At 37.3% G+C, this 57,671-nt stretch carries 41 protein-coding genes (2 of these 41 running past the window's edge); 26 read left to right on the top strand and 15 right to left on the bottom strand.

Going from position 1 to position 57,671, the window contains the following annotated elements; translation table 11 throughout:
- From QNI15_RS04655 to QNI15_RS04645, 3 genes are all read left to right on the top strand, one after another.
- Positions 1-168, top strand: the 3' end of a protein-coding gene (locus QNI15_RS04655) for a TlpA family protein disulfide reductase (RefSeq protein ID WP_314030766.1). Its footprint begins 342 nt before the window's first position; 168 of the gene's 510 nt are visible here — the last part of the coding sequence; its start codon lies off the left edge, out of view; its stop codon occupies positions 166-168.
- A gap of 193 nt (positions 169-361) precedes the next feature.
- Positions 362-1,054: a response regulator transcription factor gene (locus QNI15_RS04650; protein WP_313986686.1), complete on the top strand. Its 693-nt coding sequence runs from the start codon at positions 362-364 to the stop codon at positions 1,052-1,054.
- 108 nt (positions 1,055-1,162) lie between these two features.
- The gene (locus tag QNI15_RS04645) at positions 1,163-2,203 is read left to right on the top strand and encodes a sensor histidine kinase (protein ID WP_314030764.1); all 1,041 of its coding nucleotides are present in this window, start codon (positions 1,163-1,165) and stop codon (positions 2,201-2,203) included.
- A gap of 12 nt (positions 2,204-2,215) precedes the next feature.
- Here QNI15_RS04645 and QNI15_RS04640 read toward each other — a convergent pair whose 3' ends face one another.
- Both QNI15_RS04640 and QNI15_RS04635 read right to left on the bottom strand, forming a co-directional pair.
- The gene (locus QNI15_RS04640) at positions 2,216-2,992 is read right to left on the bottom strand and encodes a hypothetical protein (protein ID WP_314030762.1); all 777 of its coding nucleotides are present in this window, start codon (positions 2,990-2,992) and stop codon (positions 2,216-2,218) included.
- A 44-nt stretch (positions 2,993-3,036) separates the two neighbouring features.
- On the bottom strand, positions 3,037-3,537 hold the full coding sequence (locus tag QNI15_RS04635) for a metallophosphoesterase family protein (RefSeq protein ID WP_314030761.1): 501 nt from the start codon (positions 3,535-3,537) through the stop codon (positions 3,037-3,039).
- Between the two features lie 126 nt (positions 3,538-3,663).
- On the opposite strand from QNI15_RS04635, the gene QNI15_RS04630 reads away from it, so the two are divergent.
- The gene (locus QNI15_RS04630) at positions 3,664-5,133 is read left to right on the top strand and encodes a PQQ-dependent sugar dehydrogenase (RefSeq protein ID WP_314030759.1); all 1,470 of its coding nucleotides are present in this window, start codon (positions 3,664-3,666) and stop codon (positions 5,131-5,133) included.
- Positions 5,134-5,779: 646 nt separating this feature from the next.
- The gene (locus QNI15_RS04625; protein ID WP_313986698.1) at positions 5,780-6,151 is read left to right on the top strand and encodes a T9SS type A sorting domain-containing protein; all 372 of its coding nucleotides are present in this window, start codon (positions 5,780-5,782) and stop codon (positions 6,149-6,151) included.
- A 75-nt stretch (positions 6,152-6,226) separates the two neighbouring features.
- Here the strand turns inward: QNI15_RS04625 and nth are convergent, their stop codons facing one another.
- The 4 genes from nth to QNI15_RS04605 all read right to left on the bottom strand — a co-directional run bounded on the left by nth (position 6,227) and on the right by QNI15_RS04605 (position 10,502).
- Positions 6,227-6,916 carry an endonuclease III gene (gene nth, locus QNI15_RS04620; protein ID WP_313986700.1) on the bottom strand — a complete coding sequence of 230 codons (690 nt, stop codon included), beginning with the start codon at positions 6,914-6,916 and terminating at the stop codon, positions 6,227-6,229.
- A gap of 82 nt (positions 6,917-6,998) precedes the next feature.
- The gene (locus QNI15_RS04615; protein ID WP_314030757.1) at positions 6,999-9,227 is read right to left on the bottom strand and encodes an ATP-binding protein; all 2,229 of its coding nucleotides are present in this window, start codon (positions 9,225-9,227) and stop codon (positions 6,999-7,001) included.
- Positions 9,228-9,492: 265 nt separating this feature from the next.
- A complete protein-coding gene (locus tag QNI15_RS04610; protein ID WP_314002957.1) occupies positions 9,493-9,729 on the bottom strand; it encodes a hypothetical protein in 237 nt (78 codons plus the stop codon).
- A gap of 182 nt (positions 9,730-9,911) precedes the next feature.
- Entirely contained in the window at positions 9,912-10,502 is a 591-nt protein-coding gene (locus QNI15_RS04605; RefSeq protein WP_313986707.1) for an RNA polymerase sigma factor, read from the bottom strand.
- A gap of 370 nt (positions 10,503-10,872) precedes the next feature.
- Here QNI15_RS04605 and uvrA point away from each other — a divergent pair, with 370 nt between their 5' ends.
- The 10 genes from uvrA (at position 10,873) to QNI15_RS04555 (ending at position 24,161) form a co-directional block, all read left to right on the top strand.
- A complete protein-coding gene (uvrA, locus tag QNI15_RS04600; RefSeq protein ID WP_314030755.1) occupies positions 10,873-13,707 on the top strand; it encodes an excinuclease ABC subunit UvrA in 2,835 nt (944 codons plus the stop codon).
- Between the two features lie 303 nt (positions 13,708-14,010).
- The gene (locus tag QNI15_RS04595) at positions 14,011-16,071 is read left to right on the top strand and encodes a PAS domain-containing sensor histidine kinase (protein ID WP_314002961.1); all 2,061 of its coding nucleotides are present in this window, start codon (positions 14,011-14,013) and stop codon (positions 16,069-16,071) included.
- A gap of 160 nt (positions 16,072-16,231) precedes the next feature.
- Positions 16,232-16,789 (top strand): NADH-quinone oxidoreductase subunit NuoB, encoded by a 558-nt coding sequence (gene nuoB / locus QNI15_RS04590; RefSeq protein WP_314002963.1) that lies wholly within the window; start codon positions 16,232-16,234, stop codon positions 16,787-16,789.
- Positions 16,790-17,287: an NADH-quinone oxidoreductase subunit C gene (locus tag QNI15_RS04585; protein WP_314030753.1), complete on the top strand. Its 498-nt coding sequence runs from the start codon at positions 16,790-16,792 to the stop codon at positions 17,285-17,287.
- Positions 17,288-17,351: 64 nt separating this feature from the next.
- Complete coding sequence (locus QNI15_RS04580; RefSeq protein ID WP_314002967.1) at positions 17,352-17,861, top strand: hypothetical protein; 510 nt, start codon at positions 17,352-17,354, stop codon at positions 17,859-17,861.
- A 533-nt stretch (positions 17,862-18,394) separates the two neighbouring features.
- Positions 18,395-19,573 (top strand): NADH-quinone oxidoreductase subunit D, encoded by a 1,179-nt coding sequence (locus QNI15_RS04575; RefSeq protein WP_390902159.1) that lies wholly within the window; start codon positions 18,395-18,397, stop codon positions 19,571-19,573.
- Between the two features lie 80 nt (positions 19,574-19,653).
- A complete protein-coding gene (locus QNI15_RS04570) occupies positions 19,654-20,349 on the top strand; it encodes a peptidylprolyl isomerase (protein WP_314002971.1) in 696 nt (231 codons plus the stop codon).
- Positions 20,350-20,567: 218 nt separating this feature from the next.
- Positions 20,568-20,786 (top strand): Sec-independent protein translocase subunit TatA/TatB, encoded by a 219-nt coding sequence (locus tag QNI15_RS04565; protein ID WP_313986729.1) that lies wholly within the window; start codon positions 20,568-20,570, stop codon positions 20,784-20,786.
- 214 nt (positions 20,787-21,000) lie between these two features.
- The gene (gatA, locus tag QNI15_RS04560) at positions 21,001-22,428 is read left to right on the top strand and encodes an Asp-tRNA(Asn)/Glu-tRNA(Gln) amidotransferase subunit GatA (protein WP_314030751.1); all 1,428 of its coding nucleotides are present in this window, start codon (positions 21,001-21,003) and stop codon (positions 22,426-22,428) included.
- A gap of 248 nt (positions 22,429-22,676) precedes the next feature.
- Positions 22,677-24,161, top strand: a complete 1,485-nt coding sequence (locus QNI15_RS04555; protein WP_314002975.1) for a lytic transglycosylase domain-containing protein — start codon at positions 22,677-22,679, stop codon at positions 24,159-24,161.
- A gap of 80 nt (positions 24,162-24,241) precedes the next feature.
- Here the strand turns inward: QNI15_RS04555 and QNI15_RS04550 are convergent, their stop codons facing one another.
- Positions 24,242-24,844 (bottom strand): sigma-70 family RNA polymerase sigma factor, encoded by a 603-nt coding sequence (locus QNI15_RS04550; protein WP_314002977.1) that lies wholly within the window; start codon positions 24,842-24,844, stop codon positions 24,242-24,244.
- 307 nt (positions 24,845-25,151) lie between these two features.
- On the bottom strand, positions 25,152-25,784 hold the full coding sequence (locus QNI15_RS04545; protein WP_314002979.1) for a response regulator transcription factor: 633 nt from the start codon (positions 25,782-25,784) through the stop codon (positions 25,152-25,154).
- Between the two features lie 409 nt (positions 25,785-26,193).
- Between QNI15_RS04545 and QNI15_RS04540 the strand changes: the two genes are divergently transcribed.
- From QNI15_RS04540 to sov, 4 genes are all read left to right on the top strand, one after another.
- A complete protein-coding gene (locus QNI15_RS04540; protein ID WP_314002980.1) occupies positions 26,194-29,556 on the top strand; it encodes a ligand-binding sensor domain-containing protein in 3,363 nt (1,120 codons plus the stop codon).
- A 263-nt stretch (positions 29,557-29,819) separates the two neighbouring features.
- Positions 29,820-32,105 carry an NADP-dependent malic enzyme gene (locus QNI15_RS04535; RefSeq protein WP_314030749.1) on the top strand — a complete coding sequence of 762 codons (2,286 nt, stop codon included), beginning with the start codon at positions 29,820-29,822 and terminating at the stop codon, positions 32,103-32,105.
- 172 nt (positions 32,106-32,277) lie between these two features.
- Positions 32,278-32,874 (top strand): Holliday junction branch migration protein RuvA, encoded by a 597-nt coding sequence (gene ruvA / locus QNI15_RS04530; RefSeq protein WP_313986748.1) that lies wholly within the window; start codon positions 32,278-32,280, stop codon positions 32,872-32,874.
- Between the two features lie 350 nt (positions 32,875-33,224).
- Positions 33,225-40,490: a T9SS outer membrane translocon Sov/SprA gene (gene sov / locus QNI15_RS04525; protein ID WP_314030748.1), complete on the top strand. Its 7,266-nt coding sequence runs from the start codon at positions 33,225-33,227 to the stop codon at positions 40,488-40,490.
- Between the two features lie 29 nt (positions 40,491-40,519).
- On the opposite strand, the gene QNI15_RS04520 is transcribed toward sov, so the two are convergent.
- The 3 genes from QNI15_RS04520 to QNI15_RS04510 all read right to left on the bottom strand — a co-directional run bounded on the left by QNI15_RS04520 (position 40,520) and on the right by QNI15_RS04510 (position 42,933).
- Complete coding sequence (locus tag QNI15_RS04520; protein ID WP_314030746.1) at positions 40,520-41,188, bottom strand: response regulator transcription factor; 669 nt, start codon at positions 41,186-41,188, stop codon at positions 40,520-40,522.
- 10 nt (positions 41,189-41,198) lie between these two features.
- Positions 41,199-42,002, bottom strand: coding sequence for a sensor histidine kinase (locus QNI15_RS04515; RefSeq protein ID WP_314002986.1), 804 nt, complete (start codon positions 42,000-42,002; stop codon positions 41,199-41,201).
- Positions 42,003-42,711: 709 nt separating this feature from the next.
- A complete protein-coding gene (locus QNI15_RS04510) occupies positions 42,712-42,933 on the bottom strand; it encodes a hypothetical protein (protein WP_314002988.1) in 222 nt (73 codons plus the stop codon).
- Positions 42,934-43,309: 376 nt separating this feature from the next.
- Between QNI15_RS04510 and QNI15_RS04505 the strand changes: the two genes are divergently transcribed.
- Together QNI15_RS04505 and QNI15_RS04500 are read left to right on the top strand one after the other, a co-directional pair.
- A complete protein-coding gene (locus tag QNI15_RS04505; RefSeq protein ID WP_314002990.1) occupies positions 43,310-44,410 on the top strand; it encodes a serine hydrolase domain-containing protein in 1,101 nt (366 codons plus the stop codon).
- Between the two features lie 92 nt (positions 44,411-44,502).
- On the top strand, positions 44,503-46,899 hold the full coding sequence (locus QNI15_RS04500) for a GAF domain-containing protein (RefSeq protein ID WP_314030744.1): 2,397 nt from the start codon (positions 44,503-44,505) through the stop codon (positions 46,897-46,899).
- 26 nt (positions 46,900-46,925) lie between these two features.
- On the opposite strand, the gene QNI15_RS04495 is transcribed toward QNI15_RS04500, so the two are convergent.
- From QNI15_RS04495 to QNI15_RS04485, 3 genes are read right to left on the bottom strand one after another with little or no spacing between them, the layout of a single operon-like run.
- On the bottom strand, positions 46,926-47,339 hold the full coding sequence (locus QNI15_RS04495; RefSeq protein ID WP_313986762.1) for an RDD family protein: 414 nt from the start codon (positions 47,337-47,339) through the stop codon (positions 46,926-46,928).
- Positions 47,340-47,378: 39 nt separating this feature from the next.
- Entirely contained in the window at positions 47,379-48,335 is a 957-nt protein-coding gene (locus tag QNI15_RS04490; RefSeq protein ID WP_314030742.1) for a HEAT repeat domain-containing protein, read from the bottom strand.
- 31 nt (positions 48,336-48,366) lie between these two features.
- Positions 48,367-49,335, bottom strand: a complete 969-nt coding sequence (locus QNI15_RS04485) for a tetratricopeptide repeat protein (RefSeq protein ID WP_314030741.1) — start codon at positions 49,333-49,335, stop codon at positions 48,367-48,369.
- A gap of 178 nt (positions 49,336-49,513) precedes the next feature.
- Between QNI15_RS04485 and QNI15_RS04480 the strand changes: the two genes are divergently transcribed.
- The gene (locus QNI15_RS04480; protein ID WP_313986770.1) at positions 49,514-50,494 is read left to right on the top strand and encodes a GlxA family transcriptional regulator; all 981 of its coding nucleotides are present in this window, start codon (positions 49,514-49,516) and stop codon (positions 50,492-50,494) included.
- 91 nt (positions 50,495-50,585) lie between these two features.
- On the opposite strand, the gene QNI15_RS04475 is transcribed toward QNI15_RS04480, so the two are convergent.
- Positions 50,586-50,822, bottom strand: a complete 237-nt coding sequence (locus QNI15_RS04475) for a hypothetical protein (RefSeq protein ID WP_313986773.1) — start codon at positions 50,820-50,822, stop codon at positions 50,586-50,588.
- A 245-nt stretch (positions 50,823-51,067) separates the two neighbouring features.
- Between QNI15_RS04475 and QNI15_RS04470 the strand changes: the two genes are divergently transcribed.
- From QNI15_RS04470 to QNI15_RS04455, 4 genes are all read left to right on the top strand, one after another.
- Positions 51,068-51,439, top strand: coding sequence for a DUF2493 domain-containing protein (locus QNI15_RS04470; RefSeq protein ID WP_314002998.1), 372 nt, complete (start codon positions 51,068-51,070; stop codon positions 51,437-51,439).
- Between the two features lie 829 nt (positions 51,440-52,268).
- Positions 52,269-52,490 (top strand): hypothetical protein, encoded by a 222-nt coding sequence (locus tag QNI15_RS04465; RefSeq protein WP_314003000.1) that lies wholly within the window; start codon positions 52,269-52,271, stop codon positions 52,488-52,490.
- A 356-nt stretch (positions 52,491-52,846) separates the two neighbouring features.
- Complete coding sequence (locus QNI15_RS04460; protein WP_314030740.1) at positions 52,847-54,505, top strand: DUF6377 domain-containing protein; 1,659 nt, start codon at positions 52,847-52,849, stop codon at positions 54,503-54,505.
- Between the two features lie 659 nt (positions 54,506-55,164).
- A protein-coding gene (locus QNI15_RS04455; protein WP_314030739.1) for a SusC/RagA family TonB-linked outer membrane protein crosses the window boundary here: on the top strand, positions 55,165-57,671 show its 5' portion. It continues 535 nt past the right edge of the window; the window shows 2,507 of its 3,042 coding nt (coding positions 1-2,507); its start codon is at positions 55,165-55,167; its stop codon lies off the right edge, out of view.

Genomic DNA, 57,671 nt, shown 5'->3' with positions numbered 1-57,671 from the left:
GAAAACCATGTATCCGATTTAAAGTTCTGGTATAGTAAGGCTGCTGAAGACTATGGTATTGAGGCGATTCCTGCTACTTTCCTGATCGACAAAGATGGAGTAATCCTGGATACTGACCTTCATGGAAAGTCTCTTGAGAATGCTGTAAAAAAAGCTTTGCAAAAATAATATTATTTAAAGAATTGCTACATACGAAAACCGGAATGCAGTCGATTGTGCCTTCCGGTTTTTTATTATTGTGCTAGTTTATAGCAGGTGAGATTTTTTATCCAAAAAAAGATAGTATTTTTGAGCAGATAATATAAATCTATCTGTCATTACAGGCAATAAGCAGAATCCTCTTACTGTAAACCTAACCTTTATGAGTATCAATCAAACGTACAAAGTACTGATTGTAGATGACGAAGCAGATATTGCAGAATTACTCCAATATAATTTAACCAAAGAGGGATATGAGGTAAAAGTGGCATCTGATGGCAAGAAAGCTATTGAGATTGCAAAAACATTTATTCCTCACCTGATATTGATGGATATTATGATGCCTCATATGGATGGAGTAGAAGCAGGACGTCGGTTACGTGAAATGTCTGAGCTTAATCATACTTTTATCATATATCTGACTGCACGGGCTGAAGAATATTCTGAAGTAGCTGCTTTTGATGTAGGTGCGGATGATTATATAACCAAACCTATTAAACCGCGGGCATTAATGAGCCGGATAAATGCTCTGTTTCGGCGCGAATCCAAGAAAGGGAAGCAGGAAGATAAGGTTTCAATTGGCGATCTGACCATTGACCGGAAAAGCTATACTGTCACTAATCGGGGCAATCAGATTACATTGCCAAAGAAAGAGTTTGAATTACTTTATTTTCTGGCTCAAAATCCTAACAAGGTGTTTAGCCGGGATGATTTATTGCAAAATATCTGGGGTACGGACGTATATGTCCTGGCTCGTACCGTAGATGTACATATTCGAAAAGTAAGAGAGAAAATCGGAGAAGATCATATTAAAACAGTCAAAGGTGTTGGATATAAGTTTGATCTGACGGAATAGACTGTTTCTTGTTTATCGTTTGATATTTGTCTGGGTTTTGAGATCCTTACTTAATTGTAATGCTTGATCGGAGTCTCTCAGACAACTATTTAACGTAGTTATCGTGTCATGCTTTTTGGTTCTAAAGGAGTTTCTCTTCTTGCAGCATTATTAATTGCTTGCATTACTACTGTTTTTCTAGCTTTTATTGATAATGTGTCTGAACGTGCTTTAGTTGTTACGTTCAGTCTGTCATTTCTGTCTTCTTTTCTCTTCATTTATGTAGCATTGGAATTTCTTGTATTCAGAGAGCTGAATATGATCTATACTATGCTGGATAAGATTAAGCAAAAAGATTTTAAAGTTCCCAAAAAACGCATCTTCAGGGATGCCAACCCTGTCAAGCGACTGAATGAGCAGATTTATACCTATGCTACCCGCAAGCAGCAGGAAATAGATGAACTCAAACGAATGGAAGAATATCGCAGAGAATTTGTGGCAAATATCTCTCATGAGCTTAAAACTCCAATCTTCGCTGCTCAGGGATTCATTCATACTTTGTTAGATGGCGCCATTGAGGATGAAAAGGTCCGGGATAAGTTTCTGGAGAAGTCAGCCCGTAGCCTTGATAACCTCAATATTCTGGTGCAGGATCTGCTGACTCTATCCCGTATGGAAAGTGGAGAGATTAAAATGCAGTTTTCTCATTTTGATCTTTATCAGCTTACCAGTGATATCTTTGAGCAATTAGAAGAAACCGCAATAGCAAAAAATATAAAGCTTAAGTTTGATAAGCATCAGATTCCTAAGATGATTGCATATGCTGATAAGAATCGAATTAGCCAGGTAATGACTAATCTTATTGATAATGCGATCAAATATGGTAATGAAGCTGGAAAGGTAGTTGTAGAGATTGAAAGCGAAAAAGATCAATTGGTAGTTTCTGTGCGGGATGATGGACCAGGAATTGAACCAGAACATTTGAAGCGAATTTTTGAGCGGTTCTATCGTGTAGAAAAAAGTCGTTCAAAAGATAGTGGTGGTACAGGATTAGGACTGGCTATTACCAAACATATTGTAGAAGCACACGGCTCTAAGATTACAGTAACCAGTAAGCCAGGTAAAGGAACTCAATTTCGATTTAAACTTCCCAAAGGAAAAGGTGAGTAATGAAAAGGCTGGCTAGAGATACTTAAGCCAGCCATGGGGATGTAATGCTTTAAAGTGTCCATAGGCTTTGCAAAGTGGATATAATAATGCTAGCAGACAGAAGCCGACCAGATAAACACGCGGAAGTGTGTAGCCAAAATCGTTAGGTAATCCAGTATAACCAGCTAGTAGATGAATATCTGTCCATGTGAATCCCGCAGAGAGAACCGTGAGCCATGACAGTACCTGAACAAAAAATAACATGGTTATAAAAAAGAAGAGGGGGGCTTGCCCAAATACAAGCATCACCTTGCGAAAATCATGTTTACGGTTCATATAAACCATATATTTTTCCGCATCCAGCAACAGGTAGTTCTGAAATAAATAGCCTGCACACCAGCCCAGAGAGAATAAAGCTAGTAGTATTACTACCCAGAACCAGAAGGAGAACTGAACTACAAAGGTAAATAGAGGGGCGGAGAAAAGAATGCTATATAGAGCTAGAATGATAAATGAAGCAATTGCCACATTATATTTTTCTATAGAGAAATGATATTTTTTGAAAAAGAAGATACTCATCCCCAAAACAAAGATTAAGGCTAATGCACCTGCTTCTGCGAGATACCGAGTAATTGTAACAGCAACTGAAATAGTTTGATTTTGTGAAAATCGAGCCGATTCGTGAAACCATACAAGAATGCAGCCTAGTGTTAATAAAATCAGGGCGATTCCTCTTAGCATATCGACTACAGCAATGCGCCTTGCAATAGTCTCATTGTCTAGAGATAACAATGTAGTTGAACTGGACATAACAATGGTGTTTCATAATTGGTTGAAGCTGGAGGTTTCATTAATTATCTCCCTCTTTTACCTAGTTCAATAGCTTCCAGATTAGAAATCTTTTTATTCTCAAGATCAAAACGTAAAATAGTACGAATTGAGTGAAACCCTTCCTGACCAGCTGCCCCCGGGTTCATATAGATGAAATTCCCAAATTGCTGATCTGGCATTACTCTTAGTATATGGGAGTGTCCACAAATGAATATATTCGGCGGATTATCCTTCAAAAGCTTTAAAACTTTTGGATTGTATCTTGGAGGGTATCCTCCGATATGTGTAATCCAAATATCCGAATTTTCGCAAACAAATCTTTGATTTTCAGGATATTTTTGGCGAATTTCTGGTGCATCTATATTTCCGTATACGGCCCTGATAGGCTTAAAGTTTTCAAGATGGTTTATTACTTCTGGTTCACCTATATCTCCTGCATGCCATATTTCATCGCAATGTTGGAAATAGTCAAAAACCTTTGGGTCTAAAAAACTGTGTGTATCTGAAATCAATCCAATTTTCATGAAAAAGCGTATTTCTGGTATAGTATAGGATGTCTTTGGCCTCAAATGTAAAGAGTTTTAAAATAATCAGTAGCAGAATGTTTTCATTTAAAGAAAAACGCACCCATACATATAAACTTAGCTCTTATGCGATTAGAAAAAATTACTCCTATGCTAAATGCATTTCTGGGGATTTACTTTCTGAGTGTACCTTTATATGTAGGTGCTCAGTCTTCTTTGTTGTTACAGGATGCTTTTCCTAAGCTGAGTGCCTTCTCAAAACCTATTGAAATTACGCATGCTAACGACTTGTCAGATCGATTGTTTGTAGTAGAACAGGCAGGTATTATTAAAGTGTTTCCCAATGACAGCAACGTAACCAATATGCAGGTAGTGACCTTTCTGGACATACGTACCCGTATTACTTCCGGAGGAGAAATGGGATTATTAGGGATGGCATTTGATCCCAGCTATCGTTACAATGGTTATTTGTATATAAATTATACTCGTACAGATAAGGGACAACTCCAGACTGTGATTTCCAGATTTCATGTAAATCCGAATGATCCAAATCAAGGAGATGCCTCCAGTGAGAAAATATTGTTGGTTTTTAATCAGCCTTATTCAAATCACAATGGGGGGAAACTGGCATTTGGGAAGGATGGGTATCTGTATATAGCTACCGGAGATGGAGGGAGTGGTGGTGACCCTCAAAATAACGGACAAAGTCTATCTACCGTATTGGGTAAGATCCTGCGTATAGATGTAAACCAGATACCAGGCATTGACACTTACTCTATACCATCTGATAACCCATTTGTTACTATAACTGGTGCCAGGCCCGAAATTTATGCGTATGGGTTGCGTAATCCCTGGAAGTTTAGCTTTGATCCGGTTACAGGATATCTGTGGGCAGGAGATGTCGGACAAAATGCCCGTGAAGAGATCAACCGTATTACCAAAGGAGGAAATTCTGGATGGCGATACCGGGAAGGAAAGGCTTGTTATAATCCTTCTGCCAACTGTCCAACACAAAATCTGATAGATCCTGTTTGGGATTATATACAATCATCTGGTACAGGACGTTCTGTAACAGGAGGACTTGTATATAGAGGTAGTCTTTTGCCCGCATTATATGGTAAGTATATTTATGGAGATTTTGTGAGTGGCAATATGTGGACATTGACCTATGATAGTACAAGCAAAAAAGCAACTAATGAGTTTTTGATGAAAATGAATGGTAATATCTCTGCCTTTGGTGAAGATCAGTATCGTGAGTTGTATATATGTAGCTATTCTTCGGGGCGTATACAGAAATTAAAAGATGCATTGGTATTAGCAAATGAACCCGAACTAGCTACTTACATAGATGTATATCCCAATCCTTCTACTTCTCTGGTTTATATCAAACTTAAATTAACTCAAAGTGATCGTATTTCTGTGAGACTATACTCTATGCAGGGGAAACTTGTTGATTCTCTACTTTCAAATGAGAGGGTGGCTGCTGGAGAATCTGAAATTACGTTGGATACAAAATCACTCTCTGCTGGAACCTACATTTATCAGTTGGAATCGAAAAAAATAAATCAGTCAGGAAAGATTCAGATAATCAGATAGAACTATCTGATAGAGTAATATAGGCTGTAACCTGAATATTGATACTATTGTATTTAAAAAGGTATTGAAAAGATTGGAAAAGTACAAACTATTTTGGCATTTTTCATGTTATCCAATACATACATAAAATTTTTCACCTTTAACTATAGAGATGGGAAAAAATTGTGATTTGAATAGTATTTATTTCGCCCACCATTGTCTTAGATATATAAAATTTAATAGTCTTACAGTAAGATAATAAACATAGGCAATTACTACTCAAAAGCATGAATTGATTTTTACTAAAATAGATAAAGGACTTTAGCTTATTGATAAAATGGTGGAAGTTGATTCTTTTTATTCGGAACAGGAAAATAAGTGGTTATATTATGTATGTCTGGAATTACTAATATAACAAAGCAGTAAGTAGGAGTTATTTATATAAATAAAAGACAAAGGGCATTGGAAAATTGTTAATCCTTGTAGTTTGATAAAAGACGAATTAGACAAAATAGTTACGTTAACGCTGCTTTGGGAAAAATGGTATATCTTTTTACAAAAAAAGCATCTATATTCGTACATATCATAAAGCTGGTACAGATTTTGTGATAGTGAAGTTAAAGATAATTGAGTTATTTCTTATTTTGATTTTTTAATACTATGAACTATGAGACGTTTACTATTACTTTTATTTATATTGAGTGTACAGGTAGGAGTGTTAAGCCATTCATTTGGTCAAGTAATTGCCGTTAATTCTGTTAAAGAGAAAGATCCGACTTTTACAGTTAAAGCTAACTATCCAAATCCTTTTCAGGAACAGACTACTATTAGTTTTTATATATCACGTCCTCAAGTAGTAAAGATTACGCTTTATAACATTGTGGGTAGTAAAATCACGGGTATCATAGATGAGGCATTTGAGGCTGGAGAACATGAAGTTGTCTTTAAAAGACCTGATAATTTACCTGACGGTATTTACATATATACTGTAGAAGCTGGTACATCAAGCCGTTCTATGCGTATGATTATTCGAAAATAGTCTATTTCTGTTGAATATATTACACAGAGGCGAAAGACCTAATAGTCTTTCGCTTTTTTATTGCCTACGTTCTTTTTATAACGATGAATTTGTCTGAATAGTATCTGATACTCTGGATTGTTTTTTTACGAGTTTTGCGTAAAACAGACAAAAATTGGTAAGTGGACATTCCGGACATTTGGGTTTTCTGGCCACGCATATATATCTGCCATGAAGAATTAGCCAATGATGTGATTTATAAACCAGATCCGTAGGAATATATTTGACTAGCTCTTTTTCGACAGCGAGTGGTGTGGATGCTTTTGCACTTACCAAGCCCAAACGTTTTGATACACGAAATACATGTGTATCTACTGCTAAAACGGGTTGATTGTAAACGATAGATGCGATTACATGGGCTGTCTTGCGACCTACTCCTGGCAGACGTTGTAGCTCTTCAACTGTTTCTGGTATTTCCCCTCCAAAATCTGAGATAATCATTTTCGCCATTCCCAATAAATGTTTTGTTTTATTGTTGGGATAGGATATGCTTTTGATGTATGGAAATAATTCATCAAAATGACTATTGGCGAGTGTGAAAGCATTAGGAAAGCGTTCAAATAAAGCAGGAGTGGTCAGATTGACTCGTTTGTCTGTACATTGTGCGCTAAGAATTACTGCCACAAGTAATTGATATGGATTTTCAAAGTTTAGCTCTGTTTGTGGATTTTCTGAATGCTCACTGAAATAAGCTATAAAATGCTGATACCGTTCCTTCTTTGTCATGCTTATATATTTTTACAAATATCCATAAGCTGCAAAAAACGTACAAAAAAATGTAAGAAATATTCCTGCTATTTGTATGAATTTAGTTAGTAGATAGCCTTGTCGTATTTTTGGGAATTGTAATCGAAAATTGTGTACCTTTCCCTGGTTCACTTTCAACAAATATCTTTCCACCATTTTTCTCCACAAACTCTTTACAAAGTACTAGTCCTAAACCGGTTCCTTTTTCATTCGCTGTACCTATTGTTGTAAAGCCAATTTGCAGATCGAATAGCTTTTTCAGATTATCTTGAGATATTCCAACCCCTGTATCTGTTACCCGGATACCCAGGAACTTCTTGTCTTGAACATCAAAGGACTCAATCATAATATTACCACCTTTAGGGGTAAACTTTACAGCATTGGATACAATATTTCGTATGACGAAGTCTAGCATATTGGCGTCTGCAAAGGCTATAGCTTCCGGATTAATCTTAGAGACAATACTTATAGACTTATTGGCCGTTTCTTCAGTAACCAGGCTTACTGTCTGTTGAATAAGCTCTTGTAAAATAATCGATTGAGGATTAAACTGAATACTTCCCATTTGAGAACGTGACCATTGTAGCAGGTTATTCAGTAAATCTGTTAAATTTTTGAGTGACTTCTGGGTACTTTTTGTGATAAACTCAATTTCTTCTTGAGTAAAGCTATCATCTGCATCTGATAATGCGGTAAGAAAAGAGCTAAAAGTGGCTAATGGGGCTCGCAGATCATGGGCAATGATAGAAAAGAATTTATCTTTTGTTTCATTGGTTTTGCGAAGTTCTGCTTCTGATTCAATGAGTTTATCATTCAGCGTTTTTAGCGCTTCATTTACTTTTCTTAGTTGCCTGTTTTTATGGATGATAGTCTCGTTTTGAACTTTTAACTGTCTGTTAGCCCGAAGATGTGAGATATAAAATGCAATAAGTGTAATGATCAGAAATGTTCCGGCAAGAATAATTGCAATCAGATAATTCTGGACAGTTTTCTGCCTTTCTATTTCCAGGTTTTTTAATTCATTCTCATGCTCAATATGTTGTTGATTCTCTTCTAATTCGAAGCGAGTCTGGAGTTCTGCGATTTTTCGGAGACTGGCATCATTTTGAATAGAATCCTGCAACTGAGAATACAACTGGTAGTATTCCATAAAAGAATTAGCATTCTTCATTTGGAGATAACTATCTGCCAGTGCTTTATACGTATCCCTTTTTAATAAACGGGATTGACTGTTTTTTACCTTGCTTAGTGCTTGATAATGAAAGGAAAGCGCTGTCTTAAAATCTCCATTCAGTGCATTAAACTTTCCTATTTGATTCAGGATAGGGACCATTTCCAGATCATTTTTTAGATTGTAATGGACTCGCAAGGCTGCTGTATAATAGCGGTATGCTTTTGCTTTATCATGGAGACCCTGATACGTATTACCCATATGAATATAGGTAGTAGCGGTTTGTTTTGCACTGTTAAGCTGTTCACTAATGGTAAGTGCTTCTCTGAAATATAATAATGATTCCTGAAAGCGATCTTGGCGTAAATATACCTTACCAATATTATCCAGTGCGAATGCAATGCCTCTTTGATTTCCCGTCTGACGGCTAATACGCAGAGATTCCAGATAATTATGAAGGGCTTTACGCAGGTTGTTTTGATTATAATAAAAATCACCTAAAGAATTAAGTGACTTGGCAATTTCATTGGGATCATTTAGTTCTTTTCGAATACGTAACGATTGCAATGCATATTCCAATGCTTTTTCTGGAACTCCCTGATTAGCATAAATATAGCTAATAGTGTTCTGCGTATTGGCAATAGCACGCAGATTATATTGTTTTTTGTGGAGTGGTAGTGTTTTATGCAGATAGTGAAGTGCTTTCTGATAGTCCCCTTTAAAATAGTAGACTACACCTATTTTTGTTAAGGAAGTAGCTATAATGTCTGTTTCGGAGATAGTATAGCCAATTTTCAATGCTTGCTGAAATTGTGCATTGGCCTTATCATACTCACCATTATTCAAATAATACTCTCCAATATTATTGAAAGCTTTAGCTTGACCTTGTATATAGTTTGTTGTTTGGGCCAGACTTAAGGCAAGCTGTCCATATTTTAAAGCTTGCAAAGGAATACGAACAGAATAAACTTCTGCCAGATGATTGAGGAAGTTTACTTTCTCAATATCTGTCAATTGTTGTAAATGGGCTTCTAGTGTGTCTTCTCCCTGTGCTTTGGATTGAGCATTGAAAAGACAAGCGATAAGGTATATGATTAAAAACTTTATTAGTTTTGTCATTAAATCAAGAAATAACTTTCACATCTGCAAAGCAGATATGCAGTTCTATTCTAAACATTTTTTGTATAGCTGGCTTTTTTTGTTATTTATCTCCCTTATCTATAGAAAGTAACCGACATTTTATGAAACAGTTATTGATAAGAAAGTTCTTGTACTTTTTATATAATGTTGGATGCTAAACTAACAGAATTATAGTTGTAATAAAAGAAAAAAGGTTAGACCGGAGTACACTCTGATCTAACCTTTCCAATGCTTCTATATAAAATTATACCTGACAAGCTGTATAATTACGGGAGAACTCCAGAATTTTATCTACAGTTTTATCGGAGGGCTCTGCAAGAGATAGTTGGTTAAGCATGTCCTGAGCCTGTTGCAATTCTTTGTATAAGGCATTAAATTCTTTGTCTGTTGAGATAAGTGCTGCTATGCATTGTTTTTCTGTTTCAGGTAAATCTTCATATATATACCTGATAATGTCGTTAGAAGTAAAAGTTTTGGTCATAATTATTTTTTTAAGTTTCTAAAGTGAGAGGATAGAAGAGTAAAAAGAAGTTATTTGTTAAAATAACGCGTTATACATTCTTAAAATTGTATATACAGGATATTAAAAAAAAGTAACAGGCTACCCGACTTTATGAAAGCCAGATAGCCTGCTATAAGAATTGCTAAATAATATTTTTAAAATCAGTTAGATACGTATCTGCTCTGGTCTGTTGTTGTCATCTGTTTTCTCAGATTGATCAAGGCATAACGCATACGACCTAGAGCAGTATTAATACTCACTCCTGTAGCATCTGCTATCTCCTGAAAGCTCATATCATTATAATGACGCATAATCAGGACTTCTTTTTGTACGCTAGGCAGGTTATCAATCATATCCCGTAACCGATTATATGTTTCCTGGCGGATCTGAATTGATTCGGCAGAGTCCTCAGAAAATTCAAGCGTATCAAACACATTACTTCCATCCTCCATTACGATAGTTGGATAACGCTTCTCCCGACGGAAATAATCGATAGCAAGATTGTGCGCTATACGCAAAAGCCAAGGTAAGAATTTACCCTCTTCATTGTAGCGACCTGATTTAATTGTAGTTACTGCTTTTATAAAGGTATCCTGTAATAGATCTTCAGCCGTGTAAGAATCTTTAACAATTAGATAAATTGCAGTATAAACCTTTGATTTATAACGTTTGACAAGGAGCTCAAAGGCTTTCTCATTGCCATTTTTGTAAAGAGTGACAAGAACGCTGTCGTTCAACAAACTTTGGTTCATATAGCGAAACATTTAGGACGTTTGCGTATAAGTCTACCATAGACAGCGGAATGTGGGTTTAGTGAGAGATTATTTTTTAAATTGGAATTAATCAAAAGTACATAGTGGATATGTATTTTGCAAGATGTTTATCGAACTGAGTAATATTTTTTTTCTTTTTGTATAAAAAAAAAGAAAATGAATGGACTGTCAGTGAAAATGTTGAAAATCTGAATATCTGTTAAACTTTTTTGTATAAAATAAGCTTTCATTATAATACCCTGATCGTATTTTTGAAAAGTAAAATATAACTTAAAGCTATATTTATGGGCCTGTTAATTTCTGATAGGTTCTTTATAAATGTAAGTGTCTGACTATGAGTAGTAAATCTATGGTTTCTAAAGCAACAACCTTGCCAGGTATAAGTGACCTTGACCCAAGAGAATATATAATTATCAAAGGTGCACGTGTCAACAATCTTAAAAATCTTAGTGTTGCCATTCCCCGGAATAAATTGGTTGTTATTACCGGTTTATCTGGTTCAGGCAAATCTTCCCTGGCATTTGATACATTGTTTGCTGAAGGTCAGCGGATGTATGTAGAAAGTTTGGGTAGCTATGCCCGTCAGTTTTTGGGCAGAATGGAAAAACCTGAGGTAGAATATATAAAAGGTGTTTCTCCAGCTATTGCTATTGAGCAGAAAGTTAATACCCGCAATCCACGTTCTACAGTAGGAACTACAACAGAAATTTATGATTATTTAAAATTATTGTTCTCCCGAATTGGGAAAACCTATTCTCCTGTTTCAGGTCAGGAAGTACGCCGGGATACAGTTACAGATGTAATTGATTATCTATACAGTTTTGAAGATGGGCAACGATTTCTTGTATTAGCTCCGCTGAAACCCCATACTGAACGTAAATTACTGGATGAGCTTAATATATTATTGCAAAAAGGTTTTACACGTATTCAATGGAATGATGAACTTCTTTTTATTGAGGAGATTATTGGTGATGCGAAGAGGTTAACTGAAATTGATAAGAAAGTAAAACAAAAACATTCACAAGTATTTATATTGATAGATCGGAACAGTGTCAGGCATAATGATGAAGATAATGAGTTCCGAATATCTGATTCTATACAAACTGCTTTCTTTGAAGGTGATGGTGAGTGTATGGTACAGGTTGTTGATAAGGAAAGTAAACTATTCTCTGATCGCTTTGAATTGGATGGTATTACCTTTGAAGAACCTAGTGTAAATTTCTTTAGCTTTAATAATCCCTATGGAGCCTGCCGCACCTGTGAAGGCTTTGGGACTGTGCTTGGTCTCGATCCAGATCTGATTATTCCAGATAAAACACTTTCTGTGTATGAAGGGGCAATTGCTCCATGGCGTACCGAGAAAATGAGTGAATGGCAGACACCCCTTATTAAAAATGGAATACGTTTTGATTTTCCTATTCATCGCCCGTATGAAGATCTCTCAGAAGAGCAAAAAACATTATTATGGAAAGGAAACGAATATTTTAAAGGGATTGATGAGTTCTTTCGCTATGTGGAGGGGGAGACCTATAAAATTCAATACAGAGTTTTGCTATCCAGATACCGTGGACGGACTGTGTGTCCTGACTGTCGTGGAAGCCGTATCCGAAAAGATGCAGGCTATGTAAAGATTGGCGGAAAGTCTATTATTGATCTGGTATTAATGCCAGTGACCCAAGTTACAAGATTTTTTGATGAAACCGAGTTGAGTGAGTATGAACAAAAAGTGTCTGGGCGTATTATTATGGAGATCCGTAATCGTCTGAGCTATCTGGATAAAGTGGGTTTAGGATATCTCACTATGAATAGAATTTCTTCTACTCTCTCAGGTGGAGAATATCAGCGGATCAAACTGGCAACATCATTGGGTAGTGCTTTGGTTGGCTCTATGTACATTCTGGATGAGCCAAGTATTGGCTTGCATCCACGAGATACACAAAAGCTGATAAGTGTACTGAAAATGCTTCGTGATCTGGGAAATACAGTGATTGTAGTAGAGCATGAAGAAGAAGTGTTACGAGCTGCGGATCAGATTATTGATATAGGACCGGATGCAGGTGCACACGGTGGTGAGTTAATCTTTCAGGGAAGTTTGGAAGATGTAGACTCCGCAGATACGTACACGACACGTTATTTGAATGGAACAGATGAAGTGCCTGTGCCTAAACGTCGCCGTCAATGGACAGATGCCATTGAGATTAAGGGCGCAAGGGAGAATAATCTCAAAAATGTCAACGTAAAAATTCCTTTGGGGATATTAACGGCTATTACAGGTGTAAGTGGTTCCGGAAAATCCACATTGGTAAAAAAGATAGTATATCCTGCTTTAGCCAAACATCTTGGATTACATAATGAAGAATCTGCCAGATATGAGTCAATCAGTGGTAGTCTCTCTTTATTAACGGCAGTCGAGTTTGTAGATCAGAATCCTATAGGGAAGTCATCACGATCCAATCCTGTTACTTATATTAAAGCGTATGACCATATTCGTCAGCTAATGGCTGATCAATCTCTGGCCAAAACCCGTGGGTATACAGCCGGACACTTTTCCTTTAATATAGATGGTGGGCGATGCGAGGCCTGCCAGGGAGAAGGGCATGTAACGATTGAAATGCAATTTATGGCAGATATTCACCTGACCTGCGAGAGTTGTCATGGTAAACGATTTAAACAGGAAGTGTTGGAGGTAACATATAAAGATAAGAACATTGCTGATATCCTGGACATGACAGTTGATGAAGCTGTCGATTTTTTTCAGGGGATTTCAAAGGTTGCAGATCGCTTAAAACCTTTACAAGACGTTGGTCTGGGATATGTACGTTTAGGGCAATCGTCAGATACACTTTCTGGAGGAGAGGCTCAACGGGTAAAACTGGCTTCTTTCCTCGGAAAAGGAAATGCACATCAGGGAAAAACCTTATTTATTTTTGATGAACCTACTACTGGTTTACACTTCCATGATATTAAGAAATTACTGAGTGCTATCAATGCTTTGGTAGAACAGGGGGATAGTGTTGTGCTTATAGAGCATAATACCGAAATTATTAAGTCTGCTGATTGGATAATAGATCTTGGACCGGAAGGAGGAGACAAAGGTGGGTATCTGGTTTTTGAAGGTGTTCCTGAAGATTTGATTAAAGAAGAGGAGAGTTATACCGGGCAGTTCCTGAAAGGAAAATTATAGCCTTTTTCTGATAGAGTTATAAAAAGACTTTGATGTAAGAGCATCAAAGTCTTTTTATTTATATACTGGTAAGAAAAATAGGAACATACAATAGAGTAAGAAGCATGTAATATCTTTGCTCAATAAGTAAAAAACGTAAATAAAACTAAACTGTTTCTAATGCGTATAAGGGAGGTAATTGTGTCTATAACAATAATTTTTGCAGTAAAGCGTTGTTTTTAATAAATTTGTTTGTAAAATTACAACGTAAGTTAAGAAAGTCTTTTGCATATTTTCAAAGCGATTTCTGCTTGCTCTTTTTTAATGCTAGAAACCATTTATAAACTATTCTTTTCGTCGTCCGAAACGACAAGGAATGCTTCGTTAACCGTTCGAAACTTTATACTTGTAAGCCAATTATTCTATCACTTGCTGGGTCTTGTGATATTTGGTACCTTATTGCGTGAAGTAAACTTTCCTAAAAATATATACATAATTGTTTTGTTGCTTGCTTACCTGGGTGCTTACACGCTTGTATTTCGTATCAACAAACAGGATAAGACCGAGACTGCAAAATATATTTTCTACATCATTACAAATATTTTCTTATTTGTTTTTTCCTCTGCTCTGGGTAATAAAGCGGGCATCTACTTATTGTATTTTCCTCTGATTACTAGTACTCTGGTAATTTATGGTTTCCATGATAAGGAAAAAATTATATTGATGACCGCCTTGTCATTCGCTTTTTTAGGACTTCTGGACTTTACAGAACACCGATTATGGCTATTTCCTATTTCTGCTGAAACCCAACATTCGTTCTATGCGGCAAATTTTATTCTTTCAGTAGGGGTTATCGGCTTCTGTATCATCTACCTGATTAGTGTATTGTATCATACAGAAACACGTTTGAGGGAATCAGAAAGTAATCTAAGTAGTATACTAGCTTCCTTAAATGAGGTGGTATGGGCTGCCACTCTGCCAGATGGGGACATCCTTTATATCAATGCTGCTGCAGAGCATGTATTTGCCTTTTCGCAGCCAAATTTCTACGAAAATAGAAATTATTGGTCTCATATAGTATTGCCTGATGATAGGTCTGATTATGAGGCTTTCGAAGCAGAAGTGCACAAGAAAGGATCGGATGAAATTGAATATAGAGTGGTTCGTAAAAATGGAGAACTCAGATGGTTGCGTGACCGCTGCAAGATAGTATGGGATGAAGATGGAAAGCCTTTACGGATGGAAGGTATTACTACAGATATTACAGAACATAAGCTGGCAGAAGAAAGAGTAAAACAACAGAATGAACAACTACGGGGAATTCTGGAAAGTACTCAGAGTAGTATTTTTGCATTGGATACAGATTATAACTATCTCATCTATAACTCTACACATAAAGAGTTGATGCAAAAAGCATATGGTGCAAAAGTAACCAAAGGTGTAAATGTAATTGAAGATCATTTACTAGGTTTGGATACAGATAAAATAATAAATCACCTGCAGCAGGCTTTTCAGGGAAAACAATTTATGGTAGTGGAAGAATTAGGAGAGCCTAACCTGCATCGTACATGGTATGAAACTGTTTATAACCCTATTCAGAATGAGTTTGGCAAAGTAACAGGGGTGGCTGTGTTTTCCAGAGATATTACGGAACGCAAACGGGCGGAAAACGAACTAATACGTACAAATTTTGAGCTGGATACTTTTGTATATAGGGCTTCTCATGATATGAGAGCTCCTTTGCGATCTGTTTTAGGTCTGGTAAATCTTATTAAAATTGAAACAGACGAAAAACAAAAAACGGAATACTTGAAACTGATCGAGAAAAGCGTAGATCGCTTGGATGCATTTTTCTCGGATATATTAAGTTTTTCACGTAATAGCAGGTTAGACCTTGTAAAGGAGCAGGTTGATTTTAATAAGCTTACCAAAGAGTGTTGGAATAGTCTGCAATACCTGGAAAATGCCTCTGAAATTCGGTTAATAAAAGATATACGTGTACCAGAACCTTTTTATTCAGACTCGTCCCGAATTGAAATCATACTACTGAATCTTTTCTCCAATGCAATTAAGTATCAGAAAGCGTGTGCAGGTGCCAGAGTTCGGATATCTATTAAGGCAGATAACAGGATTGCAAAAATCGTAGTAGAAGATAATGGGAAGGGGATAGAGGAACAATATATAGACAAAATATTTGATATGTTTTTCCGGGCTTCTCTCGGAACGCACGGGTCCGGCTTAGGTTTATATATAACTAAACAAGTGGTAGAGAAACTAGGCGGCAGCATTAATGTTCAGTCAGAACATGGTGTAGGAACTCAGTTTGTCATTACTATTCCCAGTTATGTTCCTACTCCTGTTGAAATAATGGCTCCCCAGAATTAAAAAATATACATCAGATAGCCCCTGTTCTGATAAACCTAGTATCTTTGGCAGTAAAGTGTCTTACTCAACTAGAATATGAGTACGAGCTTCATTGGTAAATGACAGTACTTAGTCTATATCTTCGTTGTGTTTCTGGTGCTTCGGAGCGATAAATAGTAATATGGGATTATTAGATCAACAATTTGAATCGGGTGGTGTGATTGTCACCAAAGTAGACGATTTATTAAACTGGGCTCGTTTATCCTCATTATGGCCTATGGGATTTGGTCTGGCCTGTTGTGCTATTGAGATGATGGGGTCATTTGCTTCAGGATACGATCTTGATCGTCTGGGATTATTCCCTCGTCCTTCTCCTCGACAATCTGATGTAATGATTATTTCCGGAACAGTTACATTTAAAATGGCGGATCGCATTCGTCGGTTATATGAGCAGATGCCTGAACCGCGTTATGTTATCTCGATGGGGAGTTGCTCTAACTGTGGAGGACCCTACTGGCAGCATGGCTATCATGTAGTGAAAGGAGTGGATCGGATTATCCCTGTAGATGTATATGTGCCTGGTTGCCCACCACGCCCAGAAGCACTGATTGGTGGTATTCTAAAATTACAGGAAAAGATTCGGAAAGAATCATTGGTCGCACCTCAGAAGTTATTGCAGATGCTGGAAGAGGATAAAGAGAAAGAATTGCAGTCACTAATTACTCCACAGAACAGTTAGATGAATTTTCCTGAACTTAAAGATTTACTGGTTCAACAGTTTGGAGAAACAGTAATTGTTGCTGAAAATATACAAACTCTACAGTCCAGTATTACTGTCCCTGTTGAACGTATTGCAGACATCTGTCAATTTTTATATGAGAATTCTCAAACATACTTCGATTTTTTAGAATGTCTTACTGCTTTGGATAATGGGCCGGAGTTAGGCACAATGGAAATAATTTATCATCTTTATTCCATTCCCTATGAGCATTCATTGATACTAAAGATTCTATTTTCCCGTACTAATGAAGGTGTTTTGCCTAAAGTGCCAACAGTTAGCCATATATGGCGCACTGCCAACTGGCATGAAAGAGAAGCATTTGATCTTATGGGGATACAGTTTGTCGGACATCCTGACTTACGTCGTATTCTATTACCTGCTGATTGGGAAGGTTTTCCTTTAAGAAAGGATTACACTGAACAGGAAACCTATCATGGGATTAAAGTAAAGTATTAAAAGTGGTGCAACTTATCTGTTGTTTTCCCGTTTGAAGAATGGTATAACACAACTTCCGTTTTTCATGAAAAAAGTTCTTTTTTCTGTCATTTTTGCTGCCTTATCTATTGCAGTACATGCACAGACATTTCCTACCCTTAAAGGAACAACTCTGGATGACAAATCAATCATTCTTCCACAAGCAGTAGCTGGGAAATATTCCATTCTGATACTTACCTATTCAGCCAAAGCATCAGAACAAATAGCACCTTGGTTTGATAATCTGTATGATTATTTTATTATGGACCCTGATTATGATATGAATCTGTATGTGGTTCCTATGATTACGGGAGCAAAATCCTTAATTGCAGGAAAAATTGAGAAACAGTTAAAGAAAAGTGTACAGCAGGGATATCAGAAACACTTTGTCCTGTATCAAGGGGATATTGAGGATTACAAGAAAACTCTACGACTTGATAATAAAGATGTGCCTTATGTATTTCTACTGGATAAGAGTGGTAAGATTGTTTATCAGGCTGCCGGACAATATTCAGACGCTTATCTTGACAAAATAGAAGATAAACTACCAGAATAAATTGTGTTTTCTATTCAGATTTATGAATCTGATTCTTTCCAAATCTTCTCAAAAGAAATGCATTCCTTTTGAGAAGATTTTTTGTTTGCGCATAGTTCACAGCATATCTCCTGTATAGAGCGGTATGGGTTGCCTTTCTATTAAAGAGCGTTTTGATCATAATACTTGGCAATTTTTTGTTTGATCAGAGTTCCGATCATTTTTATGTTTGCGCATAACTCACCGCAAAAACTTTTTTGACCGGAACTCCGATCACTTTTTTGTCTTGCGCATAGTTCACCGCAAAAACAAAATTTGATCAGAATAAACCGCAGAAAAGTTTCTGCATAGAATAAACCGCAACAGCAATACTTGCCATGAATCCAGTAACTGTTACTACGTCAGGCAAATCTCTATCTACAATTCGCAATGAATCCTATTTTTTATTAAAAACATAATCCTATACATTTGTATGGATAGATACTAAAGATTTCAATTCGTGATTTAACGTGAGCCAGACCATTCAACATATAGTTAAGTCAGATAACCTACTCATTTCTGAGCCTAACAAGTTTCATGCAGAACAGTTGCGGTCGGAGGAAATGATTATCAATGTAGGTCCTCAACACCCCTCAACACATGGTGTATTGCGATTGGAGGTAATCAGTGATGGCGAAACTATAGTAGATGTAGTACCTCATTTAGGATATTTGCATAGATGTTTTGAAAAACATGCAGAGTCTTTACCCTACAACCAAACTATCCCATTTGTAGACCGCATGGATTATATGGCTGCTATGAATAGTGAACATGTGTGGGCAATGGGAGTAGAAAGAATGCTAGGTATAGACAAAGATATTCCTAAACGAGTTGAGTATATACGAGTATTGGTAGCAGAGCTTAATCGTATCGCTTCTCACTTTGTGGCTATCGGTACCTATGCTCTTGACATTGGAGCATATACACCGTTTTTGTGGCTGATGAGAGATCGGGAACATATCCAGCGATTACTCGAATGGATATGTGGTGCGCGTATGTTATACAATTACATTTGGGTAGGAGGATTATACTACGACCTGCCTGTAGGCTTTGAGGAGCGTTGCCGTGATTTTATAAAGTATCTGAAACCTAAATTAATAGAACTTCAACAACTCGTTATTGAGAATAAAATATTTGTACAACGAACTGCAACTGTAGGCGTTCTCCCTCTGGCTGTTGCTGTAAATTACGGATGTACAGGTCCTGTGTTACGCGGATCAGGACTGCGATGGGATCTGAGACGGGTGGACAATTACTCTGTATATCCCGAACTGGATTTTGAAATACCTATTGGGAAAGGAGAAATGGGGGCATTGGGAGATTGTTGGGACCGCAATAATGTGAGAGTGCTTGAATGTTATGAATCCCTGAAAATTGTAGAACAATGCTTAGACCAGTTGCAGGGGAAATTTATCCGAACTCGTGAGTTTGATCCACAAGCACTAGTGCCTAAAAAGATACGTCCCAAATCCATGGAGTTTTATATAAGAGGCGAAAGTGCAAAAGGAGAACTTGGATTCTTCTTTAAAACAGATCCTGCCGGGAAAAGCGACACCCCATTCAGAGTAAAAGCCAGGGCCTGTAGCTTTCATAACCTTTCTGTTTTACCTGAAATATCCAGAGGCGCATTATTAGCTGATTTGATAGCTGTAATTGGTTCGTTAGATTTGGTAATGGGAGAAGTAGATCGCTAGATATCTGGGGGATCATTCTGCGAGCCTATTGCTTCACAATAGAAAAAACGCCAATTTTGTAGGATAACCGAATTCATTATATGAGCCACTTGTTTTATAAACTTCTTGTTTTTACCATTTTAGTTACACCTTTGGCAGTTTTTGGGCAGACTTCAGACTCCGCGTCTGCTGCTCAGGAAGCACGTATCTGGGCAGATGTTCGTAAACCCTACTTTAAAGCGACAGTTGATGATTCACTATTTGTCGTAAATAATAGTAATTTCCCTTTTCACTATGACTATTATACACGTGCCGAACTAGCTGGATTTATGGAGCAGATGTTCTTTAATGCAAGGATTGGTGATATCGTTGGCCCTTTGTTTTTAGATGGATATGCAATTTTGTATAAAGTAATTGAATTTGATAGTACCTATCGCATGAAAGCAAGCCAGATTTTTCTAAAACCTGAAGGCAATACAGCAAAAGACACAGCAAATGCTGTTAAGAAAGCAAATAAGATAGTGAAAGAAATTGCAAAAGGATTAGATTTTGCGGAAGCCGCTAAAAAATATGGAGCAGATGAAGCTTCCAAAAAAGGTGGCGACATTGGCTGGTTTGGAGAAGGTTTGATGGTTAAAGAAATTGAAACTCCTGTTTTAAACGGAAAGAGAGGGGATGTGTTTGTTGCAAAGACACCTTTTGGTGTACATATTGTCAAGATTACAGATGACAAAGTAAAAGAGCCTCATGGCCGCATCAAGGTAATACCCTTAATGAAGAGAATCGGAGAACCTTGAGAAAAATAATAAACAGTAAGATTCCATTAAAATCAGGAACTTTATACCAAATAAAGTAGGTTCTCGTTTGTAGTATACTAGAGATTTTACCAGATTCTTTTTTCTTCTGTGGTATAATAGTAAGTTTCTGTTGTCTGAGATATGAAAAAAAAGACAGTTAGAAGTCCGATTGATCACAAATTACGTATATTTGCATTATTACCTTAAAAACTCTCATTATGGAACTCTCAGCCATTTTTGCATTTCTGGGTAACTTAGGCGGTCCCGAAATATTTCTGATTGTATTGTTTGTATTGATTTTCTTTGGAGCAAAGAAAATTCCTGAACTGGCGCGGGGCTTAGGTAAAGGGATTAAGGAATTCAAAGATGCAACTCGTGAAGTGCAAAACGAAATCGAAGACAGCGTAAAAGACGAACCTAAGAAAGCTATTAAATAACTTCTTAATACAGTTTTATAGCCACATATAGTGAAATGGTATTAAAATCGTTTCTCTATATGTGGTTTTTTTAGTTATATAAGGTTCGTAAATTTACTAACTGAACCTCCTTTCTGAGCTGGTTAGAAATCTTTCATGTGTACTGGGTTGTGTTATCTCGGTGATTCTGCCTACATTTGACACATATTTTGTAACAAGCCCCTTATTTGCTGTTTTGAAAAGATACAATACACTACAGGAAATCTCATCAGATATCAAGTCTGGCATTATAACCTGTCGGCAATTAGTAGAATATTATCTTCTGAATATTGAAAATCAAAAGCATTTAAATGCCTTTGTAGAAGTATATACCAATGAAGCCCTTTTACGTGCAGATGAAATCGATACGAAGATTTCAGAAGGAAAGGCTGGACGATTAGCTGGAATGGTGGTGGGTTTGAAAGATGTGTTATGTTATACAGGGCATAGAGTACAGGCTGGTAGTAATATTCTCGAAGGCTTTGTGTCTCCTTATACAGCAACTGCTGTGCAACGTTTACTTGATGAAGATGCTATAATCATTGGTCGTCAGAACTGCGATGAATTTGCTATGGGATCTTCCAATGAAAGTTCTGCTTTTGGTCCTGTGTTAAATGCGGCTGATCCCACACGGGTACCTGGAGGTTCATCAGGTGGCTCTGCTGTGGCTGTGCAGGCAGATATGTGTTTGGCTTCACTTGGCTCTGATACAGGTGGATCTGTAAGGCAACCTGCTGCATTTTGTGGAATTATAGGGGTAAAGCCAACCTATGGCCGGATTTCCAGATATGGCCTTATTGCCTATGCTTCTTCATTTGACTGTATCGGCACCTTTACTCGAAGTATAGAGGATGCTGCTTTATTGCTGGAAATTATGAGTGGGAAGGATGAGTGGGATAGTACTTCTTCGCAAACACCAGTTAACGCTTATTCCCAACAAAAAGAAACCCGTCAAAAATATAAGATTGCTTACATTCGTGAAACCATTGAAAACGATGCAATCGCACCTGAAATCCGCGAAACAATACTTAAAACACTTTCATGGTTAAAAGATAACGGGCACGAAATAGAAGCGATAGATTTTCCTTTACTTGAATACATTTTACCAACCTACTATATTCTCACTACAGCAGAAGCAAGTTCTAACTTGTCCAGATTTGATGGTGTAAGATATGGGTATAGAACCAAAGATGCGGATTCGCTGGATAATTTGTACAAAAAGACTCGTTCTGAAGGGTTTGGCGAAGAAGTGAAACGTCGTATCTTGTTAGGTACTTTTGTTCTGAGCGCTAATTATTACGATGCTTATTATACAAAAGCACAACGTGTCAGAAGGTTGATTCAGGAAAAAACTAAAGAGCTATTTGCTGAACATGACTTTATTTTATCCCCTGTAGCACCAACTACAGCATTCAAGCTAGGAGAAAATACCTCAGACCCATTAGAGATGTATCTGGCGGATATTTTTTCTGTGCAGGCAAATGTGGTAGGTATTCCTGGTATTTCAATTCCAACGGGTGTTGACTCACAAGGCTTACCAATCGGGATTCAGATTATGAGTGACTTTTTTGAAGAAGATGAACTTCTGACATTTGCAAAATATTTACAAAAGGACGCCTTTTAAGCAGAAAAGTGAATATAATAAGAGTTGTATAAATAGTGTATTTGGTAGAAAAATGATTGTTTGATTTTTTTTAGAGAGTGAATATACAATGCCATTAAGGTAAATTTTACTATCTTTTTTACTTGAGCAGGGTTCCATAAAAATAGCATTTTTGCTGTATAAAGTACATCAGATCTTAACATTTAGGTAATATTTTGTAGTTTTACCGTGTCTAAGGATTTGTTCTAACCTACTAAACCTTGTCTGATATGAATCAGAAACTGACGCAGCGAATGCGCCACGTGATATGGCTTTTTGTTTTTTCTCCTTTCTTTATTCTGACTACTGCTCAGGCTCAAGAAACTCAGGATATTCCATTACCTCCTCCTTTGCCTATTGATGTTCCTCCGATTATTCTCGATGAAGAAGATTCTGTTCGTATACAACCTGTTCAGGATACTACCTTTGAATTTCCGGAAGAACTGATTAAAGAACGGTTAGCTCAGATCGAATCTGATATCCCTCTCCATTATAATAAGGATATTAAGGCGTTCATGGAGTTATTCACGATGCGAAAGAGAGATTATGTTCGACGTGTATTGACTCAACAGTCTTTCTACTTCCCCATTTTTGAAACAGAGCTGAAAAAGAATGGTATGCCTACAGAGCTTAAATATCTATCTGTAGTAGAATCTGCCTTAAACCCTAAAGCTGTTTCTCGTGCTGGTGCTGTTGGATTATGGCAGTTTATGCCATATACTGGTAAAGAGAGTGGATTGTATCAGGATGCCTATATCGATGAGCGTATGGATATCTATAAATCTACTCGTGCAGCCTGTGCTTATCTGAAAATGTTATATGGAATGTTTTCGGATTGGGAACTAGCAATGGCTGCTTATAATTGTGGTCCTGGCGCTGTTCGTAAAGCTATTCGTCGTGCAGGAAACAAAACTAGCTTCTGGGAGATTTATCCTTTTCTTCCTAAAGAAACACGATCTTATGTGCCAATCTATGTTGCTACTACCTATGTAATGCAGTTTCATCAGGATTATTTATTCTCTGTTGCAGAACCTAGACCTTATATAGAATCAGATACTATTCATATTACACAGCCTGTAGATCTTGAGTTGTTGGCAAATGAGTTGAATATTAGTATGACTGAAGTGCTTGCATTCAATCCACATCTGAAAAAGAGTGTAATTCCTGCCTATATGAAGAATTATCCATTGCGTTTACCAATGGAAAAACTAGCGGTTTTACGGGAATATAAATCAGATATGTTTTTAGCTGCTGCACCTAAAAAGCCACTACCAGAAACCTCATTTACACCAGCTGTTATGGCTGCAAGCATGAACAAACGTTCCAGTCTGAATAAGACCGCTGCTGTAGCCGGACGTAAGAAGGTAACTCATACTGTTGCTTCAGGAGATGTGTTGGGTCATATAGCAGAATTGTATAATGTAGGGGTTAGTGAATTAAAGCGCTGGAATAATTTACGTAACAATACAATACAGGCAGGCCAAAAACTGGCTGTTTGGGTGCAGTCTCATACGTGGAAACAAGCCAATAAAGCAGAAGGTGATAATGAAGTGACTGCTGATGCTAATGTGAAAAAAGGTGTTTATGAAGTTCAGGCTGGCGATACACTTTGGAGTATTTCTAAAAATCAAGGCGTTAAAGTTGATATCATTAAGAAATTGAATAAGTTGAAAGGAAATGATTTGAAGCCTGGACAGAAATTAATTATGGGATAAGATTACTCATTGTTATAACACAAAAAAGATCATTTGTTTAAACAAATGATCTTTTTTGTGTTATAACATAGTTGTAGTAGTTACGCTGCATATTGCCTGTTCAGTTCTTCCTGAACCATTTGTTTTAATAGCTTTTTATACCGCATTTTAGTTGTTTTTACAACGTCCTCGCTATTGTAACCGAGTATTTGGGTAATTTCTCTAAGACTTTTTTTCTCGTAATAGAAAAGCTGGATGATTGTTTGTCCTTTTGAGGATAGCTTTTGAACAGTCTCATTAATTACATCTATTGTTTCTTCAAACCAATCATTATGAGGGTCGGAAGATGAAATAGTATCTGCCAGTGTGTCTAGTTCTGAAAAAGTACCAATATGATTTTTTTGCTTTGTTCTTTTCTTCAAGTAAACATATATAAGGTTTTTAGCGATCCCGTAAAAGTAAGTTTTTACTGTAGATCGTAGTTCTTGCAGCTTTCCTTTTTGATAATTTTCAAAAAGAACAATTACTGCATCCTGATAAATGTCAATAGCCTCTTCTGGTGATAAACTGTAGTGTTTATATGCCCATTTTAAAAATTCAACCCGATGAGTAACGTAAAACTGATCTAAAAAGCACAGTTCATCAGACGTTTGCTTCTCTGATGTACAATTTTCAGTGTTGATAGGTGAAACCGAGCGATGCATAGGAATAGTTGTATAGTTATAGTATAAGTTGCGAAAAGTTAATTAGGAAATCAGATTCTGCTTAGAAATTACCTTATCAGTTACATATGTAATTTTTATCAAAGATTCATCTTATTTATTCAGTAGTAAATACCCGATAATAAGGTTTTTATCTACCTACTTTTGGGGATATTTTGTCTACCTATTTTCGGGGAGAGATAGTTTAGACGAGAAATATGAGGAGAAATAAAAGACAAAACCTGGAAATACTGACAGATGAACGCAGCGTTTCCAGGTTAAGAAAAAAATGGTAAGAGATGTATTCTAGTTAGATTAGGCCGTTTTGGACAGCATATTTAATGAGAGAGTAGGAATTTTTTAGTCCTAACTTTTTTAACATATTTTTTTTGTGTGTCTCAACTGTATCGGGACTTATATAGAGTTTCTGGGCTATTTCAGGAGCTGTAAACTCCTGAGCTAATAATTTTAATACATCTAATTCCCGATGTGTTAACTTTACTCTGTGTTCTGACTGATTTGTCTGAGGCATATACTCATAAGCCAGATGAAGCATTACTGCTTCACTGAAATACTTCTTTCCTTCGGCCGCACTATAAATTGCCTTTTGTAATTCTTCTTTGCTTGAGTCTTTGAGTATATATGCTGATACATTTGCCCGTAGAGCTTCCTTTACATATTCAGGATTTACATTCATACTGACTAGTACCACTTTTACTTTAGGATATGTGATGCTAATACGTTGTGCAGTACTTAATCCATCGGAAACAGGCATATTGATATCCATCACTACTACATCGCAAGTGTGTTTCTGTAATAGTTGGATTACCTGTTCACCATTATTGGCTGTCGCTGCAATACTTACATTTTCAATCTGCGTCAAAATTGCCGCAATACCATCTAAAAAAAGACGGTGATCGTCTGCGATAATAATTTTTATCATAAAACTGAAATCTGTGCAAAGGTTGCCAGATTTTTACTCTTTACATAGTAGTAGAGAGTAAAATATATAAACCTGAATGTGGTATTTTTGGTGTTGAGATCCAAATCAGTTAATTCTAACACTTTTTCGAAAAATCCGTGTAATTTTCTGGGCTCTATCCGTGATAGGGTAATGGGTTTAAAAGTGAAACAAGAGTTTTGAATTTAGTTATTTAGAAATATACTAAAGATTAATGGAATACGTATATTAAATAAGTTGATATTCAAATAGTTGTTGTTTGTTTAAGTAGGCTCTATATTTATATATTTACGGTCTGAATAAAAAATACACACTTTGTCATTCAAGTTTATAGAAATTGTACAAAGTTATGTAACTTACATAATTCTTGCTGAAAGATGAGAAACCTTTTATGATTCAAAAGCTAGTACTGTTTCTGTTGCTTTCAGGTAGCCTTATTGTATCTGTACAATCTCAAAATCAGATCTTCAGACATTTAGAGGCGCCTGCTGAAATAAACAATCTGGAGATCTTCTGTACTTTTCAGGATAGTAATGGATTAATGTGGATTGGCACAAATAATGGTCTATATTCATATGATGGATACAGTTTCAGACATTACGAGAATCCAGTAGAAGGTGATTTTTCTATTACTGTTATTCAAGAAGTTGACCATAAGCTTTGGTTGGGCGCCTGGCGCAATTCAGGTTTATGGATGTTTGATAAAACCACAGGTATCTTTACAAACGCAAAAGACTTACCAGGTTTTGCTTCATTTTTAGCTAATGTTTTTTCAGTTAGAAACATATATCTGGACGGAAATATAGTCTGGTTTATTGCCACATTAATGCAAAGAAAAAGTAGTGTATTGGTAAAGTATAATCTTCTGACCAGAGAATTTAATTACTACTATTTCAGAAACCCTGCTCACATTGATCATCTGGAATTCAATACTTTCACAAAGACCATAGAGGCGGGGAGAGAAATAATGTGGATTGGAACTCATATGAATGGATTGTATGAATTTGATCTGGAAACCAGAAAATATACTATCCACTTACCTGATCCAAAAAAAACGACTTCTTTAAGTCACTATGATATCCGATATGTATATGCTTCTCCATCTGAACCTGCTTTATGGATTGGTACCAAAGAAGGGTTGAACAAGATGGATTTGATGACCCGTCAGATTACACAAAAATATTTTTATAAGCCTGGCTCTGCAAATAGTATAACAGATGATCGTGTTTGGACAGTTCTGGAAATAAACCGAAAAGTATGGGTTGCTACTGAAAACGGATTGAGTTGTATTAATCTGATGACAAATCAGGTATCCCGGTTTCGTCATATAGCCAAAGACCCAGAAAGTATTACAGGCAGTTTTATTCGGGGCCTTTATCCTTGCCAGGGATTGTTATGGATATCCACTTTTGGAGGCGGGATAAACCAGGTTGACCTACAGTCTGCTAACTTTCAACATTATCCCTTAAGTTCTACTAATGAGGATGGATTGATTGGTAGTAGTATAACTGCATTGGATGTAGGAGACGATCAGGGAAAATCCGGAGTCTGGATTGGAACAGAAAATGGACTTTTCTTTCTGGATAGAAAGTCTAAAAGTATTAACAAGCATGTTGGTACAGAAAATGATCCCATGGCTTTTCATTCTATTCTTGCAAAGGATAATGTGCTATGGCTTGAAACCAGTAAAGGATTTAGAAAATACACTATTGCTACGCATAGTTTGTCAACTAGTGGTTTTAAACGTGAAACGGTTGATAGTCTTAGTAATAATAGTTGGTTTAGATCTTCTTTTACTACTGATCCTACCGGTATATGGATGGGAAGCTGGGAACATGGACTTACACATTTGGAGACATCCTCAGGAAAGATAAGAAACTATACACCTACACTATTGAATAATGTAGGAGGACGAGGAAGCAGACAAGCGACCTTTCCGTGTATTGTTACTCATAAAGGAAAGAAATATGTGTTCTTTATATCTACTGTACCTTATATTTCTGCTAATGTTCAGACTGAACGTAATTGTCTGGTGAGATTTGAACCGGAAACCAATGAATATACCTATTATACACAGGAACCTCAAACTCCTTACAGCCTTGCTGCAAATTATTTAACATCATTAAAAAGTTCTGGAGATAGTGTACTATGGTTGGGTACACATAAAAATGGATTGGAGAAGTTTGATATTTCAACAGAGCGCTTCACACATTTTCGGGTAAAGGAAGGTATTAAGTCTACTACTATCTTCAATCTGACTACTGACCTGCACGGAAATCTTTGGATGAGTACAAATGAAGGAATTTCCAAACTGGATATACATACAAAACATGTTACCGATTTTAAAGGAAAGTTTCTGGAAGGAAACTACTGGATGGTAATGGTAAGAGATAATTCAGGATACATTTATTGTGGGACAAATAATGGCGTATCGGTTTTTCATCCGGATAGTTTGAAAGTAAATCCTTATCCTCCATTTACTACCATTACCTCACTTCGGGTATTTGATAAGGAATATGATCCCAATATTCTGATTACACCTGGCAAGCAAATTACATTATCTTACAAGAATAATTTTGTCTCCTTTGAGTTTGCTGCCTTGAATTATCGTGAACCAGAACGTAACGAATATATGTATCAAATGGTTGGGGTAGATGAGCAATGGAATTATGCTGGTAGCCGAAGATATGTAAGCTATGCTAATATAGAGCCCGGAGAGTATGAGTTTAGAGTGAGAAGCAGTAATAATGATGGTATATGGAACTCTAAATGGACTTCTGTATTTATCTCTATTACACCGCCCTGGTGGGCAACAGTATGGTTCCGAACACTAATGGCTATCGTCGTACTCTTTTCTGTATGGGTTTTTTACCGGTTGCGTATTGATACATTAAAACAACGACAGGTACAATTGGAAATGCAGGTGAGAACGCGTACCTCTGAAATAATCTATCAGAAGGAAGAGATTGCCGTACAACAGAATGAACTAGCCAGAATGAATGAGTACCTGAAAGTGCTTTCAGATACATTGGAAGATCGTGTACATCTAAGAACTTCTGAACTGGTAAGAGCAAATGAAGAATTACGCCGGAAAAATGAGGAGATTCAGCAGGCTTTGATACAAGGGCAAACACTGGAACGAAAACGAGTCGCAGCTGAACTACATGATAATCTGGGTGGTTTACTTTCTGCTTTGAAATTTAATCTGGAAACATTGGATCTTCAAAACTTGTCAGAAGGAGAGAAAAATGTATATGAGAATGTATTGACTATGGTTGCTAATGCCTGTGTCGAGGTTCGTAATATCTCTCATAACATGTTGCCTGAGGTTTTGGAAAAAGAAGGATTGGAAGTTGCCTTGAAGCGATTTGTCTATTCCATTAATGCTACCAAGAAAATTGACTTTGAACTGGATCTGTTTGGGCTGGAAGAAAGACTGGAAAAGGATATTGAGTTTAGTATTTATCCTATTTGTGTGGAGCTTGTCAATAATATATTTAAGCATGCGGAAGCAACTACTGCTTCATTGCAAATTATTTTTTCCGAAAATGAGCTTTCTATTGTAGTAGAAGATAATGGAAAGGGTATTAAAAATAAGGATGGGGCAGATGGAATGGGACTAAAAAACCTGAAGTCACGTATAGAAGCGATGTTGGGTGTATACCATATTGACAGCGTACCAGAGAGGGGTACTACTATCTCAATTGAGATACCTCTGGAAAAGCGAAAAAATAGAAAATTAAATGTAAGCTGACCTCAATACTCCTCTATAGTGGAATTAGCCTTTTGTGACTCAAATCTGACTTCTTCAATTTTGACAAGTATTGTTCCTATCTTAACGGATTTCCCTGTCATATAACATAATTTGTAAACTTTTTTTCTTTCTTCGTTTATCCTCTACCTTTGCGCGCACATTTGTCAAATCAATAGTCAGACCTGCAGTGGTTCTGGTAGATACCGGATTAATTAGTTGCTAGTATTAGTTAATATAGACAAAATCAACAAAACTCTCAATACATGAGTATTCGTATTCCTTTTGTGCCTCTAAAAATTCGCCGTGAAGATGCGTTGGCATATCATGAACAGGGACAGCCTGGTAAAATTGAAGTGGTGCCAACAAAAATGCTTAGTTCTCAGTTAGATCTGGCTCTGGCCTATTCTCCTGGTGTGGCTGAACCTTGTAAAGAAATTGCGGAAAATCCGGAAAATGCGTATCGGTACACATCAAAAGGCAACCTTGTTGCTGTCATATCCAATGGAACAGCCGTATTAGGCTTGGGAAACATTGGAGCACAGGCGTCCAAGCCTGTAATGGAAGGCAAAGGTGTCTTGTTTAAAAAGTTTGCAGGAATTGACGTCTTTGACATTGAGATAGATTGTTCAGATCCACAGGAGTTTATTCGTATTGTAAAATCATTGGAACCTACTTTTGGAGGAATTAACCTGGAAGATATAAAAGCTCCGGAGTGCTTTGTTATTGAACAGGAACTTCGGAAGCAGATGAATATTCCAGTTATGCATGATGATCAGCATGGAACAGCTATTATTTCCTCTGCTGCCTTATTAAATGCACTGGAGATCGTAAAAAAGAAAATTGATGAAATCAAGGTGGTTGTTAATGGCGCGGGTGCCGCTGCTGTTGCCTGTGTGAAATTGTATATTGAGCTGGGTGTAAAAAAAGAGAATATCGTGATGAACGATATTAATGGAATTTTACATGTGGACAGAGAGGATCTGGATGATATGCGTCGGGTATTTGCGACCAGCCGTCCAGTATCAAACCTACTGGAAGCAATGAAAGATGCAGATATGTTTCTGGGGCTATCTGTTGGAAATGTACTAACTCCAGACCATCTGAAGCAGATGGCACCTGATCCGATTATATTTGCTCTGGCTAATCCTGAGCCAGAAATTTCATATGAACTGGCTATTGCTACACGTCCGGATGCCATTATGGCAACAGGGCGCTCTGATCACCCTAACCAGGTAAACAATGTGCTTGGCTTTCCTTATATTTTCAGAGGTGCCATGGATGTACGGGCAACAGAAATTAATGAAGCTATGAAACTGGCTGCTGTTCGGGCATTGGCACAACTGACAAAAGAACCTGTTCCTGAATCAGTAAACAAAGCCTATAATGATCAGGCCCTGGTATTTGGGCGAACTTATCTGATTCCAAAACCTCTTGATCCGCGCTTGATTACTACTGTATCTCCCGCTGTGGCCAAAGCTGCGATTGAAACCGGAGTAGCCAGATTACCGGTAGCTGATTGGGAGGTATATCACCAGCAATTGGAGAAACGAGTGGGTATTAATCAAAAACTCATGTCTCCGATCATTGCTCAGGCTCGCAGACAGCCTAAACGTGTAGTTTTTGCTGAGGCAGACACCTATAAAATTCTGAAAGCTGCTCAGATTCTGGTAGATGAGCACATTGCCTTTCCCATCCTGCTGGGAGATAAAAAGAAAATCCGGCAGATTATGGAGGATAATTATATAGAGATAGACAGATGTGAGATCATTGATGTTACTGAACAGCCTGAAGAAAAGCTCGAAGCCTATGCTCAGATGTTATATCAGAAGCGCCAGCGCAAAGGGGTAACATTATATGATGCCAGAAAAATGATTCTGGATCGTAACTATTATGGCGCGATGATGGTTCATGCTGATGAGGCAGATGCCTTAATCTCGGGTCTAACAAAAGAATATGCCCGTATCATACGGCCTGCTTTACAAGTGATAGGTGTTGAGCCTGGAGTGAATAGGGTTGCTGGTATGTATATTATTACCAATGCAAAAGGTGAATCTTATTTCTTTGCAGATACTACTGTGAATGCTAATCCTACTGCAGATGAATTAGTTGACATTATTGGATTGACTGCCCGTAAAGTTCGCTTCTTTGGTATAGAACCACGGATGGCAGTTTTATCCTACTCAAACTTTGGCTCAGTCGCAGGAGAGCAACCTGAGAAAGCACTTTTAGCTGTACAGAAAGCAAAACAAAAATATCCGAATCTGATTATCGATGGAGAAATTCAAGCTAACGTTGCATTGGATACTCAACTATTGCAGGAAAATTATCCTTTTAGTGATTTAGCAGAATCAGGTGCAAATACTTTGATATTTCCGGAACTAACATCAGGTAATATCTCGTATAAGCTATTACAGGAAATCGGCGGTAATGAAGCCATTGGACCAATTCTGATGGGAATGAAAAAACCTGTTCATGTATTACAATTGGGTAGTTCTATCCGGGAAATTGTAAATATGGTAGCAATTGCTGTTGTAGAAGCGCAGCACTAAGCTGTATAAAGATTTCTGCGGACATATACCCGCAGAAATCTATCTATTTTAAATTGAGGAAAAATAATTTTTTTTTAATTGCTACGTTTAGACTGTGTGATCTGAATTATAGTGATTTTACTATCTTTTTGTATCGTTTAACCACGCCTTATTAACTGTACGTTTACTATTTATGATTGCTTATATTGAAGGGAGACTCACTCACAAAGAGCCTGCATACGTAATAATTGATGTCAATGGTGTCGGATATGAGATACGAATTTCTTTACAAACCTATAGTGCCTTGCCTGAAGGCGAAAAGTGTCGGTTACATACCCACTTTCATGTAAGAGAAGATGCTCAGATCTTATATGGATTTGCTGATCGAGCAGAAAAGAAAATATTTCTTGATCTAATGAGTGTATCTGGTATTGGTGCCAATACTGCTTTAATGATGCTCTCATCTCTGTCCTCAATGGAAATACAGCAAGCTATTGTCTCTGAAGATGTAAGAACCATTCAAAGTGTAAAGGGAATTGGAAGTAAGACTGCACAGCGAGTGATACTGGAGTTACGTGATAAAGTGAAAAAAGACTTATATCTTACATCCAGTACTCAAACCTTACCGGTTACCTCTGGAAATACTATTCGCAATGAGGCGTTATCTGCATTGACTACTCTTGGTATCCCAAGAAATGTCGCAGAAAAGAGTATAGATACAGTGATGAAGCAGGAAGGCAGTTCGCTGAGCCTGGAACAGGTTATAAAGCTAGCTCTGAAAGTCAGTTAGTTTAAATACGACACTAATCTGAATAAAAAACAAGTCCTTTTCCTAATTAATAGGACTCCTATTTACGCTTGCTGACAGATCTATCACTGATGTGTTGTCGGTGAGACTGTGGTCTGTATTCTACTTTTGATAGTCAACCATATCAAGACCAGAAACTTAGTGTTTATTAATACTGATTTTCTGTTTATTTCATACATGCGACACTATCAACGCGGATTTCTAACAGAAATGGGAAACAAAGCCGTGTATTTTGTATTACCAAAGGAAATGATGTTAGTATAACTATTTGATAGATAGTATTTCCTTACGATATAATCTGAAATTATCCATAACAATCCTGTTATCAGACATTGAAGTTTAGCAGTTACATTCTAGTTTCGGGTGGAGTATTGTTTTCGCTTAGTTCCTGGTGGTCAGAATCCGAGAACGATAAGCGGGGATATAAGCTTTTTCCGAAATTATCTCAGGTTACCTATTCGGTAGGTGCCCCTCCTGATAGTATTCGAAAAGACAGTAGCTTGAGAGATACTCTTAAAAAAGGAAAAAGAGGCTTATCATTCTATAAGCGAGACCGGTATGGCGATCCCTTTACAGATCGTCCAGGTCGGTCTCCCTTGGAACTGAAAGATCCTTCCAATGTGAAAACAGATGTTTCGGTCGATACAGCAGGAAATGTGACTATCGCTGAAACCGTCGGTTCTGTTCCTTACAGACCTTCTACTACCTTGACCTATAAAGAGTTCTCTGAGTATTCAGACCGCAAACTGGCAGTTGACTACTGGCGATCCAAAACCGAGGCAGCAGGAGGCAAAAGTGAAATGACAGGACGCAAACTGATTCCCAAGATTTATATCAGTCCTGTGTTTGATCGCATATTTGGAGGTAATTATATTGATTTTCAGACCAATGGATTTGTAACACTGGATTTTGGAGCTCAGTGGCAACGAGTGCAGAACCCGAACTTGCCCATTCGCCAGCAACGGTACTTTCTGCCCTTGAACATGGATCAGCAGATTAACCTGAACTTTACAGGTAAGGTAGGAGAGAAGTTAAAGATCACTGGTGCGTTTGATACCAAAGCCAGCTTTCAGTTTGAACAGAACTTTAAGCTGGATTATACAGGGTATGATCATGAGATTATTCAGAAGGTAGAAGCGGGCAATGTGAGTATGCCCTTGAACAGTACCTTGATTCAGGGTGTACAGAATCTGTTTGGATTGAAGACTCAGTTGCAGTTTGGAAAGCTGAAGGTAACTGGAATTCTTGCTAATCAGAGAGCTAAAGTTTCAGAGACAACTTTACAAGGTGGTGGTGTACAAAACAAGAAGTTTGAGTTTAAAGTATCTGAATACGAGGATAATCGACATTTTTTCCTGGGACATTTCTTCCGGGATAAGTATGAAACAGCACTAAGTACCTTACCTATTATAAGCTCAGGTGTACAGATTACTCGTCTGGAAGTATACGTAACCAACCGGAATAACACTACTGAAACGTTGCGTAATATGGTGGCTTTCCTTGATTTAGGAGATCCGAGTCCTTATCGTAAAGACAATCCTGTTTTGCAGCCTTTTACAGGAACGGGTCCTATACGAAATACAGCCAACAATCTCTATACCGCATTAAATACTGGTAATGTCCGAAATGTAGATCAGGTAAGTAATCAACTGGCTACTCTTGGCTTACAGAAAGGATCAGATTTTGAGATCTTACGGAGTGCCCGTAAGTTGGCTCAATCTGAATATAGCTTTAACTCACAACTAGGATATGTTTCACTGAATACTGCTCTTCGTAATGATGAAGTATTAGGGGTTGCATTTGAATATACCTACCAGGGACAATCGTATAAAGTAGGGGAATTAACAGAAGACTACTCCACTAGAGATCAGAATGAAGTTTTATTTCTGAAGATGTTGCGTCCATCTACTATAAAACTTGATCTGCCTACCTGGGATCTGATGATGAAAAACATTTATTCTCTGGGAGCTGGTCAGTTAAACAGAGATGGTTTTCAACTACGCGTTATTTATAAAGATGATTTAACAGGTATTGACAATCCCAGCCTGCAACAGGGAGCTAACACCAAAGATGTGCCACTTTTGCAAGTATTCAATCTGGATAAATTGAACCCTCAGGGTGATGCACAGGCCGATGGTAACTTTGACTGGGTAGAAGGTGTAACAGTAAACAGCCAGTATGGACGAATCATATTTCCTGTGCTAGAACCTTTCAGTTCCGACTATTTAACCAAGTCAAGAAGGCAAGGTGCCAGAACATTACCACCTTGGTTAGATCCCGTAAGCGAACTGGCTCTGGTGAATAAGTATTCATTCAACACACTTTACAGTTCAACCAAACAGGAAGCCCAACAGGTTGCCGCTAAGAATAAATTCTTTATTAAGGGTAGTTACCAGACAAGCGGGGCTACAAATCAGGTTGCCTTGGGTATGGTAGGAGTAGATGCAAACTCAGTGGTAGTGACAGCAGGAGGCCGCACGTTGGTTCAAGGACAAGATTATATTGTAGAAAATGGAAACGTTACTATTCTAAATGAAGGTATTCTATTATCTGGTCAGGAAATTCAGATTCGTTCAGAGCAAGCTGATTTGTTTCAGAATCAGGTGCGTACAGTAATGGGTGCGAGATTGGAATATGTATTTACGAAAGATTTCTCAATTGGTGCTACACTGATGCGTATGCGGGAACGTCCGCTATTGAGAAGGGTATCAATGGGTAACGAACCCTTGAATAACACTATATTGGGTTTTGATGTGAACTTTAGAAAAGAATCTCGTTTTCTAACCCGTATGGTAGACAAGCTTCCTTTTCTGTCTACTAAGGAGTTGTCGAATATTACGTTCAATGGAGAATTTGCCAAATTATTTCCAGGGGTTGCTCCATTGGTGCAGGGTAATTCATATGTTGATGACTTTGAAGGATCTGAGACATCATTCTTGCTAACACGTTCTCCACAGATTTATTGGAGGCTAGGAGCTACCCCATTGATGTTTCCTGATGCCAATGTAGGAACTAATGCATTACCTTATTCCTATCATCGGGCTAAATTGGCATGGTATACCATTGACAATACATTCTATAGAGATAATCTGCCTGGTGGAATCAGCGAAGGCCAAATCAATAATCACTATGTACGGGTGGTAGTGCCTACAGAGGTATTCCCACAACAGGCACAACAGCAGATTATTACTAACCTGCAAACAATGGATGTTGCGTATTATCCACAGGAACGTGGAATGTATAACTACAATCCGAATCTGGATGCACAAGGTCGATTCCGCGATAATAGTAAAGATGCATTGAAAAAAAACTGGGCAGCGATTTCTCGCGGAATTACATATGATGTGGATTTTGATAATGCTAATGTTCAGTATATAGAATTCTGGATGATGGACCCCTTTATTGAGTCTGATCGAGGGGTAATTAATGATGGATTTACTACTTTCAGGGGGGATCAGCGTGAGGGAGGAGATATTTATTTTAACTTGGGGAATGTGTCTGAAGATGTAATGAAAGATGGCAAACATAACTTTGAAAATGGTTTGCCTATCAGTGCTACAGATGACCAGCGTCCAGTAACAGAAAGTGTGTGGGGTAAAGCTCCTTCCAGTTCCTGGATTAATAATGCCTTTGACAATACTTCCGGAGCCCGCCAAAGACAGGATATTGGTTTGGATGGGTTGACAACAGAAGAAGAAAAGGCCTTTTTTAATAGCGGACAAGAAGATCCTTCTGCCGATGACTTTGCACATCCATTAGATCCAAAATTTGATAGTGAAGGCAATTTGCTGGTGCGTCATAAAAACTTTAATGGATATGAAAATAACTCACCAGATGCTACAGGTCAGGATTTCTCACGAGCTGCTACTACATTGCCAGATAATGAAGATCTGAACAATGATCAGACAATCAACGATATTGAATCTTATTATCAATATAAGATCCATGTGTCACGAGATCAGATGCAGGTAGGACAAAACCACATTGTCGCAATCAATGAGTCCAGTGAAAGTGGAGAGGCTGTAAAATGGTATCAGTTCAGAATTCCAGTGCGAGAGTATACAGATAAAGTAGGAGACATAGAAGGTTTTAAGTCCATCCGTTTTATGCGTATGTTCCTGACCAACTTTGCCCAGCCACACGTATTTCGTATGGCTAACTTTCAGTTGGTAGCTAACCAGTGGAGGGTATATACAGATAACCTGTATGATAAAGATCTGCAACTTCCTTCCGAACCATACGATGCCAACTTTACACTAGGTACTGTTAATATTGAAGAAAACAGTTCTGTTGGAAATGGTAATCTGTTTCCTTACAAGATTCCTCCAAATCTTCCTCGTGACCGGGATATCACAACGCTGAATAACCGTCAGTTAAATGAGCAATCTCTACGATTATGTGTGGATGATCTTCGTGATCGGGATGCACGGGCTGTTTATAAGAATGTTAGTCTGGATTTTATCAATTACAAAAATCTGAAACTCTATATTCATGCTGAATCAGACAATGATCAGACACTAAGGAGTGCTGATTCTTTGCGTGCCTTTGTTCGTTTAGGTACAGATTATACTGACAACTATTACGAAATAGAGGTCCCTCTCATGTTTTCTACGGTAGGAGATACAGCTACTGCCAATATCTGGCCTGACTGGAATCAGATTAATCTGCCCTATGCAAAACTGGCAGAAATCAAATCAAACCGAAACCGGAGAGGACAAAGTGTTCTGGTTCCTTATTCTGAATTCTTACAAGATCAGACAATTTCTGGAAAACGTTATAGAATTACCGTAGTTGGTAATCCGGATTATAGTGCTATTCAGGTACTCATGCTGGGTATGCGGAATGCCAGATCTCTTGACATGCAGCCTAAAAAGGCTTGTATCTGGCTTGATGAATTACGTAGTGAAGGCTTTAACCAGCAGGGAGGATTTGCCGCTACTGCACGTATGAATGTAAAACTGGCCGACTTTGCCAATATTACAGCTGCTGGAGATATTGAAACATTTGGGTTTGGAGGTATTCAGCAACGTATAGCCGAACGTGCTCGTCAGAATACAATGCATTATAGTATTGGGGCAAACGTAAATCTGGAGAAATTATTCCCTCAATGGTTAGGTATCAAAATCCCTATGTTTGTAGGATACGAAAGAGAACGAATAAAACCTCGATACAATCCATTGGATCCGGATGTGCCTTTGGATATGTCTATTGAGTCCCGTTTTGCAAACAAATCTGAAGCAGAAGCAGATGAATACCGGAAAATGGTGGAAGACAATACTACCCGGCGAAGTATTAATTTTACCAATGTACAGAAAATCAAACCAACTGGTGTGACTAAAAGTCATATCTGGGATCTTTCAAACTTCTCATTTAATTATTCATACAGTGATATTACCCGCACCAACATCACTACAGCGTTATATTATCAAAAGAATGTGCGGGGAGGGATAGGGTATGTCTTTAATACAACTCCCAATTATTTTGAGCCTTTTAAAAACAGCAAGGCTTTGGATAAACCAGCCTGGAAATGGTTGAAGGATTTTAACCTGAATCTGATTCCTTCCAATATTGCGATTCGAGGTGATCTGAACCGGATGTTTACAAAGACACAATATCGAAACGCAGATCCGTCTGCACTAGGTACAGGACTTACAACTGTAGGTGTGAAACCATTGTACGAAAAGTCATTTACTTTTAACCGGAGTTATGATGTACTCTGGAATTTCACCCGTAATCTGTCTTTTAACTATTCAGCTATTGCTAATGCCGTTATTGATGAACCAGACGGGGATATTAATGATACTGAATTGAGGCCAGGATTTAGTAAAAGAGATTCTGTTGTGTATAATCTAAAGAGATTTGGCAGGATGAAAAACTTCCAGCAGCATGCTACTGCTACCTATCGTATGCCTCTGGATAAGTTTCCTATTACCAACTGGGTAAGTGCTGATGTGAGATACGCAACTGCCTATAACTGGAGAGCATCTGCTTTGGGTGTAGCTGATACATTGGGTCTGTTCTTTGGGAATTATGCAGACAATAGTCGTCAACGTGCTATCAATGGTCGTATAGATTTGTTGAAGCTCTATAACAAATTGCCTTTCCTGAAGAAAATAAATGAACCAGCTCGACGTCCAACTGCCAGACCAACGACACGCCCAACTCCAGGACAACCTGGTGCTCCAGTTGCAGTTCAGCGGGATACTGTAAAACGGCCACCACAGTTTAAGTTTTTCAAGGGTATTGTGCGAACATTGATGACAGCCCGAAATGTTAATTTCAGCTATACAATAGATGAGACGACTTCTCTACCTGGTTTTATGCCGCATGCTCGTTTTCTGGGATTAGATAGCTCTTTACTGGCGCCTGGACTTGGATTCACTTTATTGGGTAGTCAGGATGCTGGAATCCGGCAGAAAGCTGCTAAAAATGGATGGCTTACACAAAGTACTCAGCTCAATACTCCATTTATGCAGACTCTGGCAAAGAACTTTACTGCACAGGCAGATCTGGAACCATTCAGAGATTTCAAGATTCGACTCAATGTAAAGAAAACACAAACTCAGGAATATAGCGAGATGTTTAGAGATGTCAATCCTAGTCTGACAGAGTCTGATTACGAAAGTCAAAACGCAGTAAAATCCGGAACGTATTCTATCTCATTCATTAGCATTAAAACTGCGTTTCAGGACAACCGATCCACTTTCGAAGAGTTTGAAAAGAATGCAGGTATTATGAAGAACCGGTTTGGTGAACGGGTTACTGGAACAGGTAAATATGATACTACTTCTCAGGACGTATTAATTCCTGCTTTCATTGCTACCTATTCAGGTAAGTCTCTGAATAAGGCTAAGTTGACTTCTTTTCCGAAAATCCCATTGCCTAACTGGAATATTACCTATGCTGGTTTATCGAAATTAGAAGTGTTTAAAAATATCTTTTCTTCGATTAACATCACCCATGGATATTCTTCAACGTACACAATAGGAAGTTACCGGAGCCCTCAGGAATATGCCTCTTCCGGGCTGATAGGTTTGAATAGTTCGCTGGATGCATTGGGATATGTACCCAATGTGAATAATGATAGTGTATATATACCACTATTAATTACAGACCGTGTAACTATCACTGAACGTTTTTCACCATTAATTGGAATTGACTTACGTACACCCAGTAAACTAACTGCCCGGATTACATATAATAAAGAGCGAACAGTTTCATTGATAACCACAAGCCGTCAGGTAAGTGAGATTACCAATCAGGATGTGACAGTGAGTATCGGATATACTAAGAACAATCTGAAATTACCTTTCCGGGTGCAGGGAGAACAACGGGTGTTGAAAAACGATGTGCAGTTTCGATGTGATGTGCGATTCCTGGATTCAAAAACCATTCAGCGTCGGTTCCAGGGAGTCAATACACCGGTAGCTGGAAACTTCCAGGTGTCGGTTAAACCAACGATTCAGTATGCAATTAATCAACGGGTGAATATAACGGTGTATTTTGAACGAAATGTAAACAGACCTGTAGTCAGTACTTCTTATCCACGATCAGATACACGATTTGGGTTCCGTATGCAGTATAATCTTAGCCAGTAATTATTTGTACTGGTTAAGATTACAAACTATTAAGACACACTTATGATCTTACTTCGAATAGCGAAGAGTACCAATCCGACACGGCTTCGTACGTTCAACTTTTCAAACAAATGTTCTCTATATCCATCAATGGTTCGTACACTCAAACACATCTGATCGGCAATTTCTTTATAGGTAAGTTCCGTGCATACCATCTTCAAAAATTCTATTTCCCGGTCGTTTAATCCATGAATGTGTTGTACATGCGTTTCTACTATAGGTTTGGCTATGCTCTTTGCCAGTGTACCACTGACCAGATCCGAATAATAGAATCCTTTCTGGATCAGATCATCCAATGCATGTTTTAACTCATGAGTTTCTGCATCTTTTAGAATGTAGCCACTTACACCGATACGCAACATTTTAATGATTGCGGTCTCCGAATCATACATGGAAAGCACGAGTATCTTAATGGAGGGATGATGCTTGCGCAGCCAGGTTGCTGTTTCATATCCATCCATTTCAGGCATGTTGACATCCAGTAGAACAAGATCTGGAAGAGGCTCTGACGATAACTTCTGAATAAATTCCTTCCCATTGGTAGCTTCGAGTACTACCTTGTAATCTGTAAATCCATTGATTAATTCAACCAAACCCCGGCGAAATAATTTATGGTCATCTACCAGTGCTACCTGGATTTGTCCTATAGGTTGTTGCATGATCAGATATTCAAATCGTTGAGGTCGTTGGAATAAAAAGTCTGAATGTAGTACCTTCCTGAATAACACTATTAAGGGCCACTTCTGCCTGTATCATTTTTGCTCGGGTATAAATGTTATTGATGCCAGAACCTTTTTCATATAAATCTGCTCCTTTTAATTCTTCCATGTCGAAGCCAATACCATCGTCTTTGATGATTAATTCAAAAGAATCTAATCGGTAATCAATAAAAGCTTGTATTTCCTGTGCTTTGGCATGTTTTATAATGTTGTTCAGGACTTCCTGAGCAATTCGAAATATAATAATTTGCTTTTGCGCATCCAATTTGCGTTCTACTCCCTTCACTTCCATATAGGTTGTGCAGGCTCCCGTTTTTTGAATAGATTCCAGTTCGAATTCGATAGCTTCTGAAAAGTTGCTCTGAATGATGATATCGGTATTTAATGTTTTGGACAGATCCCGTAAATCTTGTAACGCTTTTCCTACAAGGTCTTTGGTATTTATGAGTTTGGATTGGAGCTTTTCATCCTCTATCGGGCCAACTGTATTAAGATTGAGTTTGACCAGTGAAAGGATCTGACCAATATTATCATGAATTTCCTGAGAAATATAGTGTAGTGTTTGTTCCTGAATTTCAAGTCTGGTGCGTAACAACTCCTGCTGATAGATATTTTTCATCTCCTCTTTTTCATGTAGGTATTTATTGTGCTGATGCTGACTGATTAGCACAAATACAATGACAAAAAAAGTGATAGCGAATAATAAGACTGTAATCGCTAGAACTATCTTTATTTCTTCAGAGAGGGTGTGCATAATATCCCTATAAAAACGTAAACACACATAATCAAAAATACGATATTATGTATGCGCCACAAAAAAGCAGCATCTGTAATATGATCCTGGGTAAGCTTCCGATAAGTAATAAATATAAAGAAGTTACAAGTATAATAGGTAAAGAGACCAGTTGTATACCAGAATGTTTTTGATTTAAGAATATTTTCGGTAGGCGGAGAGGTTAAGTTCTCAAGATAATACATTAAACTGTAAATAGTGAGAATAAAACTGGCAACAGATAATGAGTTACTGTTGAAGACATCCAGGCTTTCCCAGAACGACACATTAATTACAAAAAAAACAAAAAAGAGACCTAATATGATTAGTGTTATTTTCTTATAATTCTGGTGTCGGAATATTTGATGAAAATAGAGGGAAAGAATTATAAATGAGGTTAAGCAATTGAGATGATACACATACAAATTGTTTGTGTGATGAAATATATCTATTACGGCACTTGCTACAAGATTCAGTAAAATCTGTAACAGTATATAGTAGAGCACATAGTCATTTCTGAATACTACTTTTCGGAGAAAGGCAAAGAAAAGTAATATAAAGGGTGAAATAACATCTAGGTAAAAGATTAATTTAAATGACATTAAGTTAACAGTATTCCATAGCGACAAAAAAACTACTATTCATCCAGCCACTAATGTGTTGGCTGGATGAAAATCCTTTAAGCCAATGGTTAACCACAGCCGGGAGGGGTTGGACAGCCAAGGATTCCGCCACCGCCATCTTTCGCAAGACCAGATGAAGATGAGACTGTCGCTATGACTTTTGCCAAAAATTCTTTTCTTGGAAGATTAGGGTCTCTTGTAAACTGAACAGATACCACCACAAAATCATCATCGGATGCATCTGCAATCAGATCCTTCATGTCTTTGACACTGAATTCGTAATTTTGCATAGAGCGAATAAATGGATTAAAATTAAAGATAGGCTCGGTGTGAAATTAGAAAGAAATATGACTGATGCAATAGGGTCAAGCCATCTCTACCGAAGTAGATAAATTGGAGATTTTATAAGATATTGATTTTCAGTTTGTTTTATTTTGATGTATATAAAAATACCGTATTTTTCCCGTATATACGGGAAAAATACGGTATTGTAAAATTATAGATAATTGCTTATAGGTGTGTATATAGAGCCTCTATAACTAGAATAAAAATGTACCTTTCATATAATGGAAAATGTATAGATTTTATTTTGAAAATATGTAATATAAATGAGGTTTATCAATCTTATGTATACAAGAAATATTCTCTAACAACACTTTTATCTCAATGAAATTATATCCGTCCCTTTTGTTATTCTTTGTTACTTACATTTCATGGAGCCAGGTTCTACATAGCAAAGATGCGATTATGGATAAACAAGCTAAAAATGCTATTCGAAAAGCTGAGAAATACATTGATTCATTACAAGCCAAACAGGATATTCCAGGTATTTCTATCTGTATTGGCAACCGGGAAAGAATTCTCTGGGCACAAGGGTTCGGTTATGCCGATCTGGAAAACGTGATAGGTGTGACTACAAAATCCCGTTTTCGTATTGGATCTGTATCTAAAGCTCTAACCTCCCTGGCAATGGCTAAGTTGTTCCAACAAGGCAAGCTGGACCTGGATGTTTCGATTCAACGGTATACTACTGTTTTTCCTGAAAAGAAATATCCCGTTACAGCTCGCCAACTGGCTACACATACGGCTGGCATTCGGCATTATAGAGCCACAGATCCGATTAATTGTCCTAAACGGTATGAAAAAGTTACAGATGGACTTGTGATTTTTAAGGATGATAGTCTTTTGTTTAAGCCAGGAACAGGATATAGTTATTCATCCTATGGGTACAATCTCTTAAGTGTAGTAATAGAAGGAGCAAGCAAAACTGACTTTATCACCTATATGATGCAGGAAGTATTTACTCCATTGGGGTTAAAAAGTACGATGGCTGATTATAGTGACAGTATTGTTGCTAACAGAGTACGTTTTTATGAGCATTCTGACAAAAAGCTGATTAATGCACCTATGGTTGACAATAGTTATAAGTGGGCTGGTGGAGGATTTTTATCCACTCCAAGTGATTTAGTTACGATGGCTACTAAAGTGTTGAATGGGCAGTTTCTGGATAAGAAAACTGTAGATATGGTATTTACTTCACAGAAATTGCTTGATGGAAAAGATACACAATATGGTATGGGATGGCGAATGGGAACCGACTCTAAAGGCCGTCATGTAATTCATCATGGTGGAGTGGTGGAAGGCGGAAGAACATTTGTATTACTATATCCCGATCAGGGAATTTATCTGGCAATCACTGCCAATATGAGTGGAGTTTCTATTAATCTAAAAGAAGGTGAAGCCATTGCCAGCTACTTTTTAGAATAATACCAGGGTAGATATGACGTATATTAACTATTGTAAGAAACTAATCTTTATGTAGCTTTGAGTTTATATTTTGGTATGATATGCAGGCAACTTTGATTGAACTTACAAGTGACAATTTTACGGATCTGGAGAAAGCTGATACCGCCTTGTCGTTTCGTTGTTTTATTGACTATTTACGAAAGAAAGTAGAGACAGAAAAAGAAGTTCGAAATACTTTTTTGACTCAGGCCCTAGCTAAACTGGATGCGAATCCATTGTTGGCAGAGCCTGTGAGTCTTTCTGATATTCCGAAAATCCAGGAAGAGCTTGAACTCATTGTTACACTATTGTTGCCTGCCTTATCTGAAGAAAATGAGCATTTGGCTTTGGCTACTCCATTACGGCCACAGATTTTCTTTGGGACAGACACCTTTTATTCTTTGGTAAGAAGTAGCTTTACCGGAAAGCCCAGAAATGAAGTAATAGAAACTATCACCACAAAGGAGACGGAGAAAATCAGAATGAAGATGGTGTATTCCCTAATACTGGAAAAAGTATATGGAATACCTTCATTGTTTAAAGCTGAAATAGTATTTGGAGTTCCAGATGAAGAAACAAGCTTGATTAGTTACTTTCGAATCAATATTGACACCCGTTTTCTGGAAGTAAAATCAAAAAGCCCTGTATCACAGCAGGATATCATGGCATTGCTGAATGAGACAGATGGAAAAGACTTTGATAAGCAGAAATTGAAGAATTTCCTTCCTCTTTCCGAGTTCTTTTTTTCAGGCTTTTCGGTACTTACGCTTACCGATATTACCGGACAGCAATCTATTGAAAATATCAAGAATGCTATTATTCATATGCATCCGGGTGACTCGAATGAGTATTATAGAAAGGAAGTCGTAAGTGCATTGAAGGTTCTCATTCGAAATAATACAGTAGAGTTTGGCATACTTCCCTTTTTTCGGATTAATAATAAACTTGTTCTTACAGAAGAGAATATCCAGTATAATGTAATGGTAAAGGCTTTTGCCCGAAAAGGAGAAATTGAACTTTTACCAGGGATGCTAGAAGAGTATGTAAAAAAGCCTAAGATTGTTTTTTATACTCGAATGATGGAAGAAAATCCAGATAACGTCTATATGAAACACTTACTGGAAAATAATATTGAATCTTATGCTTTGCTACCTGTCTATAATGGACAAGATATGGTAGGTATACTCGAATTGTATTCAAAACAAAAGGATAGTATTACTATTTCCGCTTTGGCGAGGTTGGATGCGGCTATGCCTATTTTAGCTCAGTTCCTACAACATACAATTGATGGTTTTAACAGAAAGATTGAAGAGATTATAAAAAACAGATTTACCTCACTGCAATCAGCCGTTGAATGGAGATTTAAAGAAGAGGCATGGCGTTATTTTATGTATAGTCAGGAGCATAGTCTGAAAGAATATACAGACAAGATTATATTCAAAGAGGTATACCCTCTATATGGTGGAATTGATATCCGTAATTCCACTATAGAGAGGAATGAAGCTATGGTTGCTGACCTGATTGTGCAGTGTCAGTTAGTAATTGAGATTCTAAAAGAAATAAAAAAGCAAGTCTCAATACCTATTGTAGATAGTCTGACTTTCAAGTGCTCCACCTGGATACAGGCAATAGAAACCAAAACAGTCAGAGAAGATAATATTCGTATCAGCGAATTTCTGGAAGAAGAGATCGTGCCATTTCTTACCTACTTCCACGAAAATAACCCAACGTTACGTCCTGTAATAGACTCATACTGGAAGGCAACTGACGAAGAAACGGGGATTGCCTACAAAAACAGGCGGATGCTGGAAACCTCCATGCAAACCATAAATGCTGCCATTAGCCAGCAACTGGACCAGTTTCAGGTCGAATTACAGGGAGCTTATCCTTGTTATTTTGAGAAGTTTCGTACAGATGGTATAGAATATGATATTTATATCGGACAATCTATCACTCCCAACAAGCCTTTCAATACGCTATATCTTAAGAATATACGATTGGGACAATTGAATGTAATGGTCTCCATTGCCCGTATGACACATCGTTTATTGCCAAAACTGGAAAAACCATTACGCACTACCCAGCTTATTTTCATTCGTTCTGCTGCTATAGACATTAGTTTTAGAAACGACGAACGAAAGTTTGATGTAGAAGGAGCCTATAATATCCGATACCAGATTATTAAAAAACGAATTGATAAAGTCCACATCAAAAACACTTCCGAACGTCTTACTCAACCTGATACAATAGCTCTTGTATATCTGACTAAAAAAGAGGAAACAGAATATCTGGAATACATTACCTATTTGCAAAATCTTGGCTTGCTGGAAAATAAGGTAGAGTTTCTGGAGCTGGAAGAACTTCAGGGAGTATCCGGATTAAAAGCGCTTCGAGTGACTGTTGTATTAGAAGAAGCTTCTATAAATATGATAGGACAAGTTATTTCTTCAGAAACTTACCCTATTGGGTAATGGAAGAAAATTCGTTTATTCCAATATTATTGGGTTGATTTACGTGAAACTACAATACTACCTGCTGCCATATCGTGCAAAGCTCTTCTGCGTTTGTTGTTATAAACTGAGATAAATGCAAACCATCCAAGAAATGTTTTGAGTGCAAACCGAATGATGGATTTAAAAAGAGGGATACGTTCTGATGGATAATCGTTGTCTCTGACACGTATACCTAACAGATATTGCCCCAATGTATTAAAATAGGTAATGCAGACAGGTTCATACAAAACAATTGTAAACATGAATACTACCCGTAGCCAAACTGGAAAATTCTCAAAGCTATCTGCAATCTGGGTAAAGATTACCATAAATAATATGACTACCAGTGCATCAATAACAGAAGACTGGATTCGTTTTAAAAGCGAAGGATACTCAATCGCTATTTCTCGAGTTTGCATAAATTGATAAGAGTATTATTTCTTGTGTCTTCTTATAAATCAAAGTTTTTGTATCATAGCATCGATAGCTCCTTTTACAGTAGGAAAGGATGTACATACACGTGGATCCATGATATTTCCTCCAAATCCGTTTTCTTCAGTAGACGCATCCTTTGCTATCTTAGTAAGTTTTTCTTTTTGGGCCACTGGTTTGGAGTCTTCAAGTGCCCATATACAGATAACCTGTGCAAATATATTCGTCTTTTTATCTTCAATCATTTTGAGTAGTGCTTCCTGAGCTTCTTTGGAATGATACCATGTTAAGGCCCTAGCTGCAGAAATCTGATTATGCATGTTTTCTGTATGATAAAGGAATGGCAATATAAGAGTATAATACTCGGTTAGCTGGAGATGATAAATAGATTCCAAGGCTACATGTTGTGCACAAAAAGTTGGAATCTCGTCTTTACTAAAGCCTGCGGGTTTCAATGATAGATATTTTTCGACATAGGATTTAATAAAGTTTTTATCATATGTCAACCCGTGATAATTATTGAATATAGCGGTCATTGTCTGTTCATATGTATCTGAGAGAACAATTGCTTGATGATAGCTATGACGATAGGTAGCATATACATTTCCATCTTTTAGAACTGCATAGCCCGAAGTGGGAGTTGCAATAGCCTGATTACCTTTGTCGTTTTTTTTTAGAAAAAAGTAACAACTATCTACTCCTTTAAAATAAAATTCAGGTCCTTCGTTACCTGAGCGGCTGCAAAGATGGAGGAGGTAAAAGCCTGTAATCTTTGTTTGAACAGGTAATTCTTTTCCTGCCAGATTTTTTAGAATTTTGATTTCTACTCCTTTTTCTGCGTCAAACGAAAGAACTTTGGCTAATACAAAACTGTCCGCTTCTCGTATGATCTTATCCTGCCAGGGTTCATCCCAGGTAGTAGCCATGGCTAAGAGACCAGTAAATAGAAAACCCATGAGAAAATAAATATTAAGTCTCTTCATAACTCTGAAAATAAATAGATGTTTTATAATACTAGACCTTGTTCCTAAATACAATATAGACACAGCTAAGACCTAGCAGTAGGATAGCTGCTGACAGATACGTTTTGAAAGAAGATAATTTGTTAATAGCTAAGGTTAGGGAGGAATCTTCTTCGACATGAAGCATTACTTGCAGTTGTTGATCTGTAAGAGCGTCTTTATCTAATTTTGTATTACTATCTTTGTGTAGCTGCTTAAATTTGAGATATCTTTTAGCAAGTAATACACTTCTGTATCCATAAGTATAAGCATCTGTATAGGTTCGTAATGCTTTGGTTACATCCTCTGTGAGGGCTTTGATGTTACCGAGTTGAAATAACAGGAAGGCAACAATGGGCTCTGGTGCTTTGACAAACATCATACGTTCATTTAGCTGATATGATATATGGTTACGAAGTTTTGTAAGCTCTTCAGTAGTTAAGGAAGATTTTGGTATTGTATCATTACCTAAGTCTGTTCCCAGCATAAATTGGCTCGTTAGATAGGATAATCCTTTTAACTTTACTTCCAGAATTTTCAAATGTAACCATTCTGAGCCATTATGTGATTTCGGGTTAAGTGTAATACCTTTCTGTATCCAGTAGTAAGCTGAGTCGTTCTTTCCAAGCAATTCATAGACTGTTCCTAAATTGGAAGCTGTTGTGTATAAATCAGGATGTGTCTTTTCTATAGCAGTAAATACATCTTTAGCTTCATTGTATCTTCCTAAATACATAAGTGTAACACCATAATCGGAATAGGCTTTTATCTCATGTATATATTTCCAAATACTATCAAGCTTTATTAAATCTGTTTCAAACTGCTTGATTTGCTCTGGATTCGTAAGGTCATATCCATTTGCTATTTCTATACCGCTTGTCTCGATTTTTTGACCATTTAAGAGCACATGGTATTCGTTGGCGCATGCACTTGTTGTAATATAAGATAGTAGAGTCAAAAGTAGTAGTAGAGTTTTTGGCATAAAGTAACAATATGTTTTGTGCTATTTATTCCAAAAAAAGAGTTAATGTAAACGTAGAAGGCTATATACAAAAGAGAAAATAAATTGAAAAAGAAAAGAAGAGTAAAACCTCATAAAACAAGTTTCCTTTGGGAAAGAAAGAGTTGGTCTCAATAGTGCTTTTTTGTATTTTTATTGTATGAAACACATATCGATATTAGTACCACAGGGAGCCATTCTGGGTAGTCTGGAAGGTTCTCGCCAGCTACTTACACAAGTAAATACATTTATGAAAGCCAGAGGCGCAAAGCCTTTGTTTCATGTTCAGTTAGTGGGGTTATCAAAGGAAACACCCTTAAGTGGCGGATTATTTACAGCCAATGCAGATATGACTTTTAGCGATGTGAAAAAGACTGATCTGATTATTATTCCTGCACTGGATGGTGATATTCAGGAAGCATTGGAAAAGAACAAGGATTTTATCCCCTGGATCAAAGAGCAATATACACAAGGTGCAGAAGTGGCAAGTTTATGCCTGGGAGCCTTTCTGTTAGCTTCCACAGGTTTGTTAAAAGGCAGAAAGTGTGCTACTCACTGGTTGGCTGCCAATCAGTTTCGTCAGTTGTTTCCGGATGTAGAGCTTGTTACTGAGAAAATTATTACAGATGAATATGGCATTTATTCCAGTGGTGGTGCTTTTTCCTATATGAATCTTATTCTGCATCTGATTGAAAAATATGCAGGAAAAGAGATTGCTATACTTTCTGCCAAGGTATTTGCCATTGAAATAGAAAGAGAAAATCAATTGTCGTTTACTATATTTCAGGGACAAAAGGAGCACGCTGATGAACCGATCCGAAAAGCGCAGGAATTTATTGAACAAAATTATCAGGAAAAAATTACGATTGAACAGCTCACATCGACTTTTGCCCTGGGAAGACGTAATTTTGAACGAAGGTTTAAGAAGGCGACCTCCAATACAGTAGTAGAATATATCCAACGAGTGAAAATAGAGGCGGTAAAAAAAGATCTTGAAACCAGTCGAAAAAGTGTAAATGAACTGATGTTTGATGTAGGATACTCGGATATGAAAGCTTTTCGGACAGTGTTCAAAAAGATTACCGGACTATCACCTGTAGAATACCGTAACAAGTATAATAAAGAGGCTGTTACTCTGTAAAATAAACAGGCTATAAGCAAAAATACCTCTGACATTCAGAGGTATTTTCATATATATGCGAAAATTATACTTGTAATGAAAATAAAATGTGTTAAGCTGCATTCCTATGACAATGCTCACTGATTTCGTCTTCCAACCCGCGGATAACATGGCAATCAATAAATGGAGAAAGATCATGTTGAGACTCTTCACAATAAATTCCCTCTATTTGTACATCTTCACAGGGGGAGGTATTCTGATCACCTGGGCAATAAGCAAACCAGAATTTTACTCTTAATCCTTCATACTTTTCAGAATACAATGTGTCAGTAATATCCAGAATTTTCATAGTGTTAGTTGGTGACCCTATATGGGTCTTTTCAAAAGAATAAATCGGTTATTTGTTTTATCCTACTGAGAACGTAATCGGCTAAAAATTAGATGGAAAGTTGTAGTTTTAGTGTGAAAAAAGGGTTTTGTTATATATGTTCCACCATATAAATATACTAAATAATCACGGATTTTACACTATATTTGCACGCCATTTTATATGGTTTGTACAACAATTTTTCATAGCTGAAAGACTGCTGAATCATGAGAATAACCATTACAGGAAGCCGTAACTGGACAGATGAACAACTACTGATCCAAACCCTGGAGCGGTATACCATCACAGAACTTATTCATGGTGGTGCTATAGGTGCAGATCTGATGGCTGCCAATTGGGCCAGAGGAAGGAGCATCAAAGTAACTGAGCGAAAGCCTGATTATGATACTCATAAAGCTACGGCTACCCATGTACGAAACACCGAAATGGTACAGATGGCTGATGGGGTAATTGCTTTCTGGGATGGAGAAAGCAAAGGAACTGCTTCTACTATTGAGAAGGCACAAAAAGCTGGTAAGCTGTTGCAGGTCGTAATGCCTGATGGCCCTTCAGAGGCACAGTTGAATTTATGGGAGTAAAGGTTATACTATAACAGACGAATCTGATTTGTGCAAAGTATACTTCTGTAGAAAGGAAGGTTCTGAATAGATTAACAATAGGATGTTATTGCCTGATGTCAGGTGGTAACATCCTATTGTTATTTAAGTGATTTATAAAAACAAGACATTACATAATTGAAAAAGATTCCAGAGTATCTGCATGATATCCTTACTCAATTTTCTAAACTATTTATAAGTGCCACTCCGTTCTGCCTGCACGATTTACAATATTTCTATTTATTTAAATATTACAACTATTGATACCTGTGTAAGGTATTTTATTGTATCAGAGTATATACTACTCTTGTGAAAGTTATATTTATTTCTGGATTAAACACAGGAAGTGAGTAAGATTCTGTTATTGGATTACAAGGTAGTATAAGATCTGAATATGTGTTGTCTATAAGTGTGGTAATTGGCTAAATAGTTGTTGATAATGAGTTAGTTGTACTTGTGCTTCAATAATGAGAAAAATCATTTAAAGTATAGATAGGTGTCATATAAGAAGTGAAAATTATCTCAGATATTTCCATGTGATTTTAAGAAGTAGTAAACGTCCAATTACATGAAGTAAATAACAGGTCTGATATTAATAGAAATGTAAGACAAAATTTTAAGAAGGTAGTATCTGTAATAGAAACAGATAAGGAGCACATAAATAATACACTTTCAAGTTCAACATACGAAATCTGTATCATTTATGTAGCGTAGAAGTAATACATATATGATAGAAGAAACTCGATTCTATCAATGAAGATACCATTAAAATTATAGAGCAACTATTCACAAATTTGTAAACTGATACTATATGTTATTACTACATGGAGGAATGACATTTGGCATGGTAGCTGGTTTAGTGACGCTAACTATGTTATGGTTTTTGTCTTTTATTATTTTAAGTCTTTCTGTATTTCGATTTGTGAAAAAAGAATTTCTGGAAGGTAAAAGATTACTGCTTTGGTTTGTTTTATTGTTGGTAGTAAGTTTTCCTATGGCAGCTCTGATTGGGGGTATCGTTGAATATCTTTAATAAAGGAAATTCGTCTGACTTGAGCAACAATAAATCAGATTAGTATATTTTCTATTGTAATCTATAAAAGAAACTGGGATGAAAGTCTGAATAGTTCAGACTTTCATCCCAGTTTCTTTTTATTTCATAGTCTCATTACATTAGACTGTTGGGGTTGGGTTGATTTTTTCTCAAATAGTTTACATTCAATGACACACTATCTCCGAGAATTAGGAAATATAAATTCTCTTTCCCGGCAGAGTTGCTACTGTACTCAATAAAATACAAACCAAAGTGGTATATTTACCATCCGATCTGAATAAGTCAGTCCGTCTTTTGGCTTCAGTATGTTACTAAAGCCACCAATCAAATTAGTTATGAAGGATATCCATATAGCATCTGTCTGCTTTACCCTTTTTTTTTGCCTCACGTTTACCTCTGCATTCTCGATTAATACTACTGATAGCTTGCTTCATGTACTAACGCGTCAGATAGAGGGAAGAGAAATTTACATCAGAGAAAAAGAACATCAGATTAACCAGCTTCGGGATATGCTCAGGCAAGAAGATATGTCCCTACAACAACAATTTAAACTATACAGCAAGTTATATACACATTATCAGTCATTTCAATATGATTCGGCATTTGCTTATGCTTTACGGCTTGAACAAAAAGCTCGTCAGTTGAATGATCCTGTGAAGATAGAATATGCTAAACTTAAAATCAGTTTTACTCTCTTGTCATCTGGTATGTATAAGGAAGCTTTTGATTCATTAAATGCTGTACATATTCAATATATGCCAGATAGTCTAAATGTAGAATATCATGTTCTCCAGGCTCGTGCCTTTCATGATCTGGCTACTTACAATGCAGATAAGTATTATGCCAGCTCATATTTGATTAAAGGAAATATGCATTTAGATTCAGCTCTAACTCACTTAGCTTCAGACAAGCCTGAATACGCGTATTTAAGTGGACTGAAATATTTTAAGGAAAAGAAATACGATGAAGCTATCAGAGAGTTTGTACTGGTTTTAGGAAAGTATCCACCCTCTTCACATGATTATGCAAAAACAGCTTCCTCATTAGCTGGTGTATACAGAGATACTGGAAATACGTCTCAGGCTATTGAATTATTATGTAAAGCGGCCATTGCAGATATACAATCAGCAATACAGGAGAATCTGGCATTGTTGAATCTGGCAGAACTACTTTATCAAACTGGCGATCAAACAAATGCCTATCTATTTATAAAACGGGCGCTGGCTGATGCTATTGCCTATGGCGCCCGGCAGCGGCAAACACAGGTAGGTACCATACTTCCCATTATAGAAGGAGAACGTTTGGTTACAGCAGAAAGTCAGAAAAGTAAACTGTTTGTATATGCCAGTATTGTTTCATTGCTATCGTTATTGGTAGTCATATTTGCGATTATTATTTTTAAACAGCTGAAACAGTTACGGATAGCCAAAAAGACAGTAACAGAGGCCAATCAAAGTTTGCAGGAAGCGAATGAAAAGCTCACTGAGGTAAATTTGATATTAAAACAAACCAATGACCACCTGATAGAAGCAAATAAAATTAAGGAAGAATATATTGGTTATTCGTTTAACATGTATTCAGACTACTTGAATAAACTGGAAAAACTCAAACAATCGGTTGAACGAAAGCTGCTCTCTAAAAAATACGAAGACATTAATCATGTGATAGATTCTGTTAATCTGAAAAAGGAACGAGAAAACCTGTTTCAAAGCTTTGATCAGATATTTGTTACATTGTTTCCCAACTTTATTACTGTTTTTAATTCGTATTTTGAAGAAGAGAATGAGTTTACAGCGAAAGAAAAAGGCTCCTTTAGTATTGAATTCCGAATTTTTGCCCTGATTCGTATGGGAATCCATGATCCTGAACAGATAGCCAAGATATTAGGCTATTCGATACGCACTATTTATAACTATAAAACCAAGGTGAAAAATAAGTCGTTTTTATCAAATGAAGAGTTTGAACAAAAGATTATGGAAATCAGAGCCTTCTGATAGTATAAATAGCTAGTATAGCTTTTATAACTATAACAGGATGTTGATTATATAAATCAGATAGTTTACTGGCTTTTGTTTTCAAAGTTTTATATAGTGGTTAACTCTCTCTGATAGCTGAAATTATACTTCGCAGGCCTATTATGGAAGAAGGCCTTGCCTATAGAGCTAAATTTGTATAGCTGTATTTGTACAACTTTATACATTACTTTCTGGTATCTTTCACTCGTTGATTTTACTAAAAAAAGCTTACAGAGTTCCTGTTTTTTCTTTCCAGACCTTTACTTTTTCTTTACTTTTTTTTACTTCTTTCACTTGAGTAAGTGATAGATTATCAATGTTTTGTTATAATCTATCTAGCTGATTTTTTTACTTTCTATATCTTAAAATTGAATTAGCTTCTCTATCTGTAGACCTTTGAGATACGGATGTTCGTTGATTTTAATCTCACCCAGAGAATAATGTAATCAGGCACATCACATACTTTCATAATTACCCCATCTGGTTTTTACAAATGTATTACGACAGAATGCGCGATGTCGGCACTGGGCTGGAATATGGAGTTTATACTAACTAAACTCTGATTCTGAAAATGTGTTGACATATCTATTTCCTTACACTTTAAAAAATATAACTATTCAAATTTTCTTTACTACATAATGAAGGATTTATTCTTACTAGTGTTACAGTGTACCTGCTGTACAACATCTGAAGTACCTGATGGAAAAGCCCAGCGAAAGAGACGAGGTATTGCTGGAATCTTCTCTATTCTGTTATTGCTCACGTTTTCAACTATCCCGGTATTGGCTCAAAATGATACCAGAATCAGTGGTACTATCACCAATGAGAATGGAGAAGCAATACCCGGTGTAAGCATTCGTATAAAAGAGAATGCACGCATAGGAACTGTTACCGATGTAAACGGGAAATATGAACTTTCAGTACCTAAAGAATATGTGGGAAGCAAACTGGTTATTTCGTATGTCGGATATAATACAGAAGAACTGGATATTGCCAATCAGACAACAATCAATGTTAAGTTGTTGCCCAATATCGAAACATTGGGAGAAATTGTTGTAGTAGGATATGGAACCCAACAGAAGAAAGATATTACAGGAGCAGTGGCTACAATCTCGTCTGAAAACCTGAACCAGGGGGCTGTAACCAATCCTTTGCAACAGATTGCTGGTCGTGCTGCCGGAGTTAACGTTTCTCAGACTGGTAGTGAACCAGGCTCTGCACCCAGTGTTCGGATACGTGGAATCACTTCACTGATAGGAGGAAATGACCCTTTGGTTGTGGTAGACGGAATTCAGGGAAATATGGATCTGTTGAATCAGGTTCCTCCCAATGAAATCGAATCCATTGATATACTTAAGGATGCTTCTGCTACGGCTATTTATGGATCTCGTGGTGCTCCTGGTGTAATTATCGTAACTACAAAAAAAGGAAAAGAAGGAAAGACGACTGTAGAATATAGTGCAACTGCTTCTGCTGATTTTATTCCAAGAAAATTAGATGTTTTAGGTGCAAATGAATGGTGGGAGCAAGCTCAGTTAAATGGTGTACCCGCCTCTGCCAATCATGGTTCTTCTACAGATTGGTATAACATCCTGACACGCACAGGAAATACACAGAACCATACCCTCTCATTTGGTGGCGGTCTGCCTACTTTTAGCTACAGAGCTTCCGTGACTGCAATTCTGCAAAATGGGGTGGTACTTAATTCCAGCAACCGAAAGTATATTGCTCGGGTACAGGCTACACAACGTGCACTGGATGATAAATTAACCCTGACTATTAATCTGAACAACGCTATTAATAATACAACAGGAAGTCCATCCAGTGTAAACAGAGCTGCATTTTCTACAAACCTGATTACTAATGCTTACCTGATGCGTCCTACTGATCCGGTTTACAATACAGATGGTTCCTATTACACAGATCCTAATGTGTTTGAATACTTTAATCCCTATGCTATTTCTCAGACTGTAGTAAATGAAGGGAAAAATAGTAATCTGTTTGGTAGTCTTCGGGCTGATCTGGAGATTGTAGATGGACTGACAGCCGGATGGTTTGGTAGCTGGCGAAAGACAGATAATACCTGGGGATATTTCCTTCCGGCAGCTTCTACAGTAGCAAGTGCAATTAATAACAAAGGAATTGCCAACATCACCAATAACCGGCAGGATGAGAAACTGATGGATATCAGTCTGAATTATCAGAAAAAAGCTGGGCAGCATATGGTAAATGGCCTTGCGGTATATGAGTGGCAAAACCAGACGTATCAGGGTAACTATGCGCAGGCTCGTGGATTTGTAAATGACATTGCCACTTACAATGCACTGCAGTTGGGAGATCTCTCCCGTGTACAACCGGGCGATATGTCATCCTATAAAAATGATCGTACATTGGTTTCTTTTCTGGGACGTGTTAATTATTCATTTGCTGATCGGTATCTGTTTACAGTTAGTTTTCGTAGAGATGGTTCTTCTGTATTTGGTAAAAATAATAAATGGGGGAACTTCCCATCTGCATCTGTTGCCTGGCAGTTACATCAGGAGTCATTCATGGCCGGACAAAAGCTGTTTGATCAGTTAAAGCTACGGGCAGGGTATGGAGTAACGGGTAATCAACAGGGATTGTATCCGCAAAACTCGCTTTCATTGGTAGGTGCTGCCGGAGTTACCTATTTTGGTGGATCACAGATTACCAACTTTACTATCACACAAAATGTGAATGAAGATTTGCGTTGGGAAACACGTAAACAGGCTAACATAGGTATTGACTTTGCCTTGCTAGATAGCCGTTTGAGCGGTTCGATTGATGCCTTTACTGCCACTACAGATAATTTACTTTTTAATTATTCTGTTCCTCAGCCTCCCTTTCCTTATGGAACCATTATCGCCAATGTGGGTAGCATTTTGAATAAAGGGCTAGAGCTTAGTTTAAGCTATCAACTGATCAAAACAGACAATACTACTTTAACCCTGGCAGGCAATGTGTCATTGCTGAGAAATGAAGTATTGGAATTGAGTGGAAGTATCAATGGAGTGCCTTTGAATACGGATTATGTTTCCTGGGGACCCAATTCGTTTTTGATTAAAGGAAAACCCATTGGAACCTTCTTTATCCTCCAGCATACAGGAAAAACTGAAAACAATGC

Origin of the sequence: Xanthocytophaga flava (assembly GCF_030068545.1) — a bacterium.
In the GTDB taxonomy this organism is placed as follows: Bacteria; Bacteroidota; Bacteroidia; order Cytophagales; family 172606-1; genus Xanthocytophaga; species Xanthocytophaga flava.
Note: the sequence above shows the minus strand (reverse complement) of the source record. Positions and strands in the feature narration are given on the sequence as shown.

What these genes read in the sequence shown, in the direction of transcription:
- QNI15_RS04610 (WP_314002957.1), bottom strand. Translation starts at nt 9,729, where the DNA reads ATGACCAAAACTTTTACTTCTAACGACATTATCAGGTATATATATGAA.
- QNI15_RS04510 (WP_314002988.1), bottom strand. Translation starts at nt 42,933, where the DNA reads ATGCAAAATTACGAATTCAGTGTCAAAGACATGAAGGATCTGATTGCA.
- nth (WP_313986700.1), bottom strand. Translation starts at nt 6,916, where the DNA reads ATGACAAAGAAGGAACGGTATCAGCATTTTATAGCTTATTTCAGTGAG.
- QNI15_RS04495 (WP_313986762.1), bottom strand. Translation starts at nt 47,339, where the DNA reads ATGCAAACTCGAGAAATAGCGATTGAGTATCCTTCGCTTTTAAAACGA.
- QNI15_RS04615 (WP_314030757.1), bottom strand. Translation starts at nt 9,227, where the DNA reads ATGACAAAACTAATAAAGTTTTTAATCATATACCTTATCGCTTGTCTT.
- QNI15_RS04645 (WP_314030764.1), top strand. Translation starts at nt 1,163, where the DNA reads ATGCTTTTTGGTTCTAAAGGAGTTTCTCTTCTTGCAGCATTATTAATT.
- QNI15_RS04480 (WP_313986770.1), top strand. Translation starts at nt 49,514, where the DNA reads ATGAAACACATATCGATATTAGTACCACAGGGAGCCATTCTGGGTAGT.
- QNI15_RS04545 (WP_314002979.1), bottom strand. Translation starts at nt 25,784, where the DNA reads ATGATAAAAATTATTATCGCAGACGATCACCGTCTTTTTTTAGATGGT.
- QNI15_RS04485 (WP_314030741.1), bottom strand. Translation starts at nt 49,335, where the DNA reads ATGCCAAAAACTCTACTACTACTTTTGACTCTACTATCTTATATTACA.
- QNI15_RS04565 (WP_313986729.1), top strand. Translation starts at nt 20,568, where the DNA reads ATGGAACTCTCAGCCATTTTTGCATTTCTGGGTAACTTAGGCGGTCCC.
- QNI15_RS04635 (WP_314030761.1), bottom strand. Translation starts at nt 3,537, where the DNA reads ATGAAAATTGGATTGATTTCAGATACACACAGTTTTTTAGACCCAAAG.
- QNI15_RS04505 (WP_314002990.1), top strand. Translation starts at nt 43,310, where the DNA reads ATGAAATTATATCCGTCCCTTTTGTTATTCTTTGTTACTTACATTTCA.
- QNI15_RS04570 (WP_314002971.1), top strand. Translation starts at nt 19,654, where the DNA reads ATGAGCCACTTGTTTTATAAACTTCTTGTTTTTACCATTTTAGTTACA.
- QNI15_RS04595 (WP_314002961.1), top strand. Translation starts at nt 14,011, where the DNA reads ATGCTAGAAACCATTTATAAACTATTCTTTTCGTCGTCCGAAACGACA.
- QNI15_RS04630 (WP_314030759.1), top strand. Translation starts at nt 3,664, where the DNA reads ATGCGATTAGAAAAAATTACTCCTATGCTAAATGCATTTCTGGGGATT.
- QNI15_RS04650 (WP_313986686.1), top strand. Translation starts at nt 362, where the DNA reads ATGAGTATCAATCAAACGTACAAAGTACTGATTGTAGATGACGAAGCA.
- QNI15_RS04585 (WP_314030753.1), top strand. Translation starts at nt 16,790, where the DNA reads ATGAATTTTCCTGAACTTAAAGATTTACTGGTTCAACAGTTTGGAGAA.
- QNI15_RS04540 (WP_314002980.1), top strand. Translation starts at nt 26,194, where the DNA reads ATGATTCAAAAGCTAGTACTGTTTCTGTTGCTTTCAGGTAGCCTTATT.
- QNI15_RS04625 (WP_313986698.1), top strand. Translation starts at nt 5,780, where the DNA reads ATGAGACGTTTACTATTACTTTTATTTATATTGAGTGTACAGGTAGGA.
- QNI15_RS04475 (WP_313986773.1), bottom strand. Translation starts at nt 50,822, where the DNA reads ATGAAAATTCTGGATATTACTGACACATTGTATTCTGAAAAGTATGAA.
- QNI15_RS04490 (WP_314030742.1), bottom strand. Translation starts at nt 48,335, where the DNA reads ATGAAGAGACTTAATATTTATTTTCTCATGGGTTTTCTATTTACTGGT.
- QNI15_RS04555 (WP_314002975.1), top strand. Translation starts at nt 22,677, where the DNA reads ATGAATCAGAAACTGACGCAGCGAATGCGCCACGTGATATGGCTTTTT.
- QNI15_RS04470 (WP_314002998.1), top strand. Translation starts at nt 51,068, where the DNA reads ATGAGAATAACCATTACAGGAAGCCGTAACTGGACAGATGAACAACTA.
- QNI15_RS04515 (WP_314002986.1), bottom strand. Translation starts at nt 42,002, where the DNA reads ATGCACACCCTCTCTGAAGAAATAAAGATAGTTCTAGCGATTACAGTC.
- ruvA (WP_313986748.1), top strand. Translation starts at nt 32,278, where the DNA reads ATGATTGCTTATATTGAAGGGAGACTCACTCACAAAGAGCCTGCATAC.
- QNI15_RS04580 (WP_314002967.1), top strand. Translation starts at nt 17,352, where the DNA reads ATGAAAAAAGTTCTTTTTTCTGTCATTTTTGCTGCCTTATCTATTGCA.
- QNI15_RS04520 (WP_314030746.1), bottom strand. Translation starts at nt 41,188, where the DNA reads ATGCAACAACCTATAGGACAAATCCAGGTAGCACTGGTAGATGACCAT.
- QNI15_RS04465 (WP_314003000.1), top strand. Translation starts at nt 52,269, where the DNA reads ATGTTATTACTACATGGAGGAATGACATTTGGCATGGTAGCTGGTTTA.
- QNI15_RS04605 (WP_313986707.1), bottom strand. Translation starts at nt 10,502, where the DNA reads ATGAACCAAAGTTTGTTGAACGACAGCGTTCTTGTCACTCTTTACAAA.
- QNI15_RS04550 (WP_314002977.1), bottom strand. Translation starts at nt 24,844, where the DNA reads ATGCATCGCTCGGTTTCACCTATCAACACTGAAAATTGTACATCAGAG.
- nuoB (WP_314002963.1), top strand. Translation starts at nt 16,232, where the DNA reads ATGGGATTATTAGATCAACAATTTGAATCGGGTGGTGTGATTGTCACC.
- QNI15_RS04535 (WP_314030749.1), top strand. Translation starts at nt 29,820, where the DNA reads ATGAGTATTCGTATTCCTTTTGTGCCTCTAAAAATTCGCCGTGAAGAT.
- QNI15_RS04460 (WP_314030740.1), top strand. Translation starts at nt 52,847, where the DNA reads ATGAAGGATATCCATATAGCATCTGTCTGCTTTACCCTTTTTTTTTGC.
- QNI15_RS04640 (WP_314030762.1), bottom strand. Translation starts at nt 2,992, where the DNA reads ATGTCCAGTTCAACTACATTGTTATCTCTAGACAATGAGACTATTGCA.
- uvrA (WP_314030755.1), top strand. Translation starts at nt 10,873, where the DNA reads ATGGTTTCTAAAGCAACAACCTTGCCAGGTATAAGTGACCTTGACCCA.